Origin of the sequence: Haloferula luteola (assembly GCF_014201715.1) — a bacterium.
GTDB classification, from domain to species: domain Bacteria; phylum Verrucomicrobiota; class Verrucomicrobiia; order Verrucomicrobiales; family Akkermansiaceae; genus Haloferula; species Haloferula luteola.
This window is the reverse complement of record NZ_JACHFD010000028.1, coordinates 1-47828: the sequence shown is the minus strand read 5'-3', so window position 1 is coordinate 47828 and position 47828 is coordinate 1. Positions and strand designations below refer to the sequence as shown.

At 58.9% G+C, this 47828-nt stretch carries 50 protein-coding genes; 21 read left to right on the top strand and 29 right to left on the bottom strand.

Features of this window, described 5'->3' with window-relative positions; genetic code table 11:
* From HNR46_RS18385 to HNR46_RS18370, 4 genes are all read left to right on the top strand, one after another.
* Positions 1–304 (top strand): hypothetical protein (locus HNR46_RS18385; protein ID WP_184021608.1); only part of this gene is annotated, 304 nt, incomplete at its 5' end.
* Positions 285–626 (top strand): ArsR/SmtB family transcription factor, encoded by a 342-nt coding sequence (locus tag HNR46_RS18380; RefSeq protein WP_184021606.1) that lies wholly within the window; start codon positions 285–287, stop codon positions 624–626. The genes HNR46_RS18385 and HNR46_RS18380, both read left to right, overlap by 20 nt.
* 67 nt (positions 627–693) lie before the next feature.
* Positions 694–2334, top strand: coding sequence for an FAD-dependent oxidoreductase (locus HNR46_RS18375; RefSeq protein ID WP_184021604.1), 1641 nt, complete (start codon positions 694–696; stop codon positions 2332–2334).
* An 82-nt stretch (positions 2335–2416) separates the two neighbouring features.
* Positions 2417–3127 carry a DUF2202 domain-containing protein gene (locus tag HNR46_RS18370; protein ID WP_221285278.1) on the top strand — a complete coding sequence of 237 codons (711 nt, stop codon included), beginning with the start codon at positions 2417–2419 and terminating at the stop codon, positions 3125–3127.
* Positions 3128–3192: 65 nt separating this feature from the next.
* Here the strand turns inward: HNR46_RS18370 and HNR46_RS18365 are convergent, their stop codons facing one another.
* The 3 genes from HNR46_RS18365 to HNR46_RS18355 form a co-directional block, all read right to left on the bottom strand.
* Positions 3193–4545, bottom strand: coding sequence for a basic secretory protein-like protein (locus HNR46_RS18365; protein ID WP_184021601.1), 1353 nt, complete (start codon positions 4543–4545; stop codon positions 3193–3195).
* Positions 4546–4633: 88 nt separating this feature from the next.
* A complete protein-coding gene (locus HNR46_RS18360) occupies positions 4634–5407 on the bottom strand; it encodes a ThuA domain-containing protein (protein WP_184021598.1) in 774 nt (257 codons plus the stop codon).
* A gap of 21 nt (positions 5408–5428) precedes the next feature.
* Entirely contained in the window at positions 5429–5782 is a 354-nt protein-coding gene (locus HNR46_RS18355; protein WP_184021595.1) for a TfoX/Sxy family protein, read from the bottom strand.
* A 104-nt stretch (positions 5783–5886) separates the two neighbouring features.
* Between HNR46_RS18355 and HNR46_RS18350 the strand changes: the two genes are divergently transcribed.
* The 3 genes from HNR46_RS18350 (at position 5887) to HNR46_RS18340 (ending at position 9017) form a co-directional block, all read left to right on the top strand.
* Entirely contained in the window at positions 5887–6297 is a 411-nt protein-coding gene (locus tag HNR46_RS18350) for a cupin domain-containing protein (RefSeq protein WP_184021592.1), read from the top strand.
* 451 nt (positions 6298–6748) lie between these two features.
* A complete protein-coding gene (locus HNR46_RS18345) occupies positions 6749–7093 on the top strand; it encodes an SH3 domain-containing protein (RefSeq protein ID WP_184021589.1) in 345 nt (114 codons plus the stop codon).
* A gap of 106 nt (positions 7094–7199) precedes the next feature.
* The gene (locus tag HNR46_RS18340; protein WP_221285277.1) at positions 7200–9017 is read left to right on the top strand and encodes an ankyrin repeat domain-containing protein; all 1818 of its coding nucleotides are present in this window, start codon (positions 7200–7202) and stop codon (positions 9015–9017) included.
* A gap of 59 nt (positions 9018–9076) precedes the next feature.
* Here HNR46_RS18340 and HNR46_RS18335 read toward each other — a convergent pair whose 3' ends face one another.
* From HNR46_RS18335 to HNR46_RS18275, 13 genes are all read right to left on the bottom strand, one after another.
* A complete protein-coding gene (locus HNR46_RS18335) occupies positions 9077–10000 on the bottom strand; it encodes a Mul1B family putative transporter subunit (RefSeq protein WP_184021577.1) in 924 nt (307 codons plus the stop codon).
* 27 nt (positions 10001–10027) lie between these two features.
* On the bottom strand, positions 10028–13021 hold the full coding sequence (locus HNR46_RS18330; protein WP_184021575.1) for a tetratricopeptide repeat protein: 2994 nt from the start codon (positions 13019–13021) through the stop codon (positions 10028–10030).
* 106 nt (positions 13022–13127) lie between these two features.
* Positions 13128–13589 (bottom strand): ExbD/TolR family protein, encoded by a 462-nt coding sequence (locus HNR46_RS18325; protein ID WP_184021573.1) that lies wholly within the window; start codon positions 13587–13589, stop codon positions 13128–13130.
* Positions 13590–13603: 14 nt separating this feature from the next.
* Positions 13604–14056: an ExbD/TolR family protein gene (locus HNR46_RS18320; protein WP_184021571.1), complete on the bottom strand. Its 453-nt coding sequence runs from the start codon at positions 14054–14056 to the stop codon at positions 13604–13606.
* Positions 14057–14131: 75 nt separating this feature from the next.
* Positions 14132–14917 carry a MotA/TolQ/ExbB proton channel family protein gene (locus HNR46_RS18315; protein WP_184021569.1) on the bottom strand — a complete coding sequence of 262 codons (786 nt, stop codon included), beginning with the start codon at positions 14915–14917 and terminating at the stop codon, positions 14132–14134.
* A 137-nt stretch (positions 14918–15054) separates the two neighbouring features.
* A complete protein-coding gene (gene nth / locus HNR46_RS18310) occupies positions 15055–15708 on the bottom strand; it encodes an endonuclease III (RefSeq protein WP_184021567.1) in 654 nt (217 codons plus the stop codon).
* A 66-nt stretch (positions 15709–15774) separates the two neighbouring features.
* Positions 15775–16416: a 3D domain-containing protein gene (locus tag HNR46_RS18305; protein ID WP_184021565.1), complete on the bottom strand. Its 642-nt coding sequence runs from the start codon at positions 16414–16416 to the stop codon at positions 15775–15777.
* Positions 16417–16571: 155 nt separating this feature from the next.
* Positions 16572–16985: a (deoxy)nucleoside triphosphate pyrophosphohydrolase gene (locus HNR46_RS18300; RefSeq protein ID WP_184021562.1), complete on the bottom strand. Its 414-nt coding sequence runs from the start codon at positions 16983–16985 to the stop codon at positions 16572–16574.
* A 12-nt stretch (positions 16986–16997) separates the two neighbouring features.
* Positions 16998–17816: a metallophosphoesterase family protein gene (locus HNR46_RS18295; RefSeq protein WP_246418197.1), complete on the bottom strand. Its 819-nt coding sequence runs from the start codon at positions 17814–17816 to the stop codon at positions 16998–17000.
* A 25-nt stretch (positions 17817–17841) separates the two neighbouring features.
* The gene (locus HNR46_RS18290) at positions 17842–18786 is read right to left on the bottom strand and encodes a hypothetical protein (RefSeq protein ID WP_184021559.1); all 945 of its coding nucleotides are present in this window, start codon (positions 18784–18786) and stop codon (positions 17842–17844) included.
* 1 nt (position 18787) lies between these two features.
* Positions 18788–19705: an ABC transporter permease gene (locus HNR46_RS18285; RefSeq protein ID WP_184021556.1), complete on the bottom strand. Its 918-nt coding sequence runs from the start codon at positions 19703–19705 to the stop codon at positions 18788–18790.
* On the bottom strand, positions 19705–20556 hold the full coding sequence (locus HNR46_RS18280; protein ID WP_184021553.1) for an ABC transporter ATP-binding protein: 852 nt from the start codon (positions 20554–20556) through the stop codon (positions 19705–19707). Before HNR46_RS18280 ends, HNR46_RS18285 begins: the two co-directional genes overlap by 1 nt.
* A gap of 86 nt (positions 20557–20642) precedes the next feature.
* Positions 20643–21959, bottom strand: a complete 1317-nt coding sequence (locus tag HNR46_RS18275) for an alpha/beta fold hydrolase (protein WP_184021550.1) — start codon at positions 21957–21959, stop codon at positions 20643–20645.
* Positions 21960–22165: 206 nt separating this feature from the next.
* Between HNR46_RS18275 and HNR46_RS18270 the strand changes: the two genes are divergently transcribed.
* The gene (locus tag HNR46_RS18270; protein ID WP_221285276.1) at positions 22166–23185 is read left to right on the top strand and encodes a 2-hydroxyacid dehydrogenase; all 1020 of its coding nucleotides are present in this window, start codon (positions 22166–22168) and stop codon (positions 23183–23185) included.
* 14 nt (positions 23186–23199) lie between these two features.
* Here HNR46_RS18270 and HNR46_RS18265 read toward each other — a convergent pair whose 3' ends face one another.
* From HNR46_RS18265 to HNR46_RS18245, 5 genes are all read right to left on the bottom strand, one after another.
* Positions 23200–24621 (bottom strand): NAD(P)(+) transhydrogenase (Re/Si-specific) subunit beta, encoded by a 1422-nt coding sequence (locus HNR46_RS18265; protein ID WP_184021547.1) that lies wholly within the window; start codon positions 24619–24621, stop codon positions 23200–23202.
* Positions 24618–24923 (bottom strand): NAD(P) transhydrogenase subunit alpha part 2, encoded by a 306-nt coding sequence (locus HNR46_RS18260; protein WP_184021545.1) that lies wholly within the window; start codon positions 24921–24923, stop codon positions 24618–24620. Before HNR46_RS18260 ends, HNR46_RS18265 begins: the two co-directional genes overlap by 4 nt.
* Before the next feature lie 19 nt (positions 24924–24942).
* Complete coding sequence (locus HNR46_RS18255) at positions 24943–26118, bottom strand: NAD(P) transhydrogenase subunit alpha (protein ID WP_184021542.1); 1176 nt, start codon at positions 26116–26118, stop codon at positions 24943–24945.
* Positions 26119–26243: 125 nt separating this feature from the next.
* Positions 26244–26579 (bottom strand): DUF2288 domain-containing protein, encoded by a 336-nt coding sequence (locus HNR46_RS18250; RefSeq protein ID WP_184021539.1) that lies wholly within the window; start codon positions 26577–26579, stop codon positions 26244–26246.
* 109 nt (positions 26580–26688) lie between these two features.
* A complete protein-coding gene (locus tag HNR46_RS18245; protein ID WP_184021536.1) occupies positions 26689–27096 on the bottom strand; it encodes a cytochrome b562 in 408 nt (135 codons plus the stop codon).
* Between the two features lie 157 nt (positions 27097–27253).
* On the opposite strand from HNR46_RS18245, the gene mutS reads away from it, so the two are divergent.
* From mutS to HNR46_RS18215, 6 genes are all read left to right on the top strand, one after another.
* The gene (gene mutS, locus HNR46_RS18240) at positions 27254–29728 is read left to right on the top strand and encodes a DNA mismatch repair protein MutS (protein ID WP_246418195.1); all 2475 of its coding nucleotides are present in this window, start codon (positions 27254–27256) and stop codon (positions 29726–29728) included.
* Between the two features lie 237 nt (positions 29729–29965).
* The gene (locus HNR46_RS18235; protein ID WP_184021533.1) at positions 29966–30598 is read left to right on the top strand and encodes an RNA polymerase sigma factor; all 633 of its coding nucleotides are present in this window, start codon (positions 29966–29968) and stop codon (positions 30596–30598) included.
* Entirely contained in the window at positions 30579–31142 is a 564-nt protein-coding gene (locus HNR46_RS18230) for an anti-sigma factor (RefSeq protein ID WP_184021530.1), read from the top strand. The genes HNR46_RS18235 and HNR46_RS18230 overlap by 20 nt, the downstream gene beginning before the upstream one ends.
* On the top strand, positions 31139–31636 hold the full coding sequence (locus HNR46_RS18225) for a hypothetical protein (RefSeq protein ID WP_184021527.1): 498 nt from the start codon (positions 31139–31141) through the stop codon (positions 31634–31636). Before HNR46_RS18230 ends, HNR46_RS18225 begins: the two co-directional genes overlap by 4 nt.
* Before the next feature lie 17 nt (positions 31637–31653).
* Positions 31654–32352: a DUF1573 domain-containing protein gene (locus HNR46_RS18220; protein WP_184021524.1), complete on the top strand. Its 699-nt coding sequence runs from the start codon at positions 31654–31656 to the stop codon at positions 32350–32352.
* The gene (locus tag HNR46_RS18215) at positions 32349–32828 is read left to right on the top strand and encodes a rhodanese-like domain-containing protein (RefSeq protein ID WP_184021521.1); all 480 of its coding nucleotides are present in this window, start codon (positions 32349–32351) and stop codon (positions 32826–32828) included. Before HNR46_RS18220 ends, HNR46_RS18215 begins: the two co-directional genes overlap by 4 nt.
* On the opposite strand, the gene HNR46_RS18210 is transcribed toward HNR46_RS18215, so the two are convergent.
* On the bottom strand, positions 32803–34086 hold the full coding sequence (locus HNR46_RS18210; RefSeq protein ID WP_184021518.1) for a hypothetical protein: 1284 nt from the start codon (positions 34084–34086) through the stop codon (positions 32803–32805). The genes HNR46_RS18215 and HNR46_RS18210 overlap by 26 nt on opposite strands.
* Positions 34087–34197: 111 nt before the next feature.
* Here HNR46_RS18210 and cdaA point away from each other — a divergent pair, with 111 nt between their 5' ends.
* From cdaA to HNR46_RS18195, 3 genes are all read left to right on the top strand, one after another.
* A complete protein-coding gene (cdaA, locus tag HNR46_RS18205; protein WP_184021515.1) occupies positions 34198–35067 on the top strand; it encodes a diadenylate cyclase CdaA in 870 nt (289 codons plus the stop codon).
* Between the two features lie 90 nt (positions 35068–35157).
* A complete protein-coding gene (bioD, locus tag HNR46_RS18200; protein WP_184021512.1) occupies positions 35158–35802 on the top strand; it encodes a dethiobiotin synthase in 645 nt (214 codons plus the stop codon).
* On the top strand, positions 35799–36170 hold the full coding sequence (locus HNR46_RS18195) for a hypothetical protein (protein ID WP_184021509.1): 372 nt from the start codon (positions 35799–35801) through the stop codon (positions 36168–36170). Before bioD ends, HNR46_RS18195 begins: the two co-directional genes overlap by 4 nt.
* 19 nt (positions 36171–36189) lie before the next feature.
* On the opposite strand, the gene HNR46_RS18190 is transcribed toward HNR46_RS18195, so the two are convergent.
* The 5 genes from HNR46_RS18190 to HNR46_RS18170 all read right to left on the bottom strand — a co-directional run bounded on the left by HNR46_RS18190 (position 36190) and on the right by HNR46_RS18170 (position 40763).
* Positions 36190–36633, bottom strand: a complete 444-nt coding sequence (locus HNR46_RS18190; protein WP_184021507.1) for a Dps family protein — start codon at positions 36631–36633, stop codon at positions 36190–36192.
* A gap of 246 nt (positions 36634–36879) precedes the next feature.
* The gene (locus HNR46_RS18185) at positions 36880–37179 is read right to left on the bottom strand and encodes a hypothetical protein (protein ID WP_184021505.1); all 300 of its coding nucleotides are present in this window, start codon (positions 37177–37179) and stop codon (positions 36880–36882) included.
* Between the two features lie 143 nt (positions 37180–37322).
* A complete protein-coding gene (gene gmk / locus HNR46_RS18180) occupies positions 37323–37919 on the bottom strand; it encodes a guanylate kinase (protein ID WP_184021502.1) in 597 nt (198 codons plus the stop codon).
* A 103-nt stretch (positions 37920–38022) separates the two neighbouring features.
* The gene (locus HNR46_RS18175) at positions 38023–40134 is read right to left on the bottom strand and encodes a M3 family metallopeptidase (protein WP_184021499.1); all 2112 of its coding nucleotides are present in this window, start codon (positions 40132–40134) and stop codon (positions 38023–38025) included.
* A gap of 68 nt (positions 40135–40202) precedes the next feature.
* Positions 40203–40763 (bottom strand): TFIIB-type zinc ribbon-containing protein, encoded by a 561-nt coding sequence (locus HNR46_RS18170; RefSeq protein ID WP_221285275.1) that lies wholly within the window; start codon positions 40761–40763, stop codon positions 40203–40205.
* 137 nt (positions 40764–40900) lie between these two features.
* On the opposite strand from HNR46_RS18170, the gene queA reads away from it, so the two are divergent.
* Positions 40901–41899 (top strand): tRNA preQ1(34) S-adenosylmethionine ribosyltransferase-isomerase QueA, encoded by a 999-nt coding sequence (gene queA / locus HNR46_RS18165; protein WP_343076064.1) that lies wholly within the window; start codon positions 40901–40903, stop codon positions 41897–41899.
* A gap of 60 nt (positions 41900–41959) precedes the next feature.
* Here queA and HNR46_RS18160 read toward each other — a convergent pair whose 3' ends face one another.
* Together HNR46_RS18160 and HNR46_RS18155 are read right to left on the bottom strand one after the other, a co-directional pair.
* Positions 41960–42550: a diheme cytochrome c-553 gene (locus HNR46_RS18160; protein ID WP_184021491.1), complete on the bottom strand. Its 591-nt coding sequence runs from the start codon at positions 42548–42550 to the stop codon at positions 41960–41962.
* 25 nt (positions 42551–42575) lie between these two features.
* Positions 42576–44807 carry a hypothetical protein gene (locus tag HNR46_RS18155; RefSeq protein WP_221285274.1) on the bottom strand — a complete coding sequence of 744 codons (2232 nt, stop codon included), beginning with the start codon at positions 44805–44807 and terminating at the stop codon, positions 42576–42578.
* A 114-nt stretch (positions 44808–44921) separates the two neighbouring features.
* Between HNR46_RS18155 and HNR46_RS18150 the strand changes: the two genes are divergently transcribed.
* The 3 genes from HNR46_RS18150 to HNR46_RS21585 form a co-directional block, all read left to right on the top strand.
* Positions 44922–46901 carry a PAS domain-containing sensor histidine kinase gene (locus HNR46_RS18150; RefSeq protein ID WP_184021485.1) on the top strand — a complete coding sequence of 660 codons (1980 nt, stop codon included), beginning with the start codon at positions 44922–44924 and terminating at the stop codon, positions 46899–46901.
* Positions 46902–46910: 9 nt separating this feature from the next.
* Complete coding sequence (locus tag HNR46_RS18145; RefSeq protein WP_184021481.1) at positions 46911–47525, top strand: response regulator transcription factor; 615 nt, start codon at positions 46911–46913, stop codon at positions 47523–47525.
* 139 nt (positions 47526–47664) lie between these two features.
* The coding region (locus tag HNR46_RS21585; protein WP_184021479.1) for a helix-turn-helix domain-containing protein at positions 47665–47828 on the top strand (164 nt) is incomplete at its 3' end.

Here is a 47828-nt window from a genome sequence, read left to right as displayed (position 1 = left end):
CCTCGCCGTCCTCGCCGTCCTCGCCGTCCTCGCCGTCCTCGCCGTCCTCGCCGTCCTCGCCGTCCTCGCCGTCCTCGCCGTCCTCGCCGTCCTCGCCGTCCTCGTCCTCGTCCTCGTCCTCGCCCTCGCCCTCGCCCTCGCCCTCGACACCGCCTTCCGCCTTCCGCCTTCCGCCTTCCGCCTTCCGCCTTCCGCCTTCTTCAACGCCGAGAAACTCCACTTTCTCCGAAGGCACTCCGCACTTTCCTCTCGCCACCCCAATTTTCATATCTTAAATATGGGATATGCCTCTGGCCAAACTTGAAGCTTTTGACCCGATGATGGTCGAACTTTCAGCCTTCGGAAAAGCTCTGTCCCATCCGGCACGCATCGCCATCCTGCATTTCATGGCCGACAAAGGAGAGGTTCCCTGCCTCGACATCGTCGCCGCGGTGCCGCTCTCCCAACCTGCTTGTTCTCGACATGTGGCTGAGTTGACCAAGGTGGGGTTGCTCGTCGCTCGCCCCGATGGAAACCATGTTTTTTACCGTCTCGAACGAGCATCCCTCGCCCGTTTTTGTGAAGCGATGTCGGCGACTCTCCACCCCAAAACTCCGCTCCCTCTCGCCTCACTTCCTACTTCCTGAACCGTTTTCTACCAAACCCCAGGTTCGTCGAAGTTCGATTGGACCTCAGTCTCCAGATTCACCTGCCATGAAAGCCCCACGCATTGTCATCATTGGAGGGGTCGCCGGAGGCGCCTCCGCAGCCGCCCGCGCCCGCCGCCATAGTGAGGAGGCCGAGATCATCGTCGTCGAACGCGGTCCCGATGTGTCGTTCGCCAACTGTGGCCTGCCTTACCACATCGGCGGCGAAATCGAAGACCGCAGCGAGTTGGCCCTACAGACTCCAGAGTCGCTGAGGTCGCTCTTGAACCTGGATGTGAGGACCCTCAGTGAAGCGATCGAAATCGATCCCGCTCGGCAGGAGGTCACCCTTCGGTCCGTCCGAGACGGCTCCCTTTCCCACGTTGGCTACGATCGTTTGATCCTGTCCCCAGGAGCCAGTCCCCTCCGCCCCCCGCTGCCCGGTATCAACCATCCCTCCATCCTCACGCTCAGAAATCTCCATGACATGGATCGCATCATGGAGAAGCTCGATTCGGCCCAATCCGTCGCGATCATCGGCGCTGGCTTCATCGGGCTGGAAATGGCTGAGCAGCTCGTCCACCTCGGGAAGAAGGTTTCCCTTGTGGAGCTGCAGCCACAGGTGCTCCCCCAGCTCGATGCCGAAATGGTCCAAGCTCTCGAACGCGAACTGAGCGAGCATGGCATCGAGCTCATCTTGGGAGACGGAATCGATGGATTCGAAGACCGCCAGGGTCGTCCGATTGCCCACTTAAAAAGTGGCCGCGAGCTGGTGACCGACCTCGTCGTGCTTTCTATCGGGGTGCGGCCGGAAAGCCAATTGGCTCAACAGGCCGGCTTGGAACTCGGACCTCGCGGGCACATTCGCGTGGATGCCTATCAACGCACCAATGTCGCCCACGTCTATGCCGTGGGCGACGTCTGTGAATCCCCTGACCCCCTGCTTGGTGGGCATGTGGCCATCGCTCTGGGCGGCCCCGCCAATCGTCAGGGTCGCACCGCAGCCGATCACATCTTTCTGGGAGATCAAGCGCTACCCTACCGAGGCTCGATTGGGACTTCGATCGTCCGCCTATTTGACCAAACCGCCGGCATTGCAGGAGCCAGCGAGCGCCGCCTCCAAATGGCGGACCTTCCCTATCGCACCGTCACCGTGAATGGACCCTCCCACGCTTCCTACTTCCCCGGAGCATCGACGATCACCCTCAAAATCCTCTGGGATCCTTCCGATGGCCGTGTGCTTGGTGCTCAGGCCATCGGACGCGATGGCGTCGACAAGCGCCTCGATGTTCTCGCCACCGCCATCCACGGGCACCTGACGATCGACGACCTCGTTCATCTCGAGTTTGCCTACGCGCCTCCCTTCAGCAGTGCCAAAGATGTGGTGAATATTGCGGGCTTTGCCGCGACCAACATCCGTGATGGCATGTTGGTGCCAGTGGCTCATCTGGAGGAGGTACGGGATGCGCAAATTATCGATGTTCGGCCCCCTGCCGCGGTGGAGAAGCTGCCGGTTCCCGGTGCTCGTAACATCCCGCTTCCTACTCTCCGCGCACGACTCTCGGAGATCGATCGCGATCGTCCGGTTTGCACCATCTGCCAAATGGGAAAAACGAGCTACTTCGCGGCACGCATTCTCGCCAATCATGGCTACGATGCCCGCAGTATCTTAGGAGGGGCCCACCATCAGGCTCCCCGGTCGGCCTGACGAAACGGCAGGAGGAGCGATTGTGTCATCCAGTGAATGCTTGAGGGGGCCCTTGCGTCCGAAACGCTGAACCACTGATTGCATGATGAAAACCATTCTCCTCATCGCCACCCTCGTGCCCTTTTCCCTGCAAGCCACCACGGAAGAGACATGGATCCGCCTCTATGAAGAAGAGATTCTCGCCCACGACCTCTACGTCGCACTGGGACAGAGATTCGGAGACCTCATGCCCTTGCAAAACATTCCCCACTCCGAATCGAGACATCGAGAGGTCATGGCAGAGATCTTGAAACGGGAAGGCGTTGGCCTCCCATTGGCCCCTGTCGGTCGCCGATTTCAGACGGAAGGGCTCGACGCTCTCTACCAAAAATGGCTGGCAGAGGGATCGAAGTCCGAAGTCGCCGCATGTCGTGTCGGCATGCGGCTTGAAGAGCACGACATCGCTGACCTCCGCCAGGCAGCGAAGTCAGCACCTGACCATCAAAAACCGCTAGCCCAGCTGGAGAGAGCCTCCCAGCAGCATCTGCGCGCCTTTCACAGAAACCTCTCAAAGCGAGGTGGAACGGCGCAACCCGAGGTGCTCGACCCCGTAGAATTTCAGAGAATTCTTGCAGATCGTAAGGACCACCGGCCAGCCGCCGGCCAGGCGGGTCCATGCAGCACCTCAAGGGGACCTCGCCGTTCAGCCAAGGAGAACCCTCAGGGTCCGAGGGGTTCCGCCGGAAGCGGGAACGGCGGATTCCGCTTCCGTGGGGGATTCTCTGCGACAGAGCCCTCCACGGACCCAAAATAAACCCCGGGGCACGACACCCCGGGGTATCAATCTGATCTGAATTTCTGGCAGCTGGGCCGGAATCGTCAGTCCCGAATGTGGAGTTTCTTGCGATGGTATTCGCGCCATTCTTCACCGAGGTCCTGCACCGATTTGCCAGTCAGATCTTCCCAGATCTTCTCTTCATACCGGCCTTCGCGTGCAGCCTCGTTCATCTTCACGACGAGATCGGGGTTGTACTTGCGGACGACGTAATCGATGAAGTTCGCACTGATGCGATAGCTCCCATCGTACTTGGCGGACCCGAAGTTCCCCTTGGTGATCTCAGCACCCTTGCTCTCCGGCTCGTAGAGGAACCAACGAATGTAGTCCGCAATCCCCTCCGTGACCCAGGTCGGTGTGTCCTTCGGATTCGAAACGCGGCGACGGCCCCACCAGTAGTTTTGTACCACGTGGACCATTTCGTGGACCACACAGCCCTTTGCTTCCTTGGCGGCCTGACCATGTAGGAATGGACCACTCAAGGAGATTCGATCTCCCGCCGCGTAGGCAGGAATTCCGGCAGGCATGTCGAGCTTGATCTCGAAATTCACCGTTTGAGGTGCCTTGTAGCCCTTGCTCGGCAGCATCTTGACCAACTTCGGGTACCAAACATCAAGGACCGGAAGCATCTCCTTTTCGATCCACGGAACCAAATCCGGACCTTTGGTCGCATCGATCAGAAAGCGATACTGACCATCGCTGCTGGTGAATTCACGAGTGACCTTTTTTTGGGAATGGAGCCTCAGAGTCTCCTTTGCCTTGGCATCCACGATATCGATCTCCGAAAAAAACGTCTGGCTCATTGGCTGGTCCTTTTCTGGAGGCACGACGTCAAAGAGCACGTACCGATAGCGACCCACCCCGCGCGTCTTCTCACCTCCAATCTCGACTCCGACGCGTCCTCCTCCTCCTTTGGTCATGGAACGGGTATCCACGGTCGCAAGGAGCGTCCATCCAAAGTCCTTGGGGTCCTTTCCTTGAGCCGGTGCTGGTTCAAAGTTCCCGGTCGTGCCGGTTGACCCGTAAACTCGGTAGAGCTGGTCCGCCCGCGCACCGGGATGCGCCGAATAGGTGGCAATCGACCCGATATCGGTCGTTTCTCCAAGGTCGGCAACCAGCCGGCCGCCGGTCGTTCCGCCGAGGAAAAAATTGGAGCGAGGATCATCATCCCCTTCCGGAACTTTTCCATCGGACACCACACCGATCTCCGCAGAGTACCGGTCTTTATCGCCGATCGCCAGTGACCACTCCGCGGTCGATCCCGCATCATTGATCGCCGGTGCTGGCAGTTTTTCGAAGGCGAATCCGTCCGTGCCGGATTCCATTTTCACATCGACCGCCGCCAATAGCGGGGCCACGCCCGAAAGGGCGATTACAAGGTTAAGGGTACGGTTCATTTGGGTTGACACGTTCGGGCAGCCTACGCCGTGCCAATGGGCCGATCTTTCGGCACATTCCGGCGGGGAAACCCGACGCTACAGCCCTTCAGCGAGGAATCCCCAGATCAGGATCCGCAAGTGCTTGAATCTCTTCCGGCTTACACAGTTCGTCGAGTTTCTCACGTTTCCCGGCCCACGCGATCGCCCGCATCAAAATCGCGCGGTAATTGGGCCGCTCGAAGGTGCTGTAAAGGTGCCCAGGGATGCAGACCACGGCTCGATAGTTGCCTTTTTCGTAAGTCCACATCTGAGGCTGACGTTGCGGCTCACCCTCCCCCGTATCGCTTTCCGCCAGGGGGGTGATGTCATCGGAAAGATCGAGATCGTAGTAGATTTCATCGTCCATCGCGAAGCTCGCGGCCCCCGCAATGATCGGATGGGGTTTCCCCCCAGCCTTGAGAAAATCCAGCTGCATCGGGCCCTCTCTCCAGCGGGTTTTGCCATGAACCCATGCCCCCCCAACAACGGACTTCCACCACGCCGTGTCGGCTCCGACGACGGCGGTGTGGATCACCACCAGTCCCCCACCACGAGCGGTGAAATGAGCCACATTCGATTTTTCCTCGTCCGTCGCATTGGCACCGTCCTGAGCATACATGACGAGAACATCGGTGGCCGCAAACTGCTCGGCACTCGGCCACGCCTTCGCTCCATCTGTCACTGCACCCCGCTCGGCGAGCAGCACCTTCCAATCGTTGAGAAAGCGCTCGTGCTCATGGGCGCCCGGACCGTGGGTTTTTTCACCGCCGCGAATGAAGATGCGCAACGGTTCGGCGTTCAGCGAAAGCGTAAGACAGGCGAGGGCTAAAAGTCGGTACATGGGAGGGAACATACTTCCCGATCAACGAGCCTTTTTCGAAGACTTGGCCGACTTTGCTCTGGGGTTAAATTCCAACGCGAGATCGAGCCAACCCTGCAAATCCTCCTCCTCGGCGTGACCTTCCGCATGCACGAAGAAGAAGCCCTTCATTCGGCGGCCTGTAAGATCCATCGGAACGCAGCCCGGACGGGCCAAAGGCGCGTCGCCCAGCGCGGGATCCAGACGGACCATCAAACGATTGCGTGTCACCCCGACACACATCTTTCCCCGGATCATGAAGCAAATCCCCCCCATCATTTTCAGGGTCTCAAATGCCACCGCCCGTACTGTAAAATGATCGGCCACCCGGTCCGCCAACGCAGCATCCTCCGTCATGTCCCCAGCCTATCTGCGGCGGCCCCCAATGGCGACACCGGAGCACGATGAAAGATGACGCGGGAGCGTTGAAACATAAGCCTGGCACGGAACGTTTCCGGCCCATGTCTGAAAAGCATGTGTTCATCACGGAAGTCGAAGCCCTGAAGGAAGAATTCAAGGGCCGCACGAACTACTGGATGTGCCGTCCCGAGGTGTGCGATCTCAAGGGCCTGCAGGTGTGCCGGGCAGTTCTGCCCGCAGGAGAAGGACACCCTTTCCACACGCATCCAGAATTGGAAGAAGTGATCTATGTTTTGGAAGGCAAAGTCGAGCAATGGGTCGAGGACTCCGCGCGCATCCTCTCACCCGGCGAAACGGCCGCGATCCCTGCAGGGGTGGTCCACGCTACCTTCAATCCCACCGACGAAGATGCGGTGATTTTGGCGATTCTCTCGCCAGGATCCAGTGAAGGGCCGTTCGCCGTGGATGTCAGCGATCAGGAGCCTTGGAAATCCCTCCGCGGCCAAGCCTAAGCGGAAAATTTTCAAAAAACACCGCGCCCCGAAAATCAAAAATCTCCGGATCCAGCCGGAGATTCTCGGAGCGGGCGGTCCACGGTCGGCGAGAGAAAAAACCCATGAATCCCTCACCGGCCGTGGCGCCTAGTCTGTAATGTGGCTGGGCTCACGACCGGAGGGAGGAAAAACCCATGAAAACCCCTCTCCGATCGTGGGATACCGAAGCAAATCTAAGCTCAAACCCAGAAAATGACCTCAATTTGCTGCGGAACCATCCACGCCAGCATTTAAGCAAACACGGTGCCAACTTTGGCCGATCCCCGTCGCAGAGCTGGAATTTTGCGAGGTTGGACGGTTTCGCTACGGTTTCCTTAAAAACTCCGCCTCGAACAGCCGTTTTGGCACGGATTTCCGCCTGCGCGGTCGGGTGATTGACGGCTCGAAGCCCGTGCGACAGGGTCCTCGCATGGCCCGATTCATCGCAAACGCCGACTACGAGGAAAAGGATTCACGTCCGCTCGCACTGACAGCGGGCGACGAAGTGACGGTCGGACCGGAAGACCGGACTTGGCCCGGTTGGGTATGGGCCACCGATGATCAAGAGCGCCGGGGCTACGTGCCTGAGGAAATCCTCGAACCCTTGGGAGAGGGACGATTTGCTGCCATGGAAGATTTTGACCCGACAGTGCTCACCATTCGGCGCGGAGACGCCTTGGAGTCGCTTCGTCAAATTCATGGCTGGCACTGGTGCCGCCACTCCTCCGGAGCTGAGGGCTGGGTTGCGGGCTATCTTCTCAAGCCCACGGAGTGATTTCAGGCAAACTCCTGATGCTCCAATCTTGAGGCCCCATCGAGGGCGTGATAGTCACGCCTTCGTGCGCCCCCTTGCACTCCTCCCAACTTCGGCACTGGCCGGCATGGTCTTCGTCTTGGTTTCCTGCAGTTCCCCCGAACGTGCAGCCCTCAAGACGCTGCAGGAACGTGGCATTGAACCCAGCGGGGCCCGACTGCTCTCTACGGTGGAAGAGGGAGAAAACGAACTGCTGAAGCTTCTCCTACAAGCCGGAACCTTCCCCGACCAACGGAACGAAGAAGGGCTCACGCCACTGCATCTCGCGATTCTCAAAGGTGACGTCAACGCCGCTTGGTTGCTCATCGACGGTGGAGCCGATCGCAATGCCGCGGGTCCAGGAGAAGTTACTCCCTTATCGCTCGCAGTGGCTTCCGGTGAAACGGCCATTGCCGATCGACTGCTCAATGCAGGTGCACGTCCCGAAGGGCGAACTCCTGATGGAGAGCTCGTCCTTCCATGGGCCATTCGACACGGTCGCTGGGTCGCTGTCCGTCGCCTCCTCCAAGGCGGTGCTGATCCCCATCAGAAAGGTGCTGACGGTAGCCCACTCCTTCACCTCGCCATTGAAAATGCGACCCGTGACCACGTCCTCCAGCTGATTCAGCTTGGTGCGGATTGCGGAGCCGTGAATGGGGAGGGTGAATCCGCTGTGGTCTTGGCCATCCGGCGCGGCTGGACGGATTTGATTCCTGCTCTCGCCATCGGTGGTGCCGATCTCAATCTGGCAGATCGCGAGGGCATGACGCCACTCGTTCGGGCCTACCGGGAAGGCCAAATGGAGAAATTCCGTCAACTCCGTGCCTGCGGGGCGAGACCCGTTCCCGGAGATCAGGTAGCCCGCCTGACTCAAGCCTATCAGGAAGGGGATGGGGAACGATGTCGGATGCTCCTGAGCTTCGGAGTGCGGCCCTCGCCCTCATTGATCCGCCTGACCGCTCGCCATGAGGATATCGACATGCTTCACCTTTTCCTGGGATACACCGAGGTTCCGGCAGGCATGCTGGCAGAGAATTGCGTTCCAGGAAAAGAACCGATCAGCTCGCTCCTTTTGGCGCATGGAGCCCGGCCCAATGAAGCGAGGACCCCGTTCAAGGGCACTGCCTTGACTCGCGCTTTGGACTCGGGATCTCGCCGACTCGCGACCCAGTTGTTACAATGGGGAGCGCTTCCCGAGCAAAATTCGGAGCTTGGTGTTTCCTCTCTTCACCTCGCCGCCGCACAAGGCCATGCCGACACCGTTCGTGCCCTCGCTTCCGCGGGCTGCGACCTGAACGCCCCGCTTCCTACACCCGTTCCCACCGGCTTTTTCTCCCAAGTGCGCGGCAGCCATCTGCGCTGGCTTCTGCGCAAGGACCGCCGAATCACGCCTCTGATGCTTGCCGTGGATTCCGGTTCCATACCGACCGTGAAAGCCTTACTCGACGCTGGTGCCAAGACCCAGGTTTGGACCCGCACCCACCATGTTTGGCCAATCAACCTCGCTGCCGGCCATGGAGACATTCCCATGATGCGGCTACTTCTTGGCAAGGATCCCTACAGAGAAGAGCGCCGAGTTCGCGTGGATCTCTCCGATCAAAAACTTTGGGTCTACGACGGAATGGGATCCGAAATCTTCTCCACCTCAGTGTCCACTGGCCGCAGTGGCTATAGGACCCGGCAGGGCACTTTTGCCATCACGCATCGCTATCGCGATTGGACCTCGACGATCTACCACTCGTCCATGCCATATTTCCAGCGGCTGAGTTGCTCAGATTTTGGTTTCCATCAGGGCCATGTCCCCGGTTACCCCGCATCTCACGGATGCATCCGAGTGCCGGCAGGAAAAGCCACTCAACTCTTCGGCATCACCGAAGTGGGCGACCGCGTGGAAATCGTCCCGTGACGCCATAAAAAACGCGGGCCCGAAGGCCCGCGTTGAAGAAAGGATCTCGCCATCGACGATCACTCCTTGGCGAACTTCGGAAGCTCGGCCAACTCACCGGACAACTTCGCCCCATTGCCCAGAGCGGCTTCATACAGCTTCGCCACCGCCGCCGCTTCGCGCAGTCGAGCGTTGCCAACAGAATTCGGGTTCTCGTCCGAGGTTCCGAATACCTTTTTCGCCCGGATCACTTCAGGATCCTGAAGATAGAGCTTCATCGAGTTCTCCGCCGCCAAAGCCGCCACCACTTCCGAAGCTCCAGCATCGGCGGTAAACGCAATGTTGTAACCGTCAAGCGCCTCCAACGGACGATTCAGCGCCTCCAAAGCGAGACCTAGGCAATAGCCCGCTTGCGCGCGCTGATAGCCTGGCAGCTTGTTGTTCTCAAGGTGACCTTTCGCCAGGCTTTCCACACGCTCCCAGGATTTCGCCTGAACCGCGCCCCACATCGCATAGAGCTCGATCTGCTTTTGTTGGAACTCACGGGTGAGGCTATTGCGATCATCCGGTTGGAAATCCGCCAAGGCCTTCTCCAACTCGTCATATCGGCCCAACTTGCGCAGGCACTCCATCGAGTAGAAGGCCGCAAGGGAGGAATGATTGTCCGGAAGTTCGATCAACGCTTGATACTCCTCGCGCACCACCTGGAAACCTTTGAGGGCCTCCTCATAGTGACGACCTTGGAATTGTTCCATGGCCGCGGTGTAGGCAGCTGGCTCCATGAGCCAAATGGCCTGGGGTTTTGAGATCCCCTGACGCTTGCTATCGACTCCAGCTTCGGTCTCGTAGTAGAGATACTGGGTCTTGCTGGCATCGGCGATCCAGACGCGCTCGAATTTGTCTTCGTGATAGACCACGATAGCTTCCTGCTGGAAGCGCTGGGCACGGGCTACCGGGCTGGCAAGAACCAACGCGGCAAGGGAAACGGGAAACAGGGCTTTCATGTTTTGAAAGAGTTCAGGGGTTCCGGATCAACGGCGGTTCTTGGCTTCCTCTTCAAGCTGCTCCTTGGATTTGACGTCAGGATTGGCGACATACTGTTGCACCAAAGCTTCGACCTCCTTCCACGCGGCTTGTTCCTCCTTGGTCGCCTTCGTGTCTGGCACGTCGACGATACGGCGAGTCAGGTCAATGTAGGTCCTGCCCAGATTGTAAGCAGCCTGGCGATCGGACACGTCACCCGATTGGCCATTCCTCTTCCAAGCGATTTCCATCGCTCGCTTGGTCGCTGGTGCTGACAGGCGAATGGCTCCCTTGTAGCTATTCGCGACGTTGTTGAAGGAGGCCAGAGCATCCTCCTCCATCCCGAGTTGGTCATAGGCCTTAGCCAGGATCATTGCGACTTCCGGCTTGCGGGAATTGTACCCATCGGTCGGATTCAGGTAGAGTCGGGCATTCTCCTTTGCCTTCTCGAACTCTCCAAGCGACATCTGCGTCTCGATCATCTCGAACAACGCCCGATCTTTGTCCGCTCGGTCCTGCGAATCGGCGATCACGCGTTCAAAGTCCTTGATTGCTTCCTTTTTCTCGGAATCGCTGCCCTTGGCGAGCACGGCCGCACGGCCGAACAACGCAGGGAACTTGTAGTCGTTGGATTCCCGGGAGAGGGCTTCCGAATAGTAGGGCAGGGCCTCCTTGGGGCTCTTGGTGCCGCGAATGAAGTCCCCCACACGAACCAAGATGAAGTTCGAGAGGTCCTTCACATCGAAGGCCGTTTTGAGGTCATCGAAGAGCACCTTGATGCTCGCATTGGCGCGCAGCTTTTGCTGCTCGTCCGCCTTGGCATTCGAGGCTTGGTCTTCAAACACACCGATCAAGGCAATCCGCAGCAGAGCTCGGGCGGCCTTGTTCTCCAACTGAATCCCAGGGAAGTCGTAGTAGAGGGTCTTCAGTTCATCCGCCGAGTGCTTTTCAAGGTAAGCCTCGGTGAACGATCCGATCGCCTCTTCCATGCCCGCTGCACCTGGAGTATTCGCCAGCTCGGTAATCACCCCTTGAAGTCGCTCCAAAGCTTCATCACCGCGACCCACCGCCTGCATGGCGTAGATCTCACCCACAGCAACTTGGGCCTTGTAGGGCGAATCAGGATACTTTTCCCAAAAGCGATCCGCGTAAGCCACTGCATCGGCAGCCCGATCAGGAGCGTCCTTCTTCACCGGCTTTTCACCAAGCAAGCCGACGAGATAGTTGAGGGCTTCACTAGCAACGATCTTATTCCCGCGGTTTTCCGCCAGCTCAAGAGCCTTGGTATAAGCTTCCTCTGCTTCCGGATTTTTCCCCTGATTCTGGAGAATATTGCCCTTCAGATTGAGAGCCATCTCCATCACCTCCGAGGTCGGAAAGTCCGACTCCAGCCGGGTCAATTGGCTCAGCGCCGCATCGAGTTCATCCAGTGCGTAGGCACAGTTGGCGCGATCATAGATGGCAAACGGAAGGTAGAGGTTCTCGCCCGCGTCCGGATAGTCGGCAATGAACTTGTCGAGCAGCTCCGCAGAGGCCGCCCAGTATTGCTCCCGCGATTTGTTCGACGCCTGGAAATAGTGAGCAGGAATGACGAATTGGCTCTCAGGATAGAGTTTGACGTGCTGGTCGAGCAACTCCTGCGCTTCGCTGTAACGTCCCGTGTAGTATTTGCTACCACCAAGGACAAACAGGCACATGTCATGTTCCGGGGTGCCCTCTTCAAGCGTCCCGAGGGTTTCCTCGGCAATTTCAATGCACAGCTCATACTGGCCGTTGAAAAACAGCGTGGTCAGCATCAAGCGGTGGATCGCAGCGAGGTGCTCGGAGTCCGGGAACTGTTGGCGGAACAGATTGCCGTATTTCTCAGCAGCCGGCACGTGACCCGTCATCGAAGCGGTTCGGACCAGGTTGTAGAGGTAATCTTCGCGGTTTTTGCTCTTCGGATACAGCTCCTCAAGTTGAAGGTAGCTCTCGTAGGCACCACGAACATTGCCTGCCGATTCGTGGATGAAGGCCACCGCCGCAAGTTGGATGACTTCGTTTGGATTTCCGCCGGAGATCGACTTCTTGAGACGGGCGACGGTATCGGAAAGCTCACTTCGACGCAGCACTCGGCTCCCATCCTGGATCCCTGCGCGATCTCCCATGCGAGCAAGGCGGGATTGCGCATCTTCAAGCATCACCTGAGTGGAAGGAATCAACTGGTAGAGTTCCATCGCCACCGTTTGCATGCCCGCTTGGAAGGCCTCTGCTGCCAGCTTGAGAAACACCGGTGCGTAGGGCGGCATCTCATACGGCTCGATTAAGATGTCGGCCCGATTGCTGTTGAGGAAATCCGTGAGGGACTTTTCGTCCTTCGTCTCGATCACCGCACCTACGAGCGCTTGGAAGGCATTGACGATTCCAGCACCCGGCGTCTTGTAGGCGTCCTTGTTCTTGAGAGCGGTTTCAAAGTGCTTGTTGCCCTCGGAAACGTTCTTCAGCTTGAAATTGCAGATCGCGAGGTTGATGTAAAACGATCCTGGAGCAAAGCCATCCCGGGTCTTGTCCCGTTCTTGGATGAACTTTTCATACATCTTCAACGCGGTCTCCCACTGGCCGGCACCTTGGGCAGCTTCGGCCCAGCGCAGCAGCGCCCGCTTGTTGAAGGCATTGCCTCCTCCTTGGGCTTGCTCCGAATTGTTTGGATACCGCTCATAGCAGGCTTGGAATGACGCCATGGCATCCTCCCAGCGTTTGAGGCGCATTTCACAAATCCCCTTGCGGTACCAGGTCACGCCAAATTGCGGACCATAGAGTTGCATGGCCTTGTCGTCGAATCGCTCGACGCATTGGGTAAGGAGCTTCAGCGCGTCTTCCCACTTTCCGCCTTCCATGGCGTTGGTGGCTTCGGCATTGAGGCCTTGAGGCGTCTCGATCTGCCCGTAAGCAGGAGTGAGAAGCGGGGCGGTGGTCAGGAGCGCACCAATGAGGGGCACGATCGATCGCTTGATGGGCTGCATTTCGGTCGAAGTACTGGTTTTTTAAAACGGAGAGCGCCGATTCGCCGGTCCCGCAAGGGGCAACGGATCGGCGCTTGGAAAGAACACGTATCCCGGTGGTCGAAATTCAGGGATCGACGAGGTCGGTGAAGGTCACCTTGGTAATGCCCACCCCCGCGAGAGCGTTGAGCACATCAATCACCCGCTGTTGCCGAGCACTACCGTCTACGTAGATCTGAACGAGGGCTTCCTGCCCGCTCGACTTGGCCAGGTCCGAATAGGCCTGAAGGTCGGCGAACAACAGCGGAACCGAGCGGTTGTCATCCGCATCCATGGCGAGCTGCGCCGCACCGGTTCCGACAAAGATGGCACCAGAGGCATCGATCTTGATCAGCTTCGGCTCAATTTCCGGCGGCTTCTCACTGGGAGCGGCCGCAGGAAGGGTCATCGGCACATCTTGTTCGCGAGGTTGGATGGTGGTCGTGACCAGGAAGTAGATGAGCAACAGGAAAGTCGCATCGATCAACGAGGAGATGTCCAGCTTCGGCAGGTCCTCTTCGGCACTTTCAGAATGTTTGTGGCGGGCCATGTTGCAAGTGGGGTTTATCGAGCCTCAAAGCCGTAGGTGGAAAAGAGAACCTGATCGACACCGCCGCGGGCCGAGGCACGAATGACCTGTCGGCAGTATTTGAAGACCGCTTCTTTGTCCCCACGAAGGTGGAGCTTGGGCTGGTAGCCCATGAGATCGATTTTCTCTTTCTCCTTTTTCACGAGTTCCTCAATGGCGGCTTCGTCCGTGAGGGGATCGCCATTCTCGGAAAAGAAATCACCGTTCTCATAGATGTTGATCACGATCCGACCGGTTCCGTCACTGGCCTTCTTGGAATAGCTAGCGACAGGGGGCTTCACGTTGGCGTCCTGCTTGACGATGATCATGGTCGCATTGACCAAGAAGAAGATCAGGAGCAGGAACACCATGTCGATCATCGGCGACATGTCGATGGCGAGCTCATCGCCATCATCGGCCATCGCGGCCCGAAGTTTGTTGGAAGCCATGGTGTCGTTGGGTTCCGGGGGTTTTTCCGGGGAGAGGACAAGGGCCGCACCGTAGCGGCCCCGGTCACCAGCAAATCAAACGGCGATGCCTTCCGGAATCTTGGCCAAATAGGCATCCTGATTCACGGTCTGGATCGAGGCATTGAGCATGTCCTCGGCAGCGTGGTGACAATCCGCAACGAGATTGTTGAGGCGGTTCTTAAAGAAGAAGTAGGCAAGCAGTGCCGGAATGGCCGTGATCAGACCCCACATCGTGGTGAGGAGGGCGACCGAAATCGAACCTGCCAACTGGCTTGGGTCGGCCTGACCGGATTCGGCAAGAATGCCGAAGGCCTGGACCATACCGATCACGGTTCCGAGAAGTCCGAGCATCGGCGCGGCTTGAGCGACCAACGAGATGTAGTTCACCCAAGTCATCGAGCGGCGATTTTCGTTGATGGAGAAATCCGCCATCGCGTCTTCGACTTGATCACGACCGAGATCTTCGGGCCGGGTGGCGTCGATGTTCGGCAGCGAATAAGCCATCATGCGGCCGAGGTAGGACGGATGAGAGGCGGCCAGTTCGATCGCGGAGCGCACACGGCAATTGGCCATGTGATCAAGGAGCTCGGCCTTCAGGTCATCCGGGCAGAACTTGGGCTTGGTGAGATTGATGAAGTTGAAAACGGCCAGGGCAATGAGAGCCACCACCGCGGCGCCGATGAAGAACATCGTGGGACCACCATCGATCACATACTTTTGAAGAGCATTCTTCGAGGGAGCCGCTGCATCCTGAGCGAAAAGTGAGGGGGCGGAAACCAGAAGGCTGGTGACGACAAGGGCCATCGTGCGGCCCGGACGACGAACGGATTGCAGGATCATGGTGAGGGATGGATCTTTTTGGTTTTTTAGCTCTTGGAAATTGTGGGGGCATTCTCGGAATCCGACATGGACCGACAAGGCTAGATTTCAAAAAGACCTGTAGGAACCGTGGCTTTCGGCCGATTCACGAGGATTTACTAGCTCTTTCGGGTGATGACCGGACGTTTGCGAAGAGGGAAAAGCTCCTGGCACAAAGGGCATGTAGTGCCATTGCAACCACGGGCGGTACAATGTTCGCGACCGTAAAAGATGATCCGAAGGTGGAGAGCATTCCAGTGGTCACGGGGAAAAAGTTTTTTTAAATCGCGCTCAGTTTGCTCAACCGACTTTCCATCGGTCAGTTTCCACCTTTGCGCCAAGCGGTGAATGTGGGTGTCCACTGGAAATGCCGGAACGCCAAAGGCCTGCGCCATCACAACCGATGCCGTTTTGTGACCCACACCCGGGAGTTTTTCCAATGCTTCGAAATCGGGAGGCACCTCGCCACCGTGATCTGCGAGCAAAATTTTTGAAAGTTGGGAAATCGCCGCGGCCTTGCGAGGCGACAAACCACAGGGACGGATGATGCCTTGAATGACTTCTACGGGAAGCTCGGCCATGGCATGGGGGGTATCGGCCAACTCAAACAGGGCCGGAGTCACCTGATTCACTCGCACATCGGTGCACTGAGCTGACAGAAGAACGGCCACCAAAAGGGTGAAAGGGTCCGAGTGATCGAGCGGGATCGGAGTTTCAGGGTAGAGTTCGGCCAGGCGTTGATCGATGTGCGCGGCGCGTTCGGAGCGGGTCATCTGACAAAGGGAACTCGATACAAAAAAGGCGGGCCACACGGCCCGCCGGAATCGCTGAAAAGAGGCTCAACGGGAAGCCGTGGCGTACCCGCGATTCATCTTCCCTTGAATGGCCGCATACATTTGCCGGCAATGGGTGAATCCGGTGCGCTTGGCGAGAATCTCAGCACTGCGGGCGTAGGATCCCCACTGGACGATAGCAATTTCCACTTTGCGGCAACCCCAGGCATCCATATGGCCCCGCGTCGGAGTGTAGATATCGATGGTTCCCGTCCCGGTAAGAGCCGATCCGTAGTCATCAACGACGAAAAGCTGCGGCATGCCCTTGATGCGGAACTTCGTGCCCACGGGATAGACCGACCAGTCCGCGGCAGCACTGCGCACCTGAGAAGTGTAGCGCAGAGGCGTTCCAGCGGCATTCATCGAACCATACTCCAAGTGATCCGACTCACTGCAAGTGTAGGCCGTTGTGCGGACGTAACGGACGCGCTCCGAATTGTAGAGCGGCATGCCATGCTTGTCGCGAGGCTTGGTGAGCCCGGACTTGACCACACTCGCGGATGGGTTGGCCGTGGCATACACCGAGGAACCCACCATGTTCCTTGAGTAAGACGAACCGTCGCGAGCGCGATCCTTCGAGACGAGGGCGATGTTGCTGCCACAACTGGCGAGGAACAGGGCTGCAAGTGCGGGGATAAGAAATCGCATGATCAAAAAGAAGATCCTGAAGTTCAGGAGGTTCCCGGATGATTGGACGGCTGCTTCTAGGCTAGCACCCCAACGGCGGGCAATGGAATTCTTCCACCGTTAGAGTCATCGAGGCGAAGCAGGTTCCAGGCCACCGTGAACTTTTGCGGGATCTTTCATGCAGTTTCCTCCCCGCGAGATCGCCTGAGGGCGCACCATTCTGCGAGGATCGGAAGATCTGCTTCGGCCCACTCCAAGCTTTCCAGCTCTGCGACCGAGCACCAGCGAAGAGCCTCGTGCTCGCGGGCGACAGGAGTGCCGGAGATCACCTGACAAAGCATGGGGATCAATCGAATCGGTCCACGGCCGTAGTCGTGATCGACTGGCGTCAAAGACGCACCCGGAGCGACCTGAATCCCGAGTTCTTCGTCCAACTCCCGAACCAGAGCAGCGTCGATCGACTCGCCCTCTTCGACTTTTCCGCCGGGAAATTCCCACTTTCCGGCCAAGTGTTTCCCCGCGGGTCGCTGGCAGGCAAGCAACCGCCCCGTGTCATCCTGAATCAGGCCGGCAACGACGTGAAGAAGCATCTCGGTGCGAAATCAACGCCCGTCTGCAAGCCTTTCGGCGAGCATTTCCGGCAATCCCGCAGCACGAATTTTTTCCTGAGTGGTGCGGATGTCGTACTCAAGGCGCCGAAACACAATCGTCCGACTAGGGATATCGTAAATGGCGTAGCAAGCCCGCCAGTCTCCATCGCGAGGCTGGCCAACCGAACCCACATTGATGAAATATTTCTGTCCGGGTTCCACCACCACCGATTCCGCAGGGACCTCGACAACCTTGTCCGTCTTCACGTAAACGCGCGGAACGTGGGTATGCCCGTGGAAACAAACTTGGGTGAACTGGTAGGAGAAGTTCGACATCGCATCGAAGCGATTGGTCACGTAGTTCCAATTCGCGGGCTGATCCAGGGTGCTATGGACGACCGTGAAGTCGGCGATTTGCCGGACCATGCGCAAACGGCGAAGCCAGGTGCGTTGTTCGTCGCTGAGCTGTTGGCGGGTCCACTCCAACGCGGCCGCCGCCACCGGATTCATCGAATCCAGAGAATGATCACCGGAGGCATCTTCGTCGTGGTTTCCCTTCACGACCGGGCACCCCATATCCCGCACAATCTCAAGGCACGCGGCAGGATCGGCGTTGTAGCCCACGATGTCTCCCATGCAGATGTAGGAGTCGCAACCCTGCTCCTGAGAATCGGCGAGGGCGGTTTGCAAGCCTTCCAGATTCGCATGGATATCGCCAAAGAGCGCGATGCGCTGGAGCGGTTGATCGATTCCCGCAGGTTCGGCGGGTTGGGGCATGACGCCCATCGGCGGCGGGGCGATGACAGGAGGGGGTCCGCTGGGCGGTTGCATGGCGATCGATGGGGCGGGGAAAGGATTACTTTCGGTTCTCGAGATGGGCTCGGGCAGTGAAGACGCTCTTGGTTTCGGGCACGGCGAGGATTTTCTCAAGCTTGCGGAGTGTCTCCTCGACCCCGTTCATCGGATAGTTGGCATCCAGATCCAGAAAATACGTCCCCAGCTTTCGGTAGGCGTCCTTTTCTCCATCAAACATTTCGGTGGCCAAGGAAAGGCCATCCCGCGCCGGATCCTGCCTCATCAGAAGGGCGAAGTGAACGCAAACCAAGGTCGGAACCTTCCCGCCTGGCTCGTGACGGAGTTCCTCGACGTAGGGCAAGGCGGAGCCCACCATTTCAGGATCTTGGACTTGAGCATAGGCCACGAATCGCCGCATGAACGGCAGCGGCGCATCGCCCTCTGATGCCATGCGAAATGCCTCCGCCGCTTTGGAATAATCGGGTTCGCTATGCGGATTCAGATATCGGGTCCCGAGCGCCCGCCACAATCGTGTGCTGCGGGGATTGTGGCGGATGCCCTCTTCAAGGAAACGCGTCGCTCGAACCAACCAAGTGTGCTGCAAGGCACGGGCTCTCGCCGGAGGCAGATCCTCGTAGTTGTTCCGATAATACGAAACGGCATTGATGCCCATGTGCCAGTAACCGGTGTCCCAATAGAAGGGAGACTCCGGAGCGAGCTGGACGATGGTTTCGTAAGCTTCCGCCACTCCATCCCAGTATTTGTCGTCAAAAAACGTCTGCGCCCTGAGACTCAGAATGCTCGCGACCAAAGTCCGCAACCCTCCAAGCGAGACGGCCCAGAATCCTTGTCCCAGCTTCTTCTGGGTCGAAATCTCCAAGGGCGCACGGAGCATTCCCTCTGCCTGCAAATGCTCCGTCATCCGCTGCTCGATCGGGGCACGCAACGCTCCCGCCACGACGAGAAAGAGCGCGGCGGCGGTGATGCGGCGAAGCTGCGGGCTCATCTCAAAATTCCTTGCGAGCAAAGATCAACCACGAGGCGAAGGTGTAGGTCACCACGTAAAAGGCCGTCGATGCGATCGACATCCCAAGGTGGATCGCTTTCAGCGGTTTTCCCTCAATCACCGCATCCACCAGATTGTAGAACTGCATGTCCGGAAGAAGCACCGTCATGATCAGGCGACCCACTTGCGCCACTCCCCCATGATGGCCGAACCAAGCGTCCCGGGCCTCGGCCTGGAAAAAGCCAGCAAACAACACGAGGAAACCGACAATCGCGGTGAACAAGGTGCTCGTGGAAAAGGTCGACAACAACAGCGCTAAGGATGCGATCAGGAGCGACCGCAGAAACACCACCAAAACCGCTCCCTGAAGGGACCACGTGGGCCCCAAAGCCCGGACATCCGCGGAGATTCTTTCCAAGGTCGCCTCGGTTGCATCACGCTGCCGGGCGAATTCCAGCTGCCTTTCGAGAACCGCCGTCATGCGTGGCTGGAGCACCAAGTTCATCAAGAGGTCCATCGCCAGCAGCGACAGGAAAATCAGCAGCGCCACCCCGCACAGCTTCCCCACCAGATAGTCAAGACGCGGCACCGGCTTTGCGAGAATGGTATAGAGCGTGCGATCTTCCACGTCCTTGGGCAGCAGCAATCCCGTCGCCACCACTCCCAGAACGAGCGAAAAGATGCTCATGCAGCCCAGCGAGGTGCTCTTGATCGAATAGAGCAACTCGGTGCCGGCATTCTCCGGTGATGCATGCGTGGGCAGCTCCAAAAAATTGGCGCCGATCACCACCACCGCGAAAAACGCGAGGAAGTAGAACACCTTCATCCTCACCAACTGCGTGAAGGTGTGGGTCGCAATGATTCCAATCCGCCGCAAATGGAATGGTCGGGTCGGTTTGAGGGGAGACGCAGAATTCATCAATCAGGACGACGAGAAGTTTCACGGAGGAACAAACGCTCCAAGGTGGTCCGGGGTCGCCCACTGCGCACCCATTCGGCTCCCTCCGCCTGCGCGACGAGGCGCTGAATCTCCTCCAGCAGCTCAGGTGAAGCATCCTTCAAGACCACTTCGGTCTGGTCTTCGATCGACAGCAAATCCTCCAAGCGTCCCTCCCGAACCATCTTTCCACGGAAGATGATCCCCACCCGGTCACAGACCTCCTGAACCTGCTCCAACAAGTGGGAGCACAAAAACACCGTAATCCCGCGCTCACGCAGGGCGAAAATCAGGTCCCGAATCTGACGCGATCCGATCGGGTCGACGCCCGCCGTCGGTTCATCCAGGATCACCAGTCTGGGTTCCTGAATCAGCGCCTGGGCCAAACCAATGCGCTGGAGCATGCCCTTCGAATATCCGCCAAGCCGACGATCGCGGGCTCCCGTCAGGTCCACCAATTCCAGCAGCTCGCCGATTCGGTCCTTCAGCGTTTGGCCACGCAAACCGCACAACTTGCCGTAAAAGGCCAGTGTCTCCTCGCCCGTGAGATGCTTGTAAAAATAAGGATTTTCCGGGAGAAAACCCACTTGCTCCCGAGAATCGACCGCCAGCGAATCCGCCCCAAAAATCCGGCAGGTGCCCGACGTCGGCGCCACCAATCCGAGCAGCGCTTTCATCGTCGTCGACTTTCCCGACCCATTCGGGCCAATCAGTCCGTACACCTCGCCAGGAGCGATCGTGATCGAAACTTGATCGACCGCCAATAGCTCCCGACCCCGGAGTTGGGGTTTGAAGACTTTGACCAGACGGTCGATTTCAACGGCGGCTTCCATGCTGTGTCCTTGGCGACATTAGGCCGCGCGATTGCTGCCATGCAACGGCTTTCCTGCCGGTAAAGCGAGGGGCACCAACGCTGCGGTCAAAGACGTGGCGACTCCAGTCGCTCCAGAAGCGTCGAAACGATCTTGGGACCCTCTGTGCCGATGCCATTGTGCTCCCATTCATTGCTGACCCACTGGTAGAAGTTCGGGATCGCGAGCGCCGTTTCCCGCGACTTCTCAATCGGCACATACATATCTTCGAAGTAGGAAATCGCGGCCGTCGGCACCTTGTTGCTCGCCAGCTGTTTGCGATCGTAAAGTGGACCCCAATCGCTGCGCGCAGCCAAAATTTCAGCGCATGCCTTGAGCGGCCGGAGGGCAACGAAATCATCGAGCATTCCCGGCGCAATCATCTCCCCGGTGAACAGCAGCCGCTCACTGCGGCGAATCTCAAACTCTGGAAACTCCGCCCGCAGGCGCTCAGCCGTCCAGTCCGTCGCCTCCCCCTCGGCGTAGATGGATTCGTGGAGAATGCAAAAGATCGGATTGCTGTCGAAGGCATGGGCCGCTTCCACCGCCATCAGGAAGTCGAGCGCCAGCTCGCGGCCACTGGAACCATCCACCCAAGCTTTCTCCAACAGGTAATGGAGTTGCTCGAACCCCCCATCCATCCCCAACAACAATCCCAGGGCCTGGAAGCGGCGGGGACTCAGGGTGCCTCCGCTAGGCAGCGTCACCTCGTGGTCGAGCAAGTGGGCGACGATTTCGCGCACTCGCGCATCGTCTTCCGGGTAGTGGCGGTAATACGCCTCATTCTTCTCCCGGACTTTGACGTAGGTGTGACGATAGTTGGCCTCTGCTCCACCCTGAATGCCCGGCACTCCTCCGGTGATGATCACCCCATCCAATCCCTCGGGGTGAAAGGAAAGATAGGTGAGAAGGCAGAATCCTCCGTAACTTTGGCCGATCCCCTTCCACTTTTGGCCCGGCTCCAACAAGCTGTGACGGATGCACTCGGCATCGCGGACGATCGCATCGGCACGGAAATGCGTCAGGTAATCTGCCTGCTCCTGTGCAGTGGCAAAGCGGGCGAGCGTCTGCGGCAAAACCCGAGTGCTCAGCCCTGTTCCCCGCTGATCAAGCAGCAGAAGCCGATGGGTCTTGAGAACTTCGCCAATCCAGCCCCCCTCATTCATCGGCCGGTTGGCAGGAAATCCGGGGCCTCCTTGAAAAAAGATCATCCAAGGCAAATCGTCGTGCACCCGCTTCGAGCCCACCACTTCCCGCGCGAATACTTCGATCCGAGGGGAATCGGCCTGATGGTGGTCGAGCGGCATTTCAAAAACATGATCGCGCAGCGCGATCTTCTTGAAGGTCCGATAAGACGTGGAGCGGAATGGAACGGCAGCGATCATGGAGTGCGGGCCGATCCAAGAACCTTGCGGGCGTCCGGTCAACCGGCGAGCACCCTCCGAGTGGAGGGGAAGACCCGGCCACCCCTCCGGAGGTCCTGCCGTGAACCCTTCCACCACTCTCCTCCGCTCGACGCTTTCCCCCCTCCCCGAAACCCTGTTAGCCTCTTGGCAAGTTCCCGCTGCACCCTTTCAAGACCTCTCTCATCATGCCCGCCATCGCGACTGCCTTCTACGACACCAAAAGCTACGACAGGACCTATTTTCTCCGGGAGAACGAGGGCGGAGACGTCGAGCTGCGATTCTTCGAACATCGGCTCAACGCATCCACTGCGGCCTCAGCGGAGGGGTGCAAAGCCGTCTGCGTTTTCGTCAACGACCGCGTGGACCGCGAATGCCTGACCGAACTGGCCCACCGGGGGGTGAAACTCATCGCCCTGCGCTGTGCCGGTTTCAATAATGTCGATCTGGAGGCCGCCGCGGAACTAGGACTCCAAGTCGTTCGCGTTCCGGCCTATTCGCCTCACGCCGTGGCCGAACACACCGTCGCCTTGCTGCTCGCCCTCAATCGCAAGATTCACCGTGCCTACTACCGCGTGCGGGAAATGAACTTCTCGCTCGGTGGATTGGTCGGATTCGATCTCCACGGCAAAACGGTGGGCGTCGTCGGAACCGGCAAAATCGGCAAACTCGCGGCAGGGATTTTCCGAGGATTTGGCTGCGACGTTCTGGCCAGTGATGCCTACCCCGATGCCCATTGGGCATCGGCCACCGGAGTGCGCTACGTCCCCCTCGAACAATTGTTCGCAGAATCTGACGTCGTCAGCCTGCACCTCCCTCTGACGCCTGAATCCGATCATCTGCTCAATGACGACGCGATTGCGCGCATGAAACCCACCGCCTACCTCATCAATACCAGCCGTGGGCGCCTCGTGGATAGCAAGGCGGTCATCCGAGCACTGAAAGAAGGACGACTCGGCGGCGTTGCCCTCGATGTCTATGAAGAAGAAGAAGGAGTATTTTTCGAGGACCACTCCGACCACGCCCTTCAAGACGATGTGTTGACTCGTCTCCTCAGCTTCCCGAACGTTCTGATCACCTCCCATCAAGCTTTCCTCACGGACGAAGCCCTAAAGGCCATCGCCGGCGTCACCCTCGATAGCATCCGTCGCTTCGCGGCGGGGGAGCGCCCCATGGAAGAACGCGTCCCCGTGGGTGATCGACCTTGATTCCGGCCGGAGTCCTAGTCCTTGAATTGGGTCACCAAGTCCGTGATCGTCTGCTTGGCATCGCCGTAGAGCATGCGGGTATTTTCCTTGAAAAACAAAGCGTTCTCGAGGCCGGAAAAGCCCGCACCCTTGCCCCGTTTCAGACAGTAAACGGTGCGGGCCTCATGGGCATGAATGATCGGCATGCCAAAGATCGGGCAGGCGGGATCGTTCAACGCGGCCGGATTCACCACGTCGTTGGCGCCGATCACGATAGCCACATCGACTGTCGGCATCACCGCGTTGACCGCATCCATCTCCTGTAGCTGCTCGTAGGGCACATCCGCTTCCGCCAGGAGCACATTCATGTGCCCAGGCATGCGGCCCGCGACGGGGTGAATGGCAAAGCGCACTTCCGCCCCATGATCTTCCAATAGGGCCGCCAATTCCTTGACCGCGTGTTGTGCCTGCGCCACGGCCATCCCGTAGCCTGGGATGAAGACCACACTCTGCGCCGCCTCCAACACATAATACGCGTCCTCGGTCGTTGCCGGTTTCATCTCTCCCTCGACCTCCCCTCCCCCCTGGGTGCTCGCACCAAAACCCCCGAACAACACGTTGCCCAATGTGCGATTCATCGCCTTGCACATGATCACCGTGAGAATGATTCCCGAGGCTCCAACCAGGCAGCCAGCCACCACCAACACGTTGTTAAGGATGATGAATCCCGCCAGGGCCGCCGCCACGCCCGACAGCGAATTCAACAGCGATATCACCACCGGCATGTCGCCTCCCCCGATAGGAATTGTCATCATCACCCCGATCCCCAGCGAGAGGCCGATCAAAATCAACCCAGCTCCCAGCGCGATGGGCCCGTCTCCTCCGGCCACCAGACCTCCTAAACAGGCCATGGCCACCGCCAACATCACCCCATTTACCACCTGCTGTCCGGCAAACAGCACTGGCTTGCCACCCAGCTTTCCGGAGAGCTTGCCGTAGGCCACCAAGCTTCCCGTGAAAGTGATGCCGCCGACCAGAATGGTCAGCCCGATCGCCACACACGCAAACCAGGCAGGCACGGCCACTCCACTCTGCGCCTTGAGGCCTTCCAAATAATGCACCCAACCTCCGTCCCGGAGTTTCACCCACTCTGCCCCTCCAACCAACAAACTCGCCAGTCCACCGAAGCCGTTGAACAACGCCACCATTTCCGGCATCCCGGTCATCGCTACCCGAGTCGCGGCAGCATACCCAATCGCACTTCCCAAGGCCATGCCCAGCATCACCATCCACCACTCCAGCCCCAGATAGAGGAGGGTGGCGACAATCGCGAGGGTCATGCCCACCGCCGAAAGCGCATTGCCCCGCCGCGCCGTCTCGGCCGAACCCAGCTTCTTGATCCCAAAAATGAACAGGATCGAAGAAATGATGTAGAGGAGATTGATCCATGCACTCATCCCTGAGGCCCTCCCTTCTCCTTCTTTTTGAACATCCCAAGCATGCGGTCCGTGACCACATATCCGCCCACCACATTGATCATCGCCAGCACCACGGCGACGAAACCGACGCCCTTGGCCAAAGCCGGCTCCCATTCCGAAAGCGCCAACAAGGCACCCACAATCGTGATTCCCGAAATCGCATTCGATCCCGACATCAGAGGCGTATGCAGCTGAGAGGGCACCTTCGAGATGAGCTCAAAGCCGAGGAAAATCGCCAACGTGAAGGCGAACAAAAGGAGGAGCAACGGGGCATAGTCCATGCATTCAGAGAGTTGAGGTTCAAGCTTGGGTGGAAAAAGCCGGATGGGGATTCACGAAGGCTCCCTCCCGAGTGAGCGTGGCGCCTTTCAAAATGGGGTCCTCGGGATCGTGCCGAAGGCACTTCGCCTCCCCGTCCCAGAAATGCTCGATGAAATGAGCCAAATTGTTCGCATACATCGCACTCGCGTCCCGAGCGACCCAGCACTCCAACCGACGGTGCCCCACAATACGGACACCATTTTCGGTCACCGTTTCCTCACCGATCACCGTCCCCTCCACATTGCCTCCGGTCTCCGCAGCGAGATCGACAATGATCGCTCCCGATCGCATTGATGCGACCACCTCACGCCCCACCAACAATGGCGCACGGCGGCCAAATAGCTTGGCAGTGCAGAGCACAATATCGCTCTCCGCACACACCTTGGCCTGACCCAGCCGTTGCTTTTCTACCTGGTCGGGAGTCAGCTCTCGAGCGTATCCTTGATCCGTCGATCCCGTTTCCCCGAGGTCGATCCGCAACGCCTTCGCCCCCAAGGATTCCGCCTGTTCCAGCGCTTCCGCACGGGTATCAAATGCCGTCACCCGGGCTCCGAGCCGTTTGGCCGTCGCGATCGCCTGAAGTCCGGCCACTCCAATCCCAATCACGAATACCTTGGCAGGAGAAATGGTCCCCGAAGGAGTCATCATCATCGGCAGGATCTTATTCATCCGACTGGCCGCCAACACCATGGCCACGTAACCTGCCAGGTTGGCTTGGGAGCTGATCGCATCCATCTTCTGGGCCAAGGTGGAACGCGGCATCAACTCCACCGAGATGCCCGTGATCCCACCCGCGACGAGTGCATCCAATCGGGCTTTTTCCGGAGTTTCCAAAGGGACCTCGCCCCCTCCCAGAGGCACGGAAAAGGGCGCGAGGAATCCCACCGCCATCGCCCCTCGCTTCATGAACCCGAGCAGCTCGGCCGGCGGAGGAGTCACCCACAACACGACATCCGCCACGGTCAGCCCCTCGAGCCGCTTCATGGGCTTCGCTCCCATCGCCTCATATTCGGCATCTGAAAAATCGGCCCCAGATCCCAAGCCGGGTTCAAAGGCCACGTCCAACCCCAAGCCTACCAGCTTGCGGGTTGATTCCGGGCTCAACCCGCAGCGGGTTTCCTCGTCGGCAACTTCGTTCAGAGCATAGAGCAGCATGACAGAGATCAAAGAGTTCCAGGAAGCGGGCATCCGCCACCGTGGGAACTCTGACCTCTCGTCCAGCGGGACTCAAGACGACAGGAATCGGCGCGAAGCGAAGCGCCGGAGATGCGCAATCGCCATCAGCCCACGCACGGCTGCATCAGCACAAATGGCGTCACCACCACCGCCGTGAACAATTCCTCCCCATCTTCCCATTGCGCCGCATGCAACTGACCGACCCGCACCAAATCCCCATTTCCCAGCCAGTTGGCGACCCGTGAGGTGTCGTCATCCGTGAACGCCTTGGCCACCTCTTCGAGATTCAGCTCCGGGTCCACCCACAGCAGCGCATCCCTCTGGAAATGAGGCCGCAAATAACTCCAGGCCACTTCGCCCGTGTACTTGGAAATCTTTTCGTCATCACTCTGACGGTCCTCGCCCAGGATGCCGTATTTCATCCGACCCTCGTCGCTCATGGGCCGAAGCTCCGCTGGAAGTCCTCCTCCGGAAAGTGAAAAGAGGAGGCGGAAGAATCTCCGCCTCCCCTCAGGGAAAATCGTTTCGGATGCGTGTCAGGGATGAAGATCACTCGTCCTCCATGAACTCACCGTGGCCCTTCTTCTTCGCATCCCGCAAGGAACCGATGAGTTCCTGAACCTTGTCTTTCTCCCCAGCGAGGAAGGCCGCCTCAATCTCACACATCGAGACAAGTGCTTGGGCAATCTGAGTGCGGTAAGCGGCCATGGCCTTTTCCTTACCCTCTGGATGTCCGCCCTTTTCCACCAGCTCAGGGGTTTCTCCAAAGGCTTTGAGCAAAGCGGCCTGGGCATCCCGCGCAAGCTGGGCACCCTCTGCCGCGTCGTCGGTGCGACGCATGGCCTTGTAAGCATCATTCAAGGACTCCATCGACTCACCCAACGGCGTGTCATCAGCGGAGGCGGGCATCACGGTGGCGAGCGCCACGGCCATCAACGGGAAGAGCAGCTTCTTCATACACCGGCAATACATGGCCCCTTCCGCAAGCCTGTCAACGAGTCCTCCACTCCACCCTCGATCCCCGCGTTTTCAAACCCTCGGCAAAGCCCCTCGACCCCCTCGTCCGTACCTTCGCCTCTTGGCGAAGCGGAAATCGCCGTTCATCCTCCCGCCGATGTCCGGCACGAAGCTCACTCCCATGATGGCGCAATATCAAAGCATGCGCCGCTCCCTGCCCGACGACGTCCTGCTCCTGTTTCGGCTTGGGGACTTCTACGAAATGTTCTTCGAGGACGCACAAAAGGCCGCCCCCATCCTCAATGTCGCCCTCACCCGGCGGAATTCGGTTCCCATGTGCGGCGTCCCCTACCACGCCGCCGACAACTACATCTCCCGCCTCGTCAAAGCCGGCAAACGTGTCGCCATCGCCGAGCAAACCACCGATCCCGTGCCCGGGAAAATCGTTGAGCGAGAGATCACCCGCATCATCTCTGCGGGCTCAGTCATCGAAGAACACCTCCTCGACGATTCCCGCCCGAACCACCTCGCGGCCGTGTTCTCCCTTGGAAAAAAAATCGGCCTCGCCTGCGTCGACCATACCACGGGCGCCTTCAGCGTTGCCGAGTTCGATACCCGCGGGGCGCTCCTCGACGAACTCGCCCGCCTGACTCCTTCCGAGCTGCTTTTCTCCGATGAACAGCACGAGCTCTTCGGCGATTTCAGAGCCGGCCAGCCCTACGACGCTTTCGCCTTCCTTCCCGAACCCGCTGGCCAGTTGCTGTGCGATCACTTCAGCGTCCACTCGCTTGATGGCTTCGGTTGCCACGGCCTTCATGCTGCGGTCGGTGCCGCCGGTGCCGTCCTCCACTACCTCATTCACCAACTTCGCCGCCCCTGCGACCACCTCCGCACTCTCAAAGTCCGCGAGGACGCCCGCACCGTCCTCATCGATGCTGCCTCGCAGGCCAACCTCGATCTGATCGACTCCCGTTCTGGCCGCAAACACACCCTGCTCGGAGTCCTCGACCGCACCAAAACCCCCATGGGTGCCCGACTCCTGCGCGATTGGATCCTCCACCCTCTGCGCGAACTCGAACCGCTCCTCGCTCGACAAGATTTCATCGCCGCCTTCCTCGCCGAACCCTTTCTCCACTCCAAAATCCGCGAATCTCTCACCGGCATCCGCGACGTCGAGCGCACCACCGTCCGCCTCTCCCAAGGGGCCGGCAACGCCCGCGACCTCCTCGCTCTCGCAACCTCTCTCGATCACATCCCCGCGCTCAAGGAGGACCTCATTTCCCTCGGCACGACGGGCCCCCTCGAGCACCTTCACGATTTCACCCAGCTCACCGAGCTCCTTTCCAGCGCCCTCTCCGACGAACCTCCCGCCCAAATCAAAGATGGCGGCATCATTCGCGATGGCCATAGCGCCGAGCTCGATGAACTCCGCTCCGCCTCGCGCGATGGCAAACACTGGATCGCCAAACTTCAAGAAGACGAACGCCGCCGCACCGGCATCGACACACTCAAGGTCAAATACAACAACGTCTTCGGCTACTTCATCGAAATCACCAGCGCCAAGCTCGCCTCCGCCACCATTCCCGACGACTACACCCGCAAACAAACCATGGCCAATGCCGAGCGCTTCATCACCCCCGCGCTCAAGGAAATGGAAAATAAGGTCCTCGGTGCCGAGGAGCGGGCCAAGCAGCTCGAATACGAACTCTTCCTTTCGCTTCGCCAGCAGGTCTGCACCCATCTCGATCCCCTCCAGGAAACCGCCGCCGCCATCGCCGAGATCGATGTCCTCGCCGGGCTCGCCGAAACCGCCCGCGCCCACAACCACTGCCGCCCTCTCCTCGAAGAAAGCCGCCGCCTCGAAATTCAAGACGGTCGCCACCCCGTCCTCGAACAAACCCTCGTCGACGAAAAATTCGTCCCCAACGACTCAACGTTCGAGCCCGAAGAATCTCTCGTCCAAATCCTTACCGGCCCCAACATGGCCGGCAAATCCACCTACATCCGTCAAGTCGCCCTCATCACCCTGATGGCTCAGATCGGAGCCTGCGTTCCCGCCGTCGCGGCCACTGTCGGACTCGTCGACCGCATCTTCTGCCGTGTCGGCGCCTCCGACGACCTCTCCCGCGGCCAATCCACCTTCATGGTCGAGATGAATGAAACCGCGCTCATCCTCAACCACGCCACCGACAAGAGCCTCGTCATCCTCGACGAAATCGGTCGCGGCACCGCCACCTTCGACGGTCTCTCGATTGCCTGGGCCGTCGCTGAGCACCTCCACGACACCATCGCCTGCCGCACCCTCTTCGCCACCCACTACCACGAGCTCACCGACCTCGCGGAAACCAAAACCTCGGTCGCCAATTTCAACGTCGCCGTCCGCGAGTGGAACGACGAAATCATCTTCCTGCGCAAGATCCTCCCCGGACCCGCCGACAAGAGCTACGGCATTCAGGTCGCCCGCCTCGCCGGCCTCCCCGCCCCCGTCATCGATCGCGCCCGCGACATCCTTAGCCACCTCGAAATGCACTCCGCCAAACCCGACGCCAAACAACGCGGTCCCAAGGCGAAGAACACCCGCCCTAAGGACATGCCCGAGCCCAATCCACCGCAGCTCGACCTGTTCGGCTAAACCGCGTGTTGAGAACGGGCCGTGGCTCCCGCCCAACTGCGGCCTGAGCCCCCCTTTCTCCTCCTCGAGAGGCCGGGCAGCCGGAGTGTCACGGCCCTCGGAACGGCGGATAGGAAGCACGCATCGGCTTCCCGCTTGCCCTCCCCAACCACCCACCCGATCACTTGGCCATTGGCATGTTCTTCCAGAACGGCCATGGTGCGGGCCACGAAAGGTGGGAAATCCACCGGATTTTCCATGAATCAATCCGAGCGAGCAGCGTCGAATGAGAACCCGGATGCCGGTGATGAGCCGGACGATCTACCATGGGTCCTGCGCGCACGGGATGGCGATGCAGAGGCCTATGACGAGCTGGTGACCCGGCATCGGGGACGGATTTTCGCCATGATTCGCCAAATGGTCAAAAACGACGCCGATGCCTGGGACCTCTCGCAAGAGGTCTTCATCAAGGCATGGCGCGCACTTCCCCGCTTCGAAGCAAAGGCGAAATTCTCAACCTGGCTTTATCGCATCGCTCACAATGCGGTGTACGACTGGGCACGCCGCAAACGCCCAGAAGCCGGTGGCGAACTGAATGATGAAATCTTCGGCGAAGAACGGATTGATCCTGCTTCGCTGACCACCCCTTCCAGCGAACGTCGGCCTGACGAATCCCTGGAAGGAGACGAACTTCGGGAAAAGATCGAGGCCGCCCTCGACAAACTTTCCCCGGAGCACCGCGAGGCTGTTCTGCTGAAAGATGTGAATGGCCTTTCGTATAAGGAAATTGCCGAAGTCATGGAATGCACTCTCGGCACGGTGATGAGCCGCCTGTTTTATGCCCGGAAGAAACTCCAATCGATTTTGAAAGATGAGTACGAAGCCCGATGACGAAACCCTCGCCCTGTGGATCGAGGACGAGTTGGACGAAGTCCAGTCCCGGGAAATCGACGCCTGGGCGAAAACCGAGCCTGAATGGTGGGCCCACCGCGAAGCCGCCCGTGAAAGCAAAGCGTGGTTTGCGAAAGCATCACCCCTGATTCAAGACGCCCCTTACGGCGAGTTCTTCAACGCCCGGATCCTTCGTGAAATCCAGCAAGAGGCCGGGGTTTCCTCACCGGCCACGGTCGCACCCGCGCCCTCGGTCCGGCGTCCCATCCATTGGTTGGTTCCTGCTACCGCAGCCGCCGGGATTGCCTTGGGATTCTGGGCGGGTCGTGGCTCCAGCCCGACACCCGACCTTCCAGCGCCTCCCATGGCCGCCCTCACCCCCGTGATCTACACTCCGGAATCGGGAGTCGACGCCGAGTGGGTGGCGGTAGAAAACGCCACGGTCATCATCCTCGATGGGGTGAGCGCCATCCCCGACAGCTGGGAGCTACCGGAAACGGCCGTCCGCGACCAACCCTTGCTCCCCATCGCCCACGCGCCATGACGCGAAGACTTCTTCTGGGACTAAGCCTCGCCTGGATCGCATCGGTTTTGCCGGTGTCGGCCAAGGACGCCGGTCGCGATGTGGTCGGCCGTGCAAAGGTGGAAGTCTACTTCGCCACCAATGGCGACCCCGCCGAAGCCGGTGCCCGGGTGGTGCCCGCACCCGAAGAGGTGGTCCGCCGGTTCCAGGCCCAAAAGGCACTCCATTTCTCGCATTACCGACGCCTCGGGGGAGACGTGAAACCGATCTACCGCAGCTACGAGAACTGGGCAGAGCCGATTGCGGGCAGCGATGAGATTTTGTGTCGCTTTGAGGTCCAATCCCGCCTCCCCGAGAAGGGGCTCCGACTCGATCTTGAGTTGTGGTTGAGCCGCAAAAAGATTCTCAAATCGGGAGTCGTGCTCGGCCCCTCCAAACCCGTCTACGTGCTGGGTCCTGAATGGCGTGGCGGCCGGTTGATCATCGCCGTCGAGCTTGTCCCCGCGGCATCTTGATGCATAGTGCCCGCATCATGAAGGCAGGCCTCCCATTCCTTTTCTCTCTCCTGTTCGCGGCCGTCGCCCAGGCAGGTGGCCTCACCTTCGAGTCGGCTTCGCAGGAAGCCACTGCGGAGCTGGAACAAACCGAGGTCATCGTCGACTTCCCTTTCTCCAACGAGAGCGACACGGCCGTAACCATTCAGCGCTACGAGGCGGCCTGCTCCTGCACCTCGGTGAAGGTCAAAGGCGGAAAGATGCGCTACGAACCGGGAGAAAAGGGCCTGATTCGCACCGTCTTCGATCTCGGAACCTTTGTCGGAGATACCAGCAAATCGATTCAATTGTGGGTTGATGACGATCCGGCCACTCGGCCCTCGGTCGTTCTGCAGGCGAAGATTCATATTCCCGTCCTCGTCAGCCTCGAGCCCAAGACACTGCGCTGGGAGCCCAATGATGCCCTTTCCCCCAAGACCATCACCGTGACCATGAGCCATTCCGAGCCCATCCACGTCTCCAAAGTGGCTTGCGGGAATGAAAGCTTCCACACTCAGATCAAAACCATCGAGGACGGCAAACTTTACGAAATCGAGGTCACTCCGGTTTCCACGGAGAAACCCGCCCTCGGAATCATTTCGATCGAGACCGACTGCAAAGTGGCTCGACATGCCACCCAGCGGGCCTTTGCCATGATCCGCAAAATGCCTCAGCTGCCGACGAAGAGCGGTTCATGAGAGTCACTCACGAGATGTTCGCGATCCTCGCGGCGGTCGTGATCGCCGGGGGAGGCCACTGGCTAGCCGACGGGAAACCGAGCGGCATTCCCGCCATCGAAATGGAGCAAACCCCTCTCGCCGAGGGTGAAATCGCCTTGGAAACGCTCCAAAACGAAGGCCGCGAGGGTGTGCTTTTCGTCGATGCCCGTCGCGAGTCCGAATGGCGCTCCGATGGACTGCCTGGATCAATCCATCTGACGACCCTGAGTGATCAGCCCCTCGCCGACCAATTGATTCCCCACTTCGAGGAACTGCTCCAGGCCCGCCGAATCGTGGTCTATTGTGGCGACATTCATTGCGGCCTCAGTCATGAACTCGCAGAGGCCCTGAAAACCTACCCCGATCTGCTCGGGGGCGAAGTTTCCGTGCTTCACGGTGGAGTCGTCGCCCTCAAGCAAGCCGGATGGATCAAGGAGACCAATCCAGGCTCTTGAGATCTGGCACCCAGAGGTAGGGGTGCTCCGGATCATCCGTGTTGTTCCACTGAAGAAGAATCGTTGCTGGGATGCGTCGCCCCCAACGGAAACGTGAAGGCACCGCATCTCGGGCCCGCAATTCCTCATCGGACAGCTCCTCCGACAACTTGGAATGGACGCTGCAATAGGCGCGAGCAATCTCCGCCCCACCATCGGCGGTTAGAAGCTTGAAAGTGAACTTGTCGTCGGAATTCGGCACACCCTTCTCGAACACTCTTGGCATCGGCTCAATGACTGCGCGGAAAGCCTGAGGCATCGGCGTCTCTTGCGGCTCCGCTGCAAATGCCGCCAGTCGCTCCCCCAACAGATCCAAGACCGGCTGGATGAGCACTTTGGGCTCCTGCTGACCCCGAGTCCGCACCATCAAGAGCATCTGCCGCAGTGGAGCGTCTCCTTGAAAAGTGACCAGGAAAGGGAAGTCAATGAAGCCCTCCACCTCGTTCCGGTTCGGCGGCAATTCCCGCAGTGTCACGATCTCAGGAAAAGGGCCCGCCGCCACAGTCGACTCCAATTCCTGCGCGGGAAGTGCTGGCTCGATCATTTCCAGCCGCTGCCCCAACGAGGTGGCTTTCAGGAAAGATGTCGCCTGCCGCTTGGCGGCCTGCATTTCATTCAAAGTCGGCGGCTCGGGCCTCGGCGGCCCTGCGGATGCGGCCGGGGCAGGAGTCCCTGCACTCGCCGGAGACAAAGCATTCGGATCCGGGCGCGCACCCTCACCTGGAAAATTGGCAGGCGGAGTTTCGGATGTTTCCAATGAAGGCAACGTCAGTGCTGCCCACTGCCGATCTCGCCGAGCCTTCAACACCAGAATCACAACCGCCGCACCTGCAATGAAGAGCAACAACGGCACCCCAATTCTCAACAGAACATTCATGCCGCCACGCTCCGCAGAAGGACGTCGCGAACTCCGACGGGGCGCCGCCGACTGGGTGCTGCGCTGAAAATCTTCCATCGATCGAGCCTCAATCGAACGCGGTCGATCTTGCACCATCTGGCGCGGTGCCAAACTGCGCGGGGAAACCCCCGTCGGAGCACCTGTTGGAGCCGGGCATGGGGGAGCGTGAAGGACCGGGATCGGTTCGACCGGCGAAACCTTGGGGGCTTCAATCTCCGCCGAGCAGATGGGGCAGGGACCACGAACTCCCGCCATAGCTGCGGGCACCGTGAGCACCGATTGACAATTCGGGCAAGGAAAGCGGAGGAGATCAGCAGACATGGTAGGGGTGGGAAAAGGTTCTACCCAAGGAGACCTTTGGCGTCAACGCCCCCCGCTCCCGCGGGATATCAGGTGACAGCCACGGGCATCCGGTTCTATCCTCCGCCGTCCATGCTTTGGGATTTCGTCAGTCAGCATTGGAGGCACGCGATCGAGATTCTCGTGCTGACCTTCTTGATCTATCAGGTCTACCGAGCTTTCCGCGCGACCCGGGGCGCGCGAATTCTCGTCGGTCTTGTGGTCATCCTGGTGGTCTTCACCGGACTTTTGCAGCTCTTCAAGTTTCAGGTGATCACCTGGCTCGTCACGAAGGCCCTGTTCGTCCTGTTGGTGGCACTGCCGGTGATTTTCCAGCCGGAGATCCGCACCGCGCTTGCGCGCGTGGGGAGCAGTCGATGGCTTGACTGGTTGCTGCGCAACGAGCGCCGCCAGGTAGCATTCCTCGGCATTCTCGGCGAAGCCGTTGTGTCACTCTCGAAAAAGCGCGTCGGGGCTCTCTTTGCCATCGAGCGCAACATTTCCCTCAAACCCCAGCAGGACACCGGGGTCACCATCAATGCCATCTTTTCGCCCGAACTGGCCCAATCACTCTTCTATCCAAAGAGTCCCCTGCACGATGGAGCTCTGATCCTCGCCGAAGAGCGCATCCAGGCGGCTGCCTGTGTTCTGCCCGTGAGCCAGAAGGAGTTGAGCGACCGTTCCATCGGTCTCCGCCACCGTGCCGCCATCGGACTCACCGAGGAAACCGACTCGGTCTGTGTGGTCGTCAGCGAAGAAACTGGCGCGATATCCATTTGCATGGACGGACAGATCGAGAGAGGTCTGTCGGTGGAGAAATTCCAGGAACGAATGGAAGAAATCTTCCTGGGCAAATCGAAGGAACATGAGAAAGGCGTTTCGCAGGAATCTGGGTCCGAAGCTGATCTCGCTGATTCTGGCGATCGCGATCTGGATGGTGATCCGGGCGCAACTGATCGCTGACGGCGTGTGGGAGGACGAAATCGGCAATGAGCCCCCCAAGCGGGCGATTATTGTGCCGGAAGACGAAGCTCGAGCCTACGATACCCCCCAATGAGCTGGTTCATTACTGGAACGGATACGGGCGTCGGCAAAACTTGGTTTGCCCGGCTGCTGGTCACCACCTTGCGTGAGCAAGGCATCGCTGCCGCAGGATACAAGCCGGTCGCCTGTGGGGACCGCGACGATGCGCTGGCCTTGGCGGAAGCTTCTGGCGGGCTCGCCGTCGACGAAGTCAACCCGATCTACCTGAAAGCCGCAGTTGCGCCGAAAATCGCAGCCATGCTGGATGACTCACGCATCAATCCTGGCGCCATCCTCGCGGATCTGAAGCAATTTGAAAAACGCTTCGACCACGTCGTCGTGGAAGGCGCGGGCGGCTGGCGGGTTCCTCTCGCCGACGACTATGACATGGCCGATCTCGCCACCGACATCGCCCATCCAGTGATCGTGGTCGTTGCGAACCGGCTCGGGGCTCTGAATCACACCATCCTCACCGTGGAGGACATTCGCGCCAGCGGATTGGAAGTAGCAGGTCTGGTGCTCAACCATCTTCAGGACGAACTCGACACGGCGGCCATCACCAACAAAGGAGTCATTGAGGAACTCGTGGATGCGCCCATCCTCGCTGAAATCATTCACGGGCAGGACTTCCTCGACCTCAAGCCCTTCCTCACCTCGGCCGTGAGTCCTCAATGAGCTGGTGGAATCGGTCCGTCTACGAGCAAGACACCGAGCTTGCGGCCGATTTGTCCTACCCACCCACGGCAAGTCCGGGGAAGCAGATCCTTCTGGGCCTGCTTCTCCCTTGCTTGATCGGAGTCTTCGCTTTTCGCGGATGGCAAAATGAGGAAATCATCTGGTTTGGAGAACACCAACCCGATTGGGTTCGTGGCGCGCCCGCCCGCTGGATCGCCCTCGGCTATGGAGGTGCCGCCCTGTTTTGCCACTTCCGCTGGCTTTGGGGAGCCCGGGGCTTTTACCGCATCTTTGAGCTAGGAACGATTCTGGCCTTATTGATGATCCTCGGCGGATGCGGAACGGGCATGGTGAAGTGCTTCCTCTGACCCCACGACTCTGCAAATTTCATTTTAGGAAGCTCTTCAGCATCCAGATCGTCTTTTGGTGGAGCGTGATGCGTCCCACCATCAAATCTTCGCTCTCCGGATCGTGGATTTCCCCCGCGAAATCTCGGGCCGCTGCCGCATCGTTCACCAACTTCTCATTGGCTTCCAGCAAGGCTGCCACATAGGCCTCCTGACTCAACGGGGCCTTAAATTCTTTCAACCCCGCCTCTTCGGCCAAATTCCCCAAACCGCCCACCGCGTATGCCCCAATTGCCCGAATTCGTTCGGCAATTTCGTCGATCGCCGTGAACAATTCTTCGTATTGGGCCTGAAAGGCCGTGTGGAGGGCGAAGAAACCGGGACCTTCGACATTCCAGTGAGCGGAATGGGTCAATGCCATCAGGGCATAAGAATCCGCGAGAACCTGATTGAGCCGATCGGCCAATGGAGATGCATCTGACATAAGTTTGAAGAGTTGAGGATTTCGATGCGATGAAACGCCGTTCCCATCCAAGCTTCATCCGCCACGATGTCAATCGACGGGCATGGAACTTCCCGGCACCGAAAACAACAGAACGCTCGATTCCCACGTAAACCCCTTCGAAATCATCCGCTCGATCGGTTCCCCCAGACGGAACCAGAATCGAAGCGAACAACTCGGTGAGAATCGAGCGTCTGTCCTCCCTGCGACCTCTTGAATGCCCTGCCGTCACCTGAACCCTGGCGGTAGCATCCTTCGGCGTTGGAAAATGGTGTGCGCTCCGAAGTACCACAGCACCACCACCGAGGTGAGCGGAGCACTCACGAAACAGCCGGAACTCTCAGAGGAACCCGGAGCAAGCTTCGTTCGCTCGCGAATTCCCCCGCTCCGTGTGGCACTTCTCTCCGATGGAGGTCGGCTCGCCCCTTGGCGGTAGGGAACCTGCATGGTCGCGAGAGTCACCCCCAGCACCACCACCCCAATCCAAGATCCGTACCCGGTGAGGCGCGTCGATCCGATCGGTTTCATGGCGAGGCAAGGGAGGGACAAAGGGCCGAAGGCTCTCCCTGAAGAGAGAGTGGAGGCACCTCCAGCCGACGTCCCGAGCTTGTCAGCGCAGGGAGAATCACGCTACGCGAAGCCCGGATTCAACTCCGCATATTCTGCTTTTTTCAAGGAACCAAGGTCCGCGTCACTCGCAACCGTTCGCCCAAAAGAAGCGCCTTGAAGCGTGTGTAATCCTCCTCATGAGTCGCCGATACCAAGCGGTATTGGTACTCTTGCCAGTGAGCCATTTCCTCGATCGCATTGCGCAACCGCAGGGCGATCACCTCCTCACTGTCGGTCGCACGCCCTTTCAGGCGAGCCGCCAACTCCTCCTCATCGGGCGGCATCACAAACAGATCCACCAGAGCACGACGAATCAACGGATCCTCACTGGCCCGCACCTGAGCCGCGCCTTGAACGTCGATATCCATCACCACGTCGACACCCGACTTCAGGCGCCCGATGACCTCGCTTTTCAGCGTCCCATAATGGTTCCCGTGGACCTCAGCATGCTCCAGATACTCCCCAGCCTCAATTCGCCGGGAAAAAGTCTCGCGATCCAAGAAATGGTATTCGCGGCCATGCGATTCCCCCTGGCGAGGCTGGCGGGTCGTGCAAGAAACGGAGAACTCCGCCTCACCCTCAGCTGCCAGCCGACGGCAAAGCGTGGACTTCCCGGAACCCGATGGGCCGGACACGAGGTAGAGCACTCCGATGCGCATGCGCGAAACCTGAGAAGCCCAGCAGGGCGCGGCAAGTGAAAGCGATTCGGTTCCTCCGCACGAGGCTCGCTCTCCGCGGAGGAAACCGAATCCCCGCAGAGTTTCAAGCGACCATGGGCACGCCGAGGCCGGAACGAATCAGCAGGGGTTCCAACTCCGGATCCCGACCCATGAATCGACGATAAAGTTCGTCGACCGGAGCCGAATTGCCCTTCGAAAGAATGTGCTCGCGGAATTCGCGGCCCACTTTTTCCGAAATCACCCCATCGCCTTGGAAACGGGTAAATGCATCAGCATCCAGCACCTCCGCCCACTTATAAGAGTAGTACCCCGAGGCATACCCGGTCGGCGATCCAAACAAATGCCCAAAGCGCCGAGCCATACTCGGAGTCGGCGTTCCAAGCGGCGCTTTGTAACCCTCTAGAATCTCAGCATCGACTTCATCAAGATCCCGGCCGGCATAGCGCTCAAGATGCAAGTGCAGCTCCAGATCCAACTTGCCGAAGGCCAACTGGCGCATGAAACCCGAGGCACTCATGTAGTTGCGAGCGGCCAGCATGCGGTCGAAAAGCTCCTCAGGAATAGGCTGACCCGACTCGAAGTGACGGGCGAAAAGATCCAATGAGGCTCGATCCCAGCAGAAGTTCTCCATGATCTGCGAAGGCAGCTCAACAAAGTCCCACGGCACGCTGGTTCCCGCCAACGACCGCACCGGAACATCGCTAAGCAAACCGTGAAGCAGGTGACCAAATTCGTGAAAAATGGTTTCTACCTCCTGGTGGGTCAGCAGGGCCGGCTTGCCGTCCACAGGCGGACTCATGTTCCCGATGATCAATCCCAGATGCGGTTTGCGCTCAGTCCCCTCCGCCGGTGGCAAGCCAGTCTCAATGGAGTTCATCCATGCTCCGCCCCGCTTCGACTCACGAGGATGCCAATCCGCATAAAAGGACCCCAAGTGCTCACCGTTTTCGGCGTCGTGAAGATCGTAAAATTTCACCTCAGGATGCCAGACCTCGATGGCATCGCTCTCGGCCGGACGTGCTCCATGTTCGAAATAGGCTGCCTCTTTCTCCTCAATTCGGATGCCGAACAACCTTGAGCACAGCTCGAACATTCCCGCCATCACGCGGTCCACCGGGAAGTACGGGCGCAACGCCTCATCATCGAGGTCGTATTCTTCCTTGCGGCGCTTCTCCGCCCAGTAGGCGGTTTCCCAAGGTTGCAGGGGGGTCTCCGGTTCACCGGTTTTCGCTGCTTTGTAGGCCACCAATTCCTGGCACTCGCCCTCGAAGGGCGCGGCCACCCGCTCATGCAGATCTACCACGAACTTAAGCGCGGTTTCCCCGTTTCGGGCCATCCGGCGCAGCAAGGTCAGATCTGAGAAATGCGCATAGCCCAACAATTGAGCCTTCTTCTGGCGCAGCTCGAGAATCTTCCAAATCAACGGGGTGTTATCGAACTCACCCGTCGCAGCCACTCCCACCGATGCCTCCCAGACCTGCCGGCGAATCCCGTCGTCCTCGACGTGTTGCATCACCGGAAACATCGAAGGAAACTGCAGAGTAAATCGCCAAGCTGGCTTTTCCTCCGTGGCCAAACCCTTGGCCTTCGCATTCGCCAAGGCAGCCGCCTTCGCCGAGCCCGGAAGTCCCGTCAGCTTGGCTTCATCATCGACCACCAGTTCCCAGGCATTTGTCGAATCGAGCACGTTCTCAGAATACTTCTTCGTCAACTTCGACAACTCAGCCTGAATCGCTGCAATCTGCTCCTTCTCCTCATCGGGAAGATTCGCACCCGCCTGGGTGAAATCCTGCATCGTCTCCTCGACAAAGCGTTGGCGCACAGGATCGAGCAGATCCACTGCAGCGGACTCACCAAAGGCATGCAGGATCGACCACAGCTTCGCATTCAGTGGGATCGAAGAATAGAACTCCGAGACTTCCGGCAACATCGCATTCAACGCCGCTCGCTGCTCGGGGGAATCACACACCGAATCGAGGTGATTCAGGCGGCCCCAACCGCGATCGAGAAGATCCGTCGCCTCCTCCAAAGCTCCAAAAGTCGAATCGTAGTCCGCCGTTGCAGGGTCCTGCTCAGCGATTTTCTGAATGCGTGCTCGGGCCACATCGAGTGCGTGTCGGATGTCCGGTTCAACAGCAGTGGCCACCAGCGTGGACCAACGGACATGGAAGGCGTCAGCGAGAAATGGATGCATGAATGTTTCCTAGGGCATCCACCCCGGAGTGCAAGGGGGGACCTGATGAGACCCACCCGGGAAATCCCTCATCCCCGGGCTGCCTGCTTCTTCTCCAAACCATGAATTTGCCCCTTCAGAGCCGTACGCTCCCGAAGGTACCGATGGCGGATCCCGCGAAACTCCTTCGCCTTGAGTCGAATCCCATGGCACAAGAAATGAACCACCAACAGGATCGCTCCCGCCAACACTCCACCCAGCAACATCGCTCCACCTCCCGCCTGAAATCCCACACTCAAAGATAAGGCCACAAGAAGCAATCCCGCAACCAGTGGACCCAGAACCGTTCGCGAATCGGGCTCGATCAGGTGCCCCTGCTTGGTCTTGATCGACACGGCTTCCCGGTACCTTTCCCAGTTCTGATCCAGCTCCACAAGTTGGTTGGAAAGGCGCCTTAACTTCATCTCCCGCTCCAACGACCGCTGATTCCCGAGCATCTCCTCAAGGACCTTGGTGTACGTCACCGATGGATCATGCACCACCTCCAGTCGTGAAGAACAGTACTTACAGGTCACAAACCTCACGGAATCATCGACTTTCAAGTCCGCTCCGCAGTTCTGACAAACGAGGGAATGCAGCTGTACCGGCATCAGTCCACCATCAAACGCAAGAAAGCGATGGCTGGCAGCTCGAAACTTCCCCCAAATTCGTAACCATGATCGCACGCATTTTCATGCGCTTTTCCATTTCTCCACGCCATCCATCCGGCTAGACCGCCCGCATGGCTCTGACGACAAGGGATTTCCACTACGATCTTCCGGACGAATTGATCGCCTCCCGGCCCCTCGCTGACCGGTCCGCATCCCGTATGATGGTCATCCATCGAGAAACCGGCCAAATCGAGCACCGCCAGTTCCTCGACTTGCCCAGCTACCTTCGAGCCGATGACCTCCTTGTCCTCAACGACACCCGCGTCATTCCCGCCCGAGTCTTTTCTGATGACGGCAAAATTGAACTGCTGTGTCTCGATCGGCTGTCACCCACGGAGTGGCGCTGCCTAGTTCGCCCAGGAAAGAAGATGCGCATCGGGCGCACTTTGACCGTGGGCGGCACGCTCGGCACCGTAGCAGAAACCTATGACAATGGTGATCGGCTCATCGTCTGGGATGGGTCGATCGACCTCGATCAACACGGCCACCTCGCCCTCCCCCACTACATGGGCCGCGATGACGAAAGCTCAGATCGGGAGCGCTATCAAACCGTCTACGCCCGGGAGGAAGGAGCCATTGCCGCACCCACCGCTGGGCTCCATTTCACCCCGGAAATGCTCGCCTGCATCGACCACGCTTTCCTGACCCTTCACGTCGGAGTGGGCACTTTCCGACCCGTCAGTGCCGAGCGACCGGAGGAGCACATCATGCACTCGGAGCGATACATGCTAACCCAGGAGACCGCGGGCCGAGTCAACCGTGCTGGGCGAGTCATCGCCGTGGGAACCACCGTCACCCGTGTCCTCGAACACCTTGGAAGATCCCGACACGACGAAACACCACCTGGGCGCATCGACCTTCAAGACCACCGCGGAGAAACCGATATCTTCATCTATCCACCCTATCGCTTCCGCGCCGTCGATGCGCTTCTGACCAATTTCCACCTCCCCGAGAGCACCCTCATCATGCTGGTCAGCGCCCTCGCCGGGCGCGACCTGGTACTCAAGGCCTATCGCGAAGCCGTTCAACAGCGCTACCGTTTCTACAGCTACGGTGACTGCATGTTGGTTCTTTGACTCCAACGATAGGCCCAGTTCCTTCCCTTCAGCTCTCAAGCCGCACGAACCGAGGGGTGGTCACTTGGCGGCCGTCGCTGGCGGGAGGGGATCGGGCACCGCATTTCTCACCGCGGGGAGACTCATCAGATAGGCGTAAATGGCTTGCAGGTCCTCTTTCTTAGCCTCGGCCAGAGGTTGCCATGGCATCGGTGGCAGAATGGGCCGACCCACTCCCCGATGGCGCCCGGTGCGAAACGCCTGGATGAACTCCTCCTCACTCCAGGATCCAATTCCGGTCTCTCGATCCGGCGTCAGGTTCGCGGAAAAAGTCACCCCCCAAGGACCGGTCCATGCCGTCATCCCGGCCGTGGCAGCTCCCCAGGGGTTGCTGGGATCCGCATCAGGGACCTGCAGAATGATGTCCGAGGGATGACCCGCAAACCGCCGAGCCGGATCGTCGGCAGGACCTTGAGGCGTCATCATTTTCGGCGTGTGGCAATCCGCACACCCACCCAGCTTCACTAGGTATTCGCCATGGAGAAGCCGCGTCTGCGAGGTGGTGGAGGAAACGGGACTGACTTGGGACTGGCCTCGCAGGAGAGCCCAGCCCACGACTCCCAGCGCAAGCGCTGCGAGGATCGATAGTGTGGTGTGTTTTAGGGTCATCATGGACATAGTAGAAGAGATGGCAGTGTCAGCGGATGGTGTCCTCCGTAGGCGCAAACCGCGGAGTGACTGCTGGCCAAGAAAGAACCGCAGTTTCAAGGTCTCCCCAAACTGAGCGATTACCGCTGGAAAGGCGACCAGTCGATGGAATGAAGGATAGAGGCTGCCCCAACAAGAAGGGGGCAGCGTCAAGACTCAGGTGCTGCTCGCGCACCATCTCGTGAACCGCACCATTGCTATCCCTCCAACGCTCGGTCTCCGTGAATCGCCCCGACGCCTGAAGTCCGAACCATAGCGTACTTCCTCCCTGTACCAAAAGGGCTCCTTGATTGAAGATTCTCTGGTCAACCACTCCCCACTCTCCCTGACCCGCATCCTCTGAAAGAAGAGTGGATCCTCCCGACCACGACAATGACGAGCTCTCACTGGTGACCCAAGTTCCACCCGCTGAGATGGTTCCCGTGCAATCGGCCATGTTTGAAAACACCACAGGAAGGTACTGCGGCTCCATTTCCGGCATCCCGCGCGAGCCATGAATGTCTCCTCGAAACTTTACCTGCAGATTCATGGACGCCCCCAAAGAACCTTCGCCGTGGACCGAATACTCGAAGGGCACTTGCCATTCGGAGATCGGCACCTTATTACTAAATACTTCGTAGTCCTTCGCCATCTCCACCTGAATCTCCCCAACTGGCGGATGATCGGGAATTCGGATCACGATGCCATCCAGTGGATCCCAACGAAGCACGCTCATCGTTTGGCCACCCCAGGTCACCTTCCGACGCGTGCTCCCAGGATCTGGTCCAAAGTCACCTTCGATGAGATACTTGCTGAATGGCTCTGCATCGCTGCGCGCCTCGGCCAAAACCCGCATGATCGATGGCACCAGAATGTGACCGGGTTGGCTGGGGTGATGATACCAAAGCAGCTTGGCATTCGGACGCTCCTGTTTTTGAAATGGAGGACTCGGATCGACGTCGTATCCAAACAAGGCCATCCATCCCTGGACCGTCCCCAGCGCGAATGAGCGCTCCTTCGGCATCGATATCGGCGGTTCCGCATTCGTCCCCAAGAGGCGATCGAAAATCTTGAGACAGGGCGTGCCGCTGTCGGGCCCCGAAAGCCAATCCCAGCTGACATAAGTTCCCACCCCCGCCGCCAAAAATGCCTCTCCAAGATCGGGATGCCCGCCGCAGCATGCATCAATCATCACCACGGAATGAGGGGCAAACCGCATCCGGCTCCGAATAAATTTACTGGTGATGCCGTAGTAGGGAAGTTCCTGGTTTTTGTCGATTGCCAACATCAACTCACCGCTTTCCCGCATCTCACCGTATACCGGATGGGTGATACCGGTCAGTTCACGGGTGATGATTCCGATTCCCTCGCTGCCATCCTCCTTCTTATAGGAACAACCGTGCGCGTGCCAAAACAACACCCCTAGTGGATTGCCAGGCCCCGACCATTGCATCACTTGCTGGACCGTCGTGGAGGGAAAATCCGTGCTGTCGTATCCCCGGCTCTGCAGCCAGCCGCACAAAGTGGGTGCCGAATTGGGAAAGGTACTCTCAAGAGAAAAGGCTGTGATTGCTCGGCGCGTGCCCGGCAAACTCCCCACCGCGACCGATTTTCCCCTCCGCCCGGCCGCAGGAGTCGGCACACCTTCCGCCAAGGGCGCGAGCCGTTGGGGTGCATCGTACCCACGCGCATCGTTCATCAGCACACAGAAATCTCCATCCTTGAAGCGAACCGTGATGTCTCCAGCCACCGGCGAAAGTTCGGCTGAATCGATCTCAGGCATCCCCTCCGCCCATTCCACCAACTGATCGACGTATTCGGCAGGCGACAGCTCCGAGGCACCGCGCATCTGCACCGCTGCTTCCTGGAGGAAGGCAATCTTCATTCCTTCTGCGATGGGCGCCCCGTATCTCACGGTCACCAGATCGGAATCGTCCAACTCGGTATCAGGAAGATCATCGTCGGTGGACACCACCACCCGGGCGAATCCCCGCTCGCTGCTTCGCGGGAGACGAAAAGTCACCCGGCCCGCACGGGTTCCCGTCGGAGATGCCATCATCTTCCTCCAAGAGCCGGAGGATAGATCATCCGTATACTCTAGGGACGCATGCCGAGTCCCTGCAGGAAACTCAGTCGTCACCTCAAAGCGGCCAAGCGAGTCCACCCGGCACTGGGGTTCGGCCAAAGCCACCGCGAGGCAAGCAATGGGGCAAAAAGAAAGAAGCAATGGAAGCCGTTTCATGAAGATCAAAATTTCGGTCGGCATGCCTGCCAGATCTCCCCCGCACCATCAATGGGCCGAAAGACCCATCTCCCGCTCCTTTCCAAACGCCAACGATTCAGGCATATCCCAGCCATGCATCCACCTGCCGGCGCCTCTCGCAATTCCCTCGTCTTCCGGGATGAATGGTTTCGCCTGATGTTCGAGCGCAGCGCCGATGCCATGACTCTGATCGACCCGTCCACCGGTCAGTTCGTCGATTGCAATCGGGCATCCGCCTTGGCCCTCGGGGCAACCGACCCAGCACAAGTCTTTGGCCTGAGCCCGGTCGATGTCGCTCCAGAATTCCAATCCGATGGAAGAACCTCGGCAGAGGTGGCCAGAGAAGCCACCGAACTCACCCTACGCCATGGTAGCCATCGATTCGAATGGCTGATGAAGCGGGTCGATGGTCAGCTGACGCGCGTCGACATTGTCGCCACGCAGCTTTCCCTCGGCGACCACAGCTTGATTCTCACGACCACGCGAAACATCGAACAAAGCAAGCGCATCGAAGAAGACCTCCGTGTCTCCGAATCGCGCTGGGGACGCCTTTTCGAGCAAGCACCCCTCAGCATCCAGATCTTCGCTCCCGAAGGCACCAGTCGACGCGAAAATGCGGCCTTCCGGGAGTTGTTCGCCGAGGTGATTCCCGATCTCGATGAATTCAACATTCGCACCGATCCACAATTGCTTGAAGCCGGATTGAGTCCGTACATCGAGCGTGCCTTCTCTGGGGAAGTCGTCAGCATCCCACCGATTCCCTTCGAGATGCGCATCGGAGAAGGGCGCCTTGCCAAGGGAGTTCGATGGATTGGTTCAACGATGTTTCCCGTCGTGGACCCAGAATCGGGGCAGCTCATCGAGGTCGTCTGCGTCCATGAAGACACGACCAATCGCAAACAAGCCGAAGAAGAAATCCAGGAACTGAATCAACACCTCGAACAGCGCATCGCCGAGCGCACTCGTGAGCTTCGCGAATCAGAAGAGAAATTTCGGAACCTTTTCGAGCAATCCCGGCAGGGCGTCATGCTTCACGACGAAAATGCGAACTTCGCTGAGGTCAATCCTGCCGCTGCAGCTCTCTTCGGACTCGCCAAAGAAGACTTCGCCGGAAGGCATCCTGCCGAATTCGCCGCCGAGTACCAACCCAGCGGTGAAAGATCTGATGAGATGGCCCAAAGGGAAATCCTAAGATGCCTCACCGAAGGAACCGCGCGATTCGAATGGACCCATCTCCACTCACAGGGTCACGAAGTCGCATTGGATGTCGTGCTCAGCCGCATCCCCAATGGCGAGAAGAGCCTGATGCAGGCAGTCGTCACCGACATTTCGCAACGCAAGCGCGCGGAGGAGGAACTCAAGCGGTCTTTAGAACGAGAACGAGAACTGAACCAGCTGAAGAGCAATTTCGTTTCGATGGTCTCGCATGAGTTCCGAACACCTCTTGGTATCATCCAATCCTCTGCGGAGATCCTGAACGACTACCTCGAGCAACTCGATCCGATCGAACGACAAGATCAACTCCGGTCGATCACCAAGAATTCTCGTCGCATGGCCCGCCTGATGGAAGATGTCCTGTTGCTCGGCCGACTCGACTCGGGAAAGATGGAATTTCTCCCTCGCCCACTCGATCTGGAGGGCCTTTGTCGGAGCCTGGTCGACGAAGTCGCATCCACCACGGAAGGACGCTGTCCCATCGAGTTCTCCACCCAAACGAGACCTGACCATGCTCAGGCGGATGAACGCTTGCTGAGACATATTCTGCTCAATCTCTTGAATAACGCCGTGAAGTACTCACCTCCCGGTCAACGGGTCACCTTCAACGCATGCGCGACTTCCGAAGCCTGGGTCTTTTCCATCAGCGATCGAGGAATCGGGATTCCCAAAAGCGATTTGCCGGTTCTTTTCGAGGCGTTTCGTCGCGGATCAAATGTCGGTCAAACTCCGGGCACCGGACTCGGTCTCGTCATCGTCAAGCAGAGCGTCGAACTCCATGGTGGCACTCTGGCAATTGATAGCCGTGAGGGTGAAGGTACGACCTTCACCGTTTCAATTCCTTTCCCTGCGCACTGAATGCTCACCATGAAAAAGATTCTCATCATCGAAGATGAACCGGAGATGCGCCGCAACCTCGCGACCATCCTACGCCTCGAGAAGTATCAACCCCTCGTCGCCGAAAACGGTCTTACCGGGATCGAAGCGGCGCGGACAGAAGAACCGGATCTGATCCTATGCGACGTGATGATGCCCGAACTGGACGGCTACGGTGTCTTGCGCGCCTTGCGCTCCGAATCTGCCACGCGCGCCACGCCGTTCATCTTTCTCACCGCCAAGGGGGAAAAACCTGATATTCGTTCCGGGATGAACCTGGGTGCCGATGACTATCTTACCAAGCCGGTTCCCAAAGTCGAACTCCTCGCCGCCATCACCTCCCGCCTTCAGCGAGCTGTAGATCGTACCTTCGTTCCCGATTTTGGCTCAGCCGCTCCGCTGGAGCGAGCCTTTGATCTCACTCCGCGAGTCGCGGAAACTCTCCTATGGTTGGCTCAGGGAAAAACCAATGGGGACATTGCCACCATTCTTCAGATCAGTGAGAGCACGGTCAAAAAGCATGTGCTTGAGATCTTTGCGGCCCTGCAGGTGGAGACCCGCACCGCCGCCTGTTTGGCGGCGGTGGAAGCCCTCGCTCGGAAATAGACCCTTTGCCAAAAGTCTTTTCCGAAAAGGGTGAGGAAAGACTTGTACGACTGTTTGAAATGGACGACCCTGCGGGATCGGCCGTTCCCGACAGCTTCCGAATGCTGAAACCTGCTCGCTCGAAGAGCTTGAGCTGGCGATGAGGTGCTGCCCTGACGGCAAGTCATCCCGGCGTCTCAACGCCATGCACTTGCTGATGATCGGCGTTAGCTACGAGCACGTCCTGCGCAACAGTTGTGTGAGCGAGCGTGCTCTCCGGCTCTGGATCTCGCGCTTCAATGAGATGGGGATCGACGGCCTGAC

What these genes read in the sequence shown, in the direction of transcription:
- HNR46_RS18270 (WP_221285276.1), top strand. Translation starts at nt 22,166, where the DNA reads ATGCCCGCCATCGCGACTGCCTTCTACGACACCAAAAGCTACGACAGG.
- HNR46_RS18150 (WP_184021485.1), top strand. Translation starts at nt 44,922, where the DNA reads ATGCATCCACCTGCCGGCGCCTCTCGCAATTCCCTCGTCTTCCGGGAT.
- HNR46_RS18225 (WP_184021527.1), top strand. Translation starts at nt 31,139, where the DNA reads ATGACGCGAAGACTTCTTCTGGGACTAAGCCTCGCCTGGATCGCATCG.
- HNR46_RS18355 (WP_184021595.1), bottom strand. Translation starts at nt 5,782, where the DNA reads ATGACGGAGGATGCTGCGTTGGCGGACCGGGTGGCCGATCATTTTACA.
- HNR46_RS18350 (WP_184021592.1), top strand. Translation starts at nt 5,887, where the DNA reads ATGTCTGAAAAGCATGTGTTCATCACGGAAGTCGAAGCCCTGAAGGAA.
- HNR46_RS18305 (WP_184021565.1), bottom strand. Translation starts at nt 16,416, where the DNA reads ATGCGATTTCTTATCCCCGCACTTGCAGCCCTGTTCCTCGCCAGTTGT.
- HNR46_RS18285 (WP_184021556.1), bottom strand. Translation starts at nt 19,705, where the DNA reads ATGAATTCTGCGTCTCCCCTCAAACCGACCCGACCATTCCATTTGCGG.
- HNR46_RS18185 (WP_184021505.1), bottom strand. Translation starts at nt 37,179, where the DNA reads ATGAAACCGATCGGATCGACGCGCCTCACCGGGTACGGATCTTGGATT.
- mutS (WP_246418195.1), top strand. Translation starts at nt 27,254, where the DNA reads ATGTCCGGCACGAAGCTCACTCCCATGATGGCGCAATATCAAAGCATG.
- HNR46_RS18340 (WP_221285277.1), top strand. Translation starts at nt 7,200, where the DNA reads ATGGTCTTCGTCTTGGTTTCCTGCAGTTCCCCCGAACGTGCAGCCCTC.
- HNR46_RS18175 (WP_184021499.1), bottom strand. Translation starts at nt 40,134, where the DNA reads ATGCATCCATTTCTCGCTGACGCCTTCCATGTCCGTTGGTCCACGCTG.
- HNR46_RS18145 (WP_184021481.1), top strand. Translation starts at nt 46,911, where the DNA reads ATGAAAAAGATTCTCATCATCGAAGATGAACCGGAGATGCGCCGCAAC.
- HNR46_RS18195 (WP_184021509.1), top strand. Translation starts at nt 35,799, where the DNA reads ATGAGCTGGTGGAATCGGTCCGTCTACGAGCAAGACACCGAGCTTGCG.
- HNR46_RS18220 (WP_184021524.1), top strand. Translation starts at nt 31,654, where the DNA reads ATGAAGGCAGGCCTCCCATTCCTTTTCTCTCTCCTGTTCGCGGCCGTC.
- HNR46_RS18370 (WP_221285278.1), top strand. Translation starts at nt 2,417, where the DNA reads ATGATGAAAACCATTCTCCTCATCGCCACCCTCGTGCCCTTTTCCCTG.
- HNR46_RS18280 (WP_184021553.1), bottom strand. Translation starts at nt 20,556, where the DNA reads ATGGAAGCCGCCGTTGAAATCGACCGTCTGGTCAAAGTCTTCAAACCC.
- HNR46_RS18365 (WP_184021601.1), bottom strand. Translation starts at nt 4,545, where the DNA reads ATGAACCGTACCCTTAACCTTGTAATCGCCCTTTCGGGCGTGGCCCCG.
- HNR46_RS18290 (WP_184021559.1), bottom strand. Translation starts at nt 18,786, where the DNA reads ATGAGCCCGCAGCTTCGCCGCATCACCGCCGCCGCGCTCTTTCTCGTC.
- HNR46_RS18235 (WP_184021533.1), top strand. Translation starts at nt 29,966, where the DNA reads ATGAATCAATCCGAGCGAGCAGCGTCGAATGAGAACCCGGATGCCGGT.
- HNR46_RS18375 (WP_184021604.1), top strand. Translation starts at nt 694, where the DNA reads ATGAAAGCCCCACGCATTGTCATCATTGGAGGGGTCGCCGGAGGCGCC.
- HNR46_RS18325 (WP_184021573.1), bottom strand. Translation starts at nt 13,589, where the DNA reads ATGGCCCGCCACAAACATTCTGAAAGTGCCGAAGAGGACCTGCCGAAG.
- HNR46_RS18330 (WP_184021575.1), bottom strand. Translation starts at nt 13,021, where the DNA reads ATGCAGCCCATCAAGCGATCGATCGTGCCCCTCATTGGTGCGCTCCTG.
- HNR46_RS18295 (WP_246418197.1), bottom strand. Translation starts at nt 17,816, where the DNA reads ATGCAACCGCCCAGCGGACCCCCTCCTGTCATCGCCCCGCCGCCGATG.
- HNR46_RS18155 (WP_221285274.1), bottom strand. Translation starts at nt 44,807, where the DNA reads ATGAAACGGCTTCCATTGCTTCTTTCTTTTTGCCCCATTGCTTGCCTC.
- HNR46_RS18275 (WP_184021550.1), bottom strand. Translation starts at nt 21,959, where the DNA reads ATGATCGCTGCCGTTCCATTCCGCTCCACGTCTTATCGGACCTTCAAG.
- HNR46_RS18215 (WP_184021521.1), top strand. Translation starts at nt 32,349, where the DNA reads ATGAGAGTCACTCACGAGATGTTCGCGATCCTCGCGGCGGTCGTGATC.
- HNR46_RS18250 (WP_184021539.1), bottom strand. Translation starts at nt 26,579, where the DNA reads ATGAGCGACGAGGGTCGGATGAAATACGGCATCCTGGGCGAGGACCGT.
- HNR46_RS18255 (WP_184021542.1), bottom strand. Translation starts at nt 26,118, where the DNA reads ATGCTGCTCTATGCTCTGAACGAAGTTGCCGACGAGGAAACCCGCTGC.
- HNR46_RS18230 (WP_184021530.1), top strand. Translation starts at nt 30,579, where the DNA reads ATGAGTACGAAGCCCGATGACGAAACCCTCGCCCTGTGGATCGAGGAC.
- HNR46_RS18265 (WP_184021547.1), bottom strand. Translation starts at nt 24,621, where the DNA reads ATGAGTGCATGGATCAATCTCCTCTACATCATTTCTTCGATCCTGTTC.
- HNR46_RS18210 (WP_184021518.1), bottom strand. Translation starts at nt 34,086, where the DNA reads ATGTCTGCTGATCTCCTCCGCTTTCCTTGCCCGAATTGTCAATCGGTG.
- HNR46_RS18190 (WP_184021507.1), bottom strand. Translation starts at nt 36,633, where the DNA reads ATGTCAGATGCATCTCCATTGGCCGATCGGCTCAATCAGGTTCTCGCG.
- HNR46_RS18300 (WP_184021562.1), bottom strand. Translation starts at nt 16,985, where the DNA reads ATGCTTCTTCACGTCGTTGCCGGCCTGATTCAGGATGACACGGGGCGG.
- HNR46_RS18160 (WP_184021491.1), bottom strand. Translation starts at nt 42,550, where the DNA reads ATGATGACCCTAAAACACACCACACTATCGATCCTCGCAGCGCTTGCG.
- gmk (WP_184021502.1), bottom strand. Translation starts at nt 37,919, where the DNA reads ATGCGCATCGGAGTGCTCTACCTCGTGTCCGGCCCATCGGGTTCCGGG.
- HNR46_RS18360 (WP_184021598.1), bottom strand. Translation starts at nt 5,407, where the DNA reads ATGTACCGACTTTTAGCCCTCGCCTGTCTTACGCTTTCGCTGAACGCC.
- HNR46_RS18170 (WP_221285275.1), bottom strand. Translation starts at nt 40,763, where the DNA reads ATGCCGGTACAGCTGCATTCCCTCGTTTGTCAGAACTGCGGAGCGGAC.
- bioD (WP_184021512.1), top strand. Translation starts at nt 35,158, where the DNA reads ATGAGCTGGTTCATTACTGGAACGGATACGGGCGTCGGCAAAACTTGG.
- HNR46_RS18320 (WP_184021571.1), bottom strand. Translation starts at nt 14,056, where the DNA reads ATGGCTTCCAACAAACTTCGGGCCGCGATGGCCGATGATGGCGATGAG.
- HNR46_RS18315 (WP_184021569.1), bottom strand. Translation starts at nt 14,917, where the DNA reads ATGATCCTGCAATCCGTTCGTCGTCCGGGCCGCACGATGGCCCTTGTC.
- HNR46_RS18245 (WP_184021536.1), bottom strand. Translation starts at nt 27,096, where the DNA reads ATGAAGAAGCTGCTCTTCCCGTTGATGGCCGTGGCGCTCGCCACCGTG.
- cdaA (WP_184021515.1), top strand. Translation starts at nt 34,198, where the DNA reads ATGCTTTGGGATTTCGTCAGTCAGCATTGGAGGCACGCGATCGAGATT.
- HNR46_RS18335 (WP_184021577.1), bottom strand. Translation starts at nt 10,000, where the DNA reads ATGAAAGCCCTGTTTCCCGTTTCCCTTGCCGCGTTGGTTCTTGCCAGC.
- HNR46_RS18380 (WP_184021606.1), top strand. Translation starts at nt 285, where the DNA reads ATGCCTCTGGCCAAACTTGAAGCTTTTGACCCGATGATGGTCGAACTT.
- HNR46_RS18260 (WP_184021545.1), bottom strand. Translation starts at nt 24,923, where the DNA reads ATGGACTATGCCCCGTTGCTCCTCCTTTTGTTCGCCTTCACGTTGGCG.
- nth (WP_184021567.1), bottom strand. Translation starts at nt 15,708, where the DNA reads ATGACCCGCTCCGAACGCGCCGCGCACATCGATCAACGCCTGGCCGAA.
- HNR46_RS18345 (WP_184021589.1), top strand. Translation starts at nt 6,749, where the DNA reads ATGGCCCGATTCATCGCAAACGCCGACTACGAGGAAAAGGATTCACGT.